The organism is Burkholderia sp. BCC1972 (genome assembly GCF_905339605.1).
GTDB lineage: Bacteria > Pseudomonadota > Gammaproteobacteria > Burkholderiales > Burkholderiaceae > Burkholderia.
Map to the genome: position 1 here is coordinate 458143 of NZ_CAJPGH010000002.1, position 43531 is coordinate 501673.

The 43531-nt window shown below is 67.8% G+C and carries 40 protein-coding genes; 12 read left to right on the forward strand and 28 right to left on the reverse strand.

The window, feature by feature from the left end:
* Positions 1–71: 71 nt before the first annotated feature.
* From U5798_RS05530 to U5798_RS05540, 3 genes are all read right to left on the reverse strand, one after another.
* Complete coding sequence (locus U5798_RS05530) at positions 72–2237, reverse strand: hypothetical protein (protein ID WP_322081461.1); 2166 nt, start codon at positions 2235–2237, stop codon at positions 72–74.
* Between the two features lie 474 nt (positions 2238–2711).
* The gene (locus U5798_RS05535) at positions 2712–3098 is read right to left on the reverse strand and encodes an ester cyclase (RefSeq protein ID WP_124446899.1); all 387 of its coding nucleotides are present in this window, start codon (positions 3096–3098) and stop codon (positions 2712–2714) included.
* Positions 3099–3133: 35 nt separating this feature from the next.
* Complete coding sequence (locus U5798_RS05540) at positions 3134–4030, reverse strand: LysR substrate-binding domain-containing protein (protein WP_124446901.1); 897 nt, start codon at positions 4028–4030, stop codon at positions 3134–3136.
* A gap of 499 nt (positions 4031–4529) precedes the next feature.
* On the opposite strand from U5798_RS05540, the gene U5798_RS05545 reads away from it, so the two are divergent.
* The 3 genes from U5798_RS05545 to U5798_RS05555 all read left to right on the forward strand — a co-directional run bounded on the left by U5798_RS05545 (position 4530) and on the right by U5798_RS05555 (position 7471).
* A complete protein-coding gene (locus U5798_RS05545; RefSeq protein ID WP_124446903.1) occupies positions 4530–5381 on the forward strand; it encodes a peptidoglycan DD-metalloendopeptidase family protein in 852 nt (283 codons plus the stop codon).
* Positions 5382–5591: 210 nt separating this feature from the next.
* Complete coding sequence (gene bla, locus U5798_RS05550; protein ID WP_124446905.1) at positions 5592–6491, forward strand: class A beta-lactamase; 900 nt, start codon at positions 5592–5594, stop codon at positions 6489–6491.
* Positions 6492–6598: 107 nt separating this feature from the next.
* The gene (locus U5798_RS05555; RefSeq protein WP_124446907.1) at positions 6599–7471 is read left to right on the forward strand and encodes a LysR substrate-binding domain-containing protein; all 873 of its coding nucleotides are present in this window, start codon (positions 6599–6601) and stop codon (positions 7469–7471) included.
* A gap of 26 nt (positions 7472–7497) precedes the next feature.
* On the opposite strand, the gene U5798_RS05560 is transcribed toward U5798_RS05555, so the two are convergent.
* From U5798_RS05560 to sapR, 9 genes are all read right to left on the reverse strand, one after another.
* Positions 7498–7833, reverse strand: a complete 336-nt coding sequence (locus U5798_RS05560; RefSeq protein ID WP_321856367.1) for a type 1 fimbrial protein — start codon at positions 7831–7833, stop codon at positions 7498–7500.
* 363 nt (positions 7834–8196) lie between these two features.
* Positions 8197–8451, reverse strand: coding sequence for a GlsB/YeaQ/YmgE family stress response membrane protein (locus U5798_RS05565; RefSeq protein ID WP_124446911.1), 255 nt, complete (start codon positions 8449–8451; stop codon positions 8197–8199).
* Between the two features lie 130 nt (positions 8452–8581).
* Positions 8582–9358, reverse strand: coding sequence for an ABC transporter ATP-binding protein (locus tag U5798_RS05570; protein ID WP_322081462.1), 777 nt, complete (start codon positions 9356–9358; stop codon positions 8582–8584).
* Positions 9355–10248, reverse strand: a complete 894-nt coding sequence (locus U5798_RS05575; RefSeq protein ID WP_322081463.1) for an ABC transporter ATP-binding protein — start codon at positions 10246–10248, stop codon at positions 9355–9357. Before U5798_RS05575 ends, U5798_RS05570 begins: the two co-directional genes overlap by 4 nt.
* Position 10249: 1 nt before the next feature.
* Entirely contained in the window at positions 10250–11164 is a 915-nt protein-coding gene (gene nikC / locus U5798_RS05580) for a nickel transporter permease (RefSeq protein ID WP_124446917.1), read from the reverse strand.
* Positions 11165–11230: 66 nt separating this feature from the next.
* Positions 11231–12301, reverse strand: coding sequence for an ABC transporter permease (locus U5798_RS05585; protein WP_124446919.1), 1071 nt, complete (start codon positions 12299–12301; stop codon positions 11231–11233).
* Between the two features lie 10 nt (positions 12302–12311).
* A complete protein-coding gene (locus tag U5798_RS05590; protein ID WP_322081464.1) occupies positions 12312–13913 on the reverse strand; it encodes an ABC transporter substrate-binding protein in 1602 nt (533 codons plus the stop codon).
* 70 nt (positions 13914–13983) lie between these two features.
* Positions 13984–14547 (reverse strand): D-alanyl-D-alanine dipeptidase, encoded by a 564-nt coding sequence (gene ddpX / locus U5798_RS05595; protein ID WP_322081465.1) that lies wholly within the window; start codon positions 14545–14547, stop codon positions 13984–13986.
* Positions 14548–14564: 17 nt separating this feature from the next.
* A complete protein-coding gene (sapR, locus tag U5798_RS05600) occupies positions 14565–15440 on the reverse strand; it encodes a sap1 transcriptional regulator SapR (protein WP_124446923.1) in 876 nt (291 codons plus the stop codon).
* Between the two features lie 482 nt (positions 15441–15922).
* On the opposite strand from sapR, the gene U5798_RS05605 reads away from it, so the two are divergent.
* Positions 15923–17179 carry an oxalate decarboxylase family bicupin gene (locus tag U5798_RS05605; RefSeq protein ID WP_322081466.1) on the forward strand — a complete coding sequence of 419 codons (1257 nt, stop codon included), beginning with the start codon at positions 15923–15925 and terminating at the stop codon, positions 17177–17179.
* Positions 17180–17274: 95 nt separating this feature from the next.
* Complete coding sequence (locus tag U5798_RS05610; protein ID WP_322081467.1) at positions 17275–18582, forward strand: Nramp family divalent metal transporter; 1308 nt, start codon at positions 17275–17277, stop codon at positions 18580–18582.
* 19 nt (positions 18583–18601) lie between these two features.
* Here U5798_RS05610 and U5798_RS05615 read toward each other — a convergent pair whose 3' ends face one another.
* The 5 genes from U5798_RS05615 to U5798_RS05635 all read right to left on the reverse strand — a co-directional run bounded on the left by U5798_RS05615 (position 18602) and on the right by U5798_RS05635 (position 24369).
* Positions 18602–19855 (reverse strand): hypothetical protein, encoded by a 1254-nt coding sequence (locus tag U5798_RS05615; RefSeq protein WP_322081468.1) that lies wholly within the window; start codon positions 19853–19855, stop codon positions 18602–18604.
* A gap of 146 nt (positions 19856–20001) precedes the next feature.
* Positions 20002–21591 carry an ABC transporter substrate-binding protein gene (locus tag U5798_RS05620; RefSeq protein WP_322081469.1) on the reverse strand — a complete coding sequence of 530 codons (1590 nt, stop codon included), beginning with the start codon at positions 21589–21591 and terminating at the stop codon, positions 20002–20004.
* 136 nt (positions 21592–21727) lie between these two features.
* A complete protein-coding gene (locus tag U5798_RS05625; RefSeq protein ID WP_124446932.1) occupies positions 21728–22060 on the reverse strand; it encodes a sugar ABC transporter ATPase in 333 nt (110 codons plus the stop codon).
* A gap of 268 nt (positions 22061–22328) precedes the next feature.
* Entirely contained in the window at positions 22329–22658 is a 330-nt protein-coding gene (locus U5798_RS05630; protein ID WP_124446934.1) for a hypothetical protein, read from the reverse strand.
* Between the two features lie 151 nt (positions 22659–22809).
* Positions 22810–24369, reverse strand: coding sequence for a DHA2 family efflux MFS transporter permease subunit (locus U5798_RS05635; protein ID WP_124446936.1), 1560 nt, complete (start codon positions 24367–24369; stop codon positions 22810–22812).
* On the opposite strand from U5798_RS05635, the gene U5798_RS05640 reads away from it, so the two are divergent.
* Complete coding sequence (locus U5798_RS05640; protein ID WP_124446938.1) at positions 24368–24733, forward strand: hypothetical protein; 366 nt, start codon at positions 24368–24370, stop codon at positions 24731–24733. The genes U5798_RS05635 and U5798_RS05640 overlap by 2 nt on opposite strands.
* Positions 24734–24773: 40 nt before the next feature.
* Here U5798_RS05640 and U5798_RS05645 read toward each other — a convergent pair whose 3' ends face one another.
* On the reverse strand, positions 24774–25676 hold the full coding sequence (locus tag U5798_RS05645; protein ID WP_124446940.1) for a LysR family transcriptional regulator: 903 nt from the start codon (positions 25674–25676) through the stop codon (positions 24774–24776).
* 146 nt (positions 25677–25822) lie between these two features.
* Here U5798_RS05645 and U5798_RS05650 point away from each other — a divergent pair, with 146 nt between their 5' ends.
* Entirely contained in the window at positions 25823–27853 is a 2031-nt protein-coding gene (locus U5798_RS05650; protein WP_322081470.1) for an FUSC family protein, read from the forward strand.
* 13 nt (positions 27854–27866) lie between these two features.
* Here the strand turns inward: U5798_RS05650 and U5798_RS05655 are convergent, their stop codons facing one another.
* Together U5798_RS05655 and U5798_RS05660 are read right to left on the reverse strand one after the other, a co-directional pair.
* Positions 27867–28787, reverse strand: a complete 921-nt coding sequence (locus U5798_RS05655) for a bestrophin family protein (protein ID WP_322081471.1) — start codon at positions 28785–28787, stop codon at positions 27867–27869.
* Positions 28788–28799: 12 nt separating this feature from the next.
* On the reverse strand, positions 28800–31124 hold the full coding sequence (locus U5798_RS05660) for an FdhF/YdeP family oxidoreductase (RefSeq protein WP_124446944.1): 2325 nt from the start codon (positions 31122–31124) through the stop codon (positions 28800–28802).
* Positions 31125–31276: 152 nt separating this feature from the next.
* Between U5798_RS05660 and U5798_RS05665 the strand changes: the two genes are divergently transcribed.
* The gene (locus tag U5798_RS05665; RefSeq protein ID WP_322081472.1) at positions 31277–32698 is read left to right on the forward strand and encodes a PLP-dependent aminotransferase family protein; all 1422 of its coding nucleotides are present in this window, start codon (positions 31277–31279) and stop codon (positions 32696–32698) included.
* 18 nt (positions 32699–32716) lie between these two features.
* On the opposite strand, the gene U5798_RS05670 is transcribed toward U5798_RS05665, so the two are convergent.
* Positions 32717–33958 (reverse strand): mechanosensitive ion channel family protein, encoded by a 1242-nt coding sequence (locus U5798_RS05670; RefSeq protein ID WP_322081473.1) that lies wholly within the window; start codon positions 33956–33958, stop codon positions 32717–32719.
* Positions 33959–34236: 278 nt separating this feature from the next.
* Between U5798_RS05670 and U5798_RS05675 the strand changes: the two genes are divergently transcribed.
* Complete coding sequence (locus U5798_RS05675; RefSeq protein WP_322081474.1) at positions 34237–35955, forward strand: SulP family inorganic anion transporter; 1719 nt, start codon at positions 34237–34239, stop codon at positions 35953–35955.
* A 12-nt stretch (positions 35956–35967) separates the two neighbouring features.
* Here the strand turns inward: U5798_RS05675 and U5798_RS05680 are convergent, their stop codons facing one another.
* Positions 35968–36843, reverse strand: coding sequence for a LysR substrate-binding domain-containing protein (locus U5798_RS05680; RefSeq protein WP_322081475.1), 876 nt, complete (start codon positions 36841–36843; stop codon positions 35968–35970).
* A 95-nt stretch (positions 36844–36938) separates the two neighbouring features.
* On the opposite strand from U5798_RS05680, the gene U5798_RS05685 reads away from it, so the two are divergent.
* Positions 36939–37538, forward strand: coding sequence for a LysE family translocator (locus U5798_RS05685; RefSeq protein ID WP_322081476.1), 600 nt, complete (start codon positions 36939–36941; stop codon positions 37536–37538).
* A 230-nt stretch (positions 37539–37768) separates the two neighbouring features.
* On the opposite strand, the gene U5798_RS05690 is transcribed toward U5798_RS05685, so the two are convergent.
* The 6 genes from U5798_RS05690 to U5798_RS05715 all read right to left on the reverse strand — a co-directional run bounded on the left by U5798_RS05690 (position 37769) and on the right by U5798_RS05715 (position 42227).
* Positions 37769–39223 (reverse strand): DHA2 family efflux MFS transporter permease subunit, encoded by a 1455-nt coding sequence (locus U5798_RS05690; protein ID WP_322081477.1) that lies wholly within the window; start codon positions 39221–39223, stop codon positions 37769–37771.
* Positions 39220–39783, reverse strand: a complete 564-nt coding sequence (locus U5798_RS05695) for an isochorismatase family protein (protein ID WP_322081478.1) — start codon at positions 39781–39783, stop codon at positions 39220–39222. The genes U5798_RS05690 and U5798_RS05695 overlap by 4 nt, the downstream gene beginning before the upstream one ends.
* 68 nt (positions 39784–39851) lie before the next feature.
* Positions 39852–40307: a MarR family transcriptional regulator gene (locus tag U5798_RS05700; protein WP_322081479.1), complete on the reverse strand. Its 456-nt coding sequence runs from the start codon at positions 40305–40307 to the stop codon at positions 39852–39854.
* 73 nt (positions 40308–40380) lie between these two features.
* A complete protein-coding gene (locus tag U5798_RS05705; RefSeq protein ID WP_124446962.1) occupies positions 40381–40614 on the reverse strand; it encodes a hypothetical protein in 234 nt (77 codons plus the stop codon).
* A 44-nt stretch (positions 40615–40658) separates the two neighbouring features.
* The gene (locus U5798_RS05710; RefSeq protein ID WP_322081480.1) at positions 40659–41741 is read right to left on the reverse strand and encodes a serine hydrolase; all 1083 of its coding nucleotides are present in this window, start codon (positions 41739–41741) and stop codon (positions 40659–40661) included.
* Positions 41742–41948: 207 nt separating this feature from the next.
* A complete protein-coding gene (locus tag U5798_RS05715) occupies positions 41949–42227 on the reverse strand; it encodes a hypothetical protein (RefSeq protein WP_415859489.1) in 279 nt (92 codons plus the stop codon).
* Between the two features lie 51 nt (positions 42228–42278).
* Here U5798_RS05715 and U5798_RS05720 point away from each other — a divergent pair, with 51 nt between their 5' ends.
* Both U5798_RS05720 and U5798_RS05725 read left to right on the forward strand, forming a co-directional pair.
* Complete coding sequence (locus U5798_RS05720) at positions 42279–43154, forward strand: LysR family transcriptional regulator (RefSeq protein ID WP_322081482.1); 876 nt, start codon at positions 42279–42281, stop codon at positions 43152–43154.
* A gap of 73 nt (positions 43155–43227) precedes the next feature.
* Positions 43228–43512 carry a transcriptional regulator gene (locus U5798_RS05725; RefSeq protein ID WP_322081483.1) on the forward strand — a complete coding sequence of 95 codons (285 nt, stop codon included), beginning with the start codon at positions 43228–43230 and terminating at the stop codon, positions 43510–43512.
* The last annotated feature ends 19 nt before the right edge of the window (positions 43513–43531 follow it).

The window sequence follows — 43531 nt, forward strand, 5'->3', positions numbered from 1 at the left end:
TCGTTCAGAAGCGCCCGAAGCCGGTTTCAGTGGCCGGCTTCGGGCGTGTCACACGGCGTGGATCACGCGGCTCAGGCCGGATCGGCGTACTTCAGCGACCACCCGAACGTGCGCGTCGTGCCCGCGCCGAGTGCAAACGGCTTCGTCGTGCACGCGAAGTTCGAATGCAGCTGGCCGATCGGCGTCGTCGACAGCGGGTTCGTCGCGCCGTTCGCCGTATCGAAGGCGGACAGTGCGCAGGTATCGAACCCGGAGGCCGCATAGCCGGTCGCGACGCTGTTCGCGTACATCACCGACATGCCGTCGCCATTGGCCTGCGTGGACGCGAAATCCGCGAACGACGTGAAGTCCGTCTCGACCGCGAGGTTGCCCGTGAGCGTGCCCGAACTCAGCGTGTCGCTGCGCGACACGGTGCCGTGCGCGAACGTCAGCACCGTATGCACCTGCAGGTCGAGATCCGTCGTGTAGGCGGCGTTCTTCGACGCGAGACGGAACTTCGTCGTATCGAACGACACGATCACCTGGCCGTTGCCTTGCTGCACGTTCAGGTTCCTGTAGTACGTGACGGGAATGTAGGTTTTTGCGTTGTACGTCACCTGCGGCACCAGCAGCGCGTAGCCGAGATCGGTCGTGCCGTAGATCAGCTTGTCCGAGAACGGCACCGGGTAGTACGGCGTGTACGAGTTGTAGTCGGGCGCCTGGCTCAGGTTCAGGTTGAGCACGCGCCGGCCGTCGCGCACGGTGAGCAGCGCCGCGCTGTACGGGTGCGCGGCATCGGTCGGCTGGTTGTACCAGGTGAGCGTGTAGCGCGGCAGCGCGTCGAGCCATGCGCCGTAGTCGGCATCGGCCATCGGCGCCTTGCCGCCGAAGCCGAGCTTGTTCCACCACGCGTTCACGTACAGGTACTGGTGCAGCAGGCTGAAGTTCTCGCCCATCACGCGCGGCTTGCCGCGATACGTGTCGGTGCCGCGGCCCTTGACCCACATGTTCACCGACGGCGTCGGCAGCGACGGGTCGTACCAGTACGTGTCGAAACGATGCGCGGCCCGGTAGATGAATGCGTACGCAACCTGCTTTTCCTGGTCGGTCAGCACGCCGGCGTTGGCGGCGGCCGTCAGCACTTCCATGAACGCGGAATCGCCGTACGGGCCGATCGAGCGGCCGTAGTTGAAGCCCTGGCCGCTGGCATTCAGCTGCGGCAGGATCAGGTCGACCGACTTGCGCAGATAGCCCTTCAGTTCGGGCGTGAGATTCGCCACGTTGTCCATCTCGAACGTACGCTCGACCACTTCGCCGATCAGCAGCGTGCTGTAGCGGTCGAAGCGCGCCTGGTCGTAGTAAGTCGTATGCGTGTTCGACGCTTCGTCCGAGAAGCCGCCGGAAGAATCGTTGCGGATGTGGTTCGTCAGCGTGTACAGCAGCGCGTCGCGCGCGCCCATCGTCGCGACGGACGGATCGGTCTTCGACGCGAACGACGGGCTACTCCAGCCGAGTTTCTGGCGCAGCCCGGCAATTCCGTAGGACACCGCATAGTAATTCTGCGCGGTATTGAGCGACGCGATGTCGATCGGCGTGCCGGCGGCCGGGCACGTACTGGTCTTGCCGCTCGCATCGGGGCCGAACATGTCGCAGAAGGTGAGGCGCTGCTGCAGCGTCGCGAGCATCGCGTCGCTGAAGACCTCGTTGAGCATCCCGTGCGCCTTCAGGTTGTTCAGCGCGACGAGGTAGTAGTACTCGCCCCACGACGTGTTCGCATACGCGTAGTTGCTGCCCGACTGCGCCATCATCGCGGTCGTGATCGTCTGGTACGTCGCGAGGTAGCTCGCGTATTGCGGGTCGTTCTTCGACTTCATGTCGATCAGGATGTACGACAGGCCGAGCGCGAGCTTGCCGGGCAGGAATTTGTCGCCGGTGTTCGTGTCGAGCACGTGGACCGGCGTACCGTCGCCGAGATCCATCACGACCTGCGTGAAGTCGGGCGACTTCCGGATCAGGTCGAACAGCGCGCGCATCTGGCCCATCATCGTGACCGGAATGTTCGTGCCGGCCGGCACGCTCGTGTCGGGCGCACCGTAGACGAGCGCCTGCAGCGAGTTCGACGCGAGCGTGGGTGTCGTGGACGGGGGCGGCGATGACGGCGGCGTATCGGTCACGTCGTTGCCGCCGCACGCGCTGACGAATACGACGGAAAGGGCGCTGAGCGCGGCGCCGAGCGCGAATCTGCTGCGCGGATGCATTGTGTCTCCAGTTTTGAATAGTGATGAAGGACGGGCAGGTGTGGCCGTTGCCGCGCTCGACGCCCGTACCCGGCCGCCGCCCTGCAACCCTGATCCCTGCGGGCGGACAGCCTGAATCACAACTCGAGCGGGCAAGCGTTTCCCCTGCGCGGGCCGTGGCCGGCGTCACGCCGAAGCATTGGAAAACGTTTTCCAAATTTAGGCATCGGGCGGCGCGATGTCAATGAACTTTCACGCCGGATGCGCCGGTGAAAACCCGGATGGTGGGAATGGCGAGATGGGGCGGGAGATCAGGATGACGCGGGAATTACCCGGTATTTTGTCATCGATCGAGCAGATATCGTGCCGGGAAAGAGCGCTGGAGCGACAGGCAACAAGATTGAACGTCGACGTGCTTTAGATGGATGACGAGAGAAAACGTTATCCATAAGGATCGAGGCGCATCACCGCAGATATCGGGCCGCCACGACGGGGCTAGAGCTGCGCCTCGATCGCGGCCTTGTCGATTACCGACCAGACCTGGCGGATCTTGCCGTCATGAAACTCGTAGAACACGTTTTCGGCGAACGTGACCTTTCGGCCGTCGACGGCGAGCCCCATGAACGTCCCCTTCGGCGAACAGGCGAAGCGCAGCCGACATGCGACGCGCGGCGGCTCGCACGCGAGCAGCCGGATGTCGAAACGGAGATCGGGAATGTCGCGATAGTCCTGTTCGAGCATCGCGCGGTAGCCGGCGAGGCCGAGCGGCCGGTCGTTGTGGATCACGTCGTCGGACACATACTCGCCGAGCGCCGCCCAGTCCTGCCGGTTCAGGCAATCGATATAGGCGCGATAGCGGGTGGCGAGATCGGTTTCGGTCATGGTCATGTCTCCGTGTATCGACGATGTGGCGCGCGTTACGGCGACGTTGCCGCGCCGGACAGGAACGCGACGAACTCGCGCGTGTACTTCGGCAGCGCGTCGAACGACCGCGCGCAGAGCGTCAGCTTCCGGTGGCTCCACGGATCGGACAGCTCGACGAGCCGCACGTCCATCGTCTGCATCGCGCGCTCGGCCGCATGGCGCGACACGATGCCGATGCCCACGCCGCTCGCGATCACGCGGCAGATCGCATCGAAGCTCTTCAACTGCACGCGATAACGGATCCGCTTGCCGAGTGCGCGCGCCTGGTCGGCGAGATGCACCTGCAGCGCGCTGCCGTCGGTGAGGCCGATGAAATCTTCGCCGGCGATCGCGTCGAACGCGACTGCCCCGTGCGACGCGAGCGGATGCGCGGCCGGCACGACGACGATCAGCCAGTCCTCGCGGAACGGCTTCTGTTCGAGCCCGCCGAGCCCGACCGAATCGGCGACGATGCCGACCTCGGCCGTCTTGTTGCGGATCGCGTGCACGATCTCCTGGCTCGAGCGTTCCTCGACGCTGATCGACAGCTTCGGATGGTGCGGCAGGTAATCGGCCAGCGCGTCGGGCAGGTATTCGCTCAGCGACGCCGTGTTGCACAGCAGCCGGATATGGCCGCGCAGCCCCTGGCCGAATTGCTGCAATTCGCCGCGCATGTGGTCGATCTGCTGCAGCACGGTGCGTGCGTGGTGTTCGAGCGCGCGGCCCGCGTCGGTCGCCTGCGCGCCCGACTTGGTCCGGTGCAGCAGCGGCACGCCGAGCTCGTCCTCCATGCCGCGGATGCGCTCGCTCGCGGCCTGCAGCGTGATGTGCGTGCGCTCGGCGCCGCTTGTGATCGTGCCGGCTTCGCAGATGTTCAGGAAGAGCCGCAGGTCGGTCAGGTCGAAACGCATGATGGGCGGGGAGTGAAGGCGTTGAATGGCCGATAAGTTAGCAGGAACCGCCGCGCCGGTCTCAGGCGCAGCCTGAGGCCCGATTCGCCGGTTCCGCATTTTCGGGGCGCGATCGATGGCCGAACATGGCTGCACATCAACCGAGGGAGCCTGTCATGCGGATCGATTCGTCGTGGGGCGTGTCGTTCAAGATCGCGCTGCATTTGCTGTTCCTGTGCATCGGCATCGCGTGGGCCTGTTCCGAATTTGTCCGATGGTTGCATTGAGTGCTGCTGCGCGCCTATTGAAACAAATCTGTCATAGTTTTTGACGACGAAAATTCTTCCGCTTTTCCACAAATAGACCATCAAGTTTTTCTGAATCGGACCGTATTACCGGTAGCGATGCCGGCCGGCATCCGGTTCGTGATCGTTTGTCATCATTGTTTGCATCCGGTTACACGTCGGCCGTTCCGTTTTTGAGATGCTTGAAAGATTGTCAAACCGGAGTCGGATCGTCCATGAAAACGCGCGAGATTCACCGCAACGCGGCGTGGTTGCCAGGCCTGGCAGCCGTGCTCGTCATGGCCGGTTGTGCAAGCACGCAGTCCGTCCCGCCGAGCGATACGCTGGCGGGCTCGTCGTCGAGCCAGCCGGCTTCCGCGCCGTCGGCGGCCCCGTCCGCCACAATGCCGCCCGCGCCGATTCTCGTTGCGCAGAAGTACGTCGTGAAGCGCGGCGACACGCTGACGGGCATCGCGTCCGCGAACGACTGCAGCGTGGCCGACCTGCGCACCTGGAACAAGCTGCCCGGGAACGGCAGGCTGCGGATGGGGCAGGTGCTGCGCATCGTCAAGCAGCAGCCGCTGCCGCCGGCGGGCGCGGCCGGGACGCAAACGGCCGCGGGCAATGGGGCCGCTGGTGGTCAGGCAACTTCACAGGCGAGCACGTCGAATGCGAGCGACCGCCAGGTCGTCAAGGAAACGAAACGGCATGCGGGCGGTGTCGCGCTCAAGTGGCCGGCGAGCGGCAAGATCGTCGACGGGTTCCGGCCGGGGCAGAACCGCGGCATCCAGATCGCCGGCCGGCCGGGCGACCCGGTGCGCGCCGCGGCCGACGGCCGCGTGATGTACGCGGGCACCGGCCTGAACGATTACGGCAGCCTGATCATCGTCCAGCACAACGCCGATTTCCTGACCGCGTATGCGCACAACCGCAAGCTGCTCGTGAAAACGGGCGACATCGTGCGCCAGGGAGACGAGATCGCCGAGATGGGCGACCTCGACAACTCGCGCGTCGCGCTGCTGTTCGAGGTCCGGCGCGACGGCAAGCCGGTGAATCCGATGCCGTACCTGCCTTCGTCGCAAGGGTGACGCAGGGCCGTTTTGCTGGAACGTGGCGGCGGTCGCTGCTACGCTAGGGTCTGTTCATGCACGTCCCGCGCACTGCGGGGCCGACGGGCGTCTTTCGGGGATGCGCGGCGAATGCCGTCGCGGGCCGGCCGTCGGCGTGAACGGGCGCGCTTCGCCGAGGCGTGCCCGCGTTGCTTCGTGCCACCGTTTCCGACAGAACGCACTTCATACATGGAACACTCTCCGACACGCCGCTCGCTGTTGCTTGCCGCCGTTGCCGCGCCGTTCGTCGCCGCGTGCACCTCCGCGCCGGTCGCCGACCAGGGGCGCGCCCACACTGCCCAGGCCGAACTGGCCGCACTCGAAAAAGCATCGAACGGCCGCCTCGGCGTCGCCGCGCTCGACACGTCGAACGGCGTGCGCATCGCCCACCACGCGCGCGAGCGCTTCCCGCTGTGCGGCACGTATGCGGTCATGGCCGCCGCCGCGATGCTCGCGCGCGGTTCGCTCGATGCCTCGCTGCTGCCGCGCCGCATCCTGTATCGCCGCTATGAAGTCGTGTCGGGCTCGCCGATCACCGAAAGCCACGTCGACACGGGCATGACGATCGCGCAGCTGTGCGAGGCGATGCTGCAGGCGGGCGACAAGGGCGCGGGCAACCTGTTGATGGGCGTGCTCGGCGGCCCGCAGGCCGTCACGTCTTTCGCGCGCGAGAGCGGCGACACGACGTTCCGCCTCGACCACTGGGAGCCGGAACTGAACAAGGCCGCGCCCGACGACGAACGCGACACGTCGACGCCCGTCGCGATGGTCGACACGCTGCAGCGGCTGCTGCTCGGCAATGCGCTGCAAGCGCCGCAGCGCACGCAGCTGACGGAATGGATGGCCGGCGGCGCGCGCGGCGCGACCGGCATCGCGGCGAGCGTGCCGCCGGGCTGGCGCGTCGCGGAAAAAGCCGGCACGGGCGGCTACGGCACGACGACCGACGTCGCGGTGCTGTGGCCGCCGTCGCGTGCGCCGATCGTGATGGCCGTGTCGTTCACGCAGCAGCAGGCCGATGCCGCGGCGCGCGCGGACGTCGTCGCGTCGGCGGCGCGCATCGCGGCGGGCGCGCTGACTGCGACGGCCTGACGGGCCGGCGTCTCGCGCAACGCGGGCGTTTGGCTTATCGTGTCGGTCTGCGCGCGCCGGCGTCGGCGCGCGGTTCTTCCGCGCCGTTTTTCCGTTTCCCGTTCGCCATGCACCGACTTCCGCCCCTGCACGCGCTGCAGATCTTCTCGACGGTGGCCCGCCACCGCAGCTTCACGCGCGCGGCCGAGCAGCTGTGCATCACGCAGGGCGCGGTGAGCCGGCAGATCCAGACGCTCGAGGCGCACTATGGCTTTCCGCTGTTCAAGCGGCATGCGAAGGGGCTCACGCTGACGGCGGAGGGCGAGCAGTTGCTGCCGGTCGTCAACGAGAGCTTCGCGCGGATCGAGGACATCTCGATGAAGCTCACGCGGCAGCGCACCGATCTCGCGCTGAAGGTGCCCACCTGCGTGATGCGCTGGATGCTGCCGCGCATCATGCGCTTCCAGGGCGAGCATCCCGATCTCCATGTGCAGATCACGACCGCGTGGCAGCACGTCGTCGATTTCTCGACCGAGCCGTTCGATGCGGCGGTCGTCTACGGCACGTCGCCGGGCCCCGGCGTGTTCGCGCTGCCGCTGTTCGACGAGCGGCTGACGCCCGTATGCGCGCCCGAGCTGCGACAGGCGTCGCCGCTCGATGCGGTCGGCGATCTCGCGCGCCATACGCTGCTGCATCCGACCCGCGACCATCGCGACTGGCGCGCGTGGCTCGACCATGCGGGCGAGCGCAGCGTCGATCCCGCACGCGGGCCGACGTTCGACACGCTCGATCTCGCGACGAACGCGGCGATGCAGGGTTTCGGCGTCGCGATCGGCGATGTGACGCTCGTCGACGACGACGTCAGCGCACACCGGCTCGAACGGCCGTTCGACATCGTGCTCGAAACCGGCGCGCGCTACTTCTTCGTGTATCCCGAGACCATCGGCAGCCAGCAGAAGATCCGCGCGTTCAGCGACTGGATCGCGCGCCATCGCGACTGACGCGCGGCGGCTCCGGCAGCGGGTTTCTACTGGTAGGTCACGACGGCGATCATCGGCGCGTGCGCGTTGCCCGGACGGTCAGGTAAAACGATTGCGCGCGAGGCCTGCGTAAAGGTCGTGGTCTTGATCGTGCGCAGGCTTGCCGCGTCGACGAACGCGACTTGTCCGCTGGCAGGCCGCGGGCAGTCGGGGCGCACGTGCGCGTGGGCGGCATCGGCCGTATCGAGCGCGAACGAGCAGGGCGGCTCGACGATCATGCCGGTGAAGTGGATGATGCCGGACGCGCCGGCGGCGAATGAAGAGGACGAGGCCAGAAGCGAGGCAGCCAGGGCAAACGAGGCGGCAAACGAACGATGCTTCATGACAGGCTCCAGAGAGGAAGCGCGTCGCAGCGAGGCCGCTCGAATGGCAGTCCGTCAACGCTGCGGTGCTGTATGCGTAAACGGCAAGTTCATCGAACCTCTTGAGTGAGAAACCGGAAATAACGACGCTGAGCAAACGACGCCGTGTTCCTTCAATCAATTTATCTCAAAATTGTGCGGCCGCAAGTCGGGGTATTGCCGGTGACGTAAACTCGAGGGAAGCGCGTCAATGGACGCGGGATTCGCAGGTAAATCGTTGAGGGCTCAACGAATCGACCATCCGGTGAATGACGATGCGCCAAAAGAAAACGGCCGCTCGTGTGTAACGAGCGGCCGTTTGCGTCGGAGCGCGGTCTGCGGTGTTCAGCCCGCGCGCTTGCGGATCGCACCCACGACGACGAGCAGCACGATCGCGCCGATGATCGACGCGATCCACCCCGCGCCCTGGCCCGGCGCATACCAGCCGGCCGCGCGGCCGACGTAGCCGGCGACCAGCGAGCCGACGACGCCGAGCACGATGGTCATCAGGATGCCCATCTTGTCGTCGCCGGGCTTCAGTGCGCGGGCGAGGAGGCCGACGATGAGCCCGACCACCAGGGTTTCGATGAATTGCAGCATGAATGCCTCCCTATAGCTGTTGTGCTGTTGACGAAAGGAAGTTGACCCGTGCGACGCACAAGGGTTCCATGCGGCGGCACAGCCGGCGCATGGCGTGCCGAGTATCGCATGCCGGCGCGTCGCGCAGATGTCAGGCGGCCGGCACGCCGGCCACCGGGTCGAGACGGCGATAGCCCTCGGTCGCATTCAGCAGCGTGCGCGTGTAGTCGCGCGCGACCTGCCCGGCGCGTACGTCCTCGACCCGGAGCTGCTCGACGATCTCGCCGTGCTGCATCACGGCGACGCGCTGGCACAGGAAGCCGATCACCGCGAGGTTGTGGCTCACGAGGATCATCGTCAGCTTGTGCTCGCGATGCAGGCGGCGCAGCAGGTTCAGGATCTCGGCCTGCACCGAGACGTCGAGCGCGGACGTCGGCTCGTCGAGCAGCAGCACGCGCGGCTCTACGATCAACGCACGCGCGATCGCGACACGCTGCCGCTGGCCGCCCGACAACTGGTGCGGATAGCGGAAGCGGAACGCGGGGCCGAGGCCGACCTCGGCGAGCGCGCGGGCGATGCGTGCATCGGCGTCGCCGATCGCATGGATCGACAGCGGCTCGCGCAGCGTCTGGTCGACCGTGAAGCGCGGGTGCAGCGATGCGTACGGATCCTGGAACACCATCTGCACGTGGCGGCGGAACGCGCGATCGGGCGTGCCGCCCACCGGCCGGCCGTCGATCGACAGGCTGCCGGACGCGAGCGGCACGAGGCCCGTCAGCGCGCGCAGCAGCGTCGACTTGCCGGAACCCGATTCGCCGACGAGCCCGAACACTTCGCCGTCGCGTACCGCGAAGCTCGCGTCGCGCACGGCGTCGACGTGACCCGTGCGGGTCGGGAATCGGATCGATGCGTGATCGACGTCGATCATCGTGCGGCCTCCTGTCGGTCGGCGGGCTCGAGCCACGCCGGATCGCGGCGCAGCACCGGCAGTTCGTCGGGCGGGTTCGCGAGCGGCGGGTTCGCCGCGAGCAGCCCGCGCGTATAGGGATGAGAAGCGTTGCGCAGGTCGCGCGCGGCGCAGGTTTCGACCACGCGGCCTGCATACATCACCGCGACGCGGTCGCAGAACGACATCACGAGCGGCAGGTCGTGGCTGATGAACATCAGGCCCGTGCCATGCCGCGCGATCATCGCGTCGAGCACCGCGAGCACCTGCATCGACACGGCGACGTCGAGCGCGGACGTCGGTTCGTCGGCGATCAAGAGGCGCGGGCCGGTCGACACCATCATCGCGATCATCACGCGCTGGCCCATGCCGCCCGACAGTTCGTGCGGATACGCATCGGCGACGCGCGCCGGGTCGCGGATCTGCACGGCCGCGAGCGCATCGACGATCCGTTCGCGCAGCGCGCGGCCGCGCAGCCCGGGCTCGTGCAAGCGGAACGCTTCGCCCATCTGTTTCGCGACCGTCATCACCGGGTTCAGCGAATACTTCGGATCCTGCAGGATCATGCCCATCTGGCTGCCGCACAGCCGCCGGCGCTCGCGCGGCGACATCGCCAGCAGGTCGTGGCCCGCGAAGCGCATCGTGCGCGCCGACCAGCGTGCGGCGTCGGGCAGCAGGCCGAGCAGCGCGCGGCCCGTCAGCGACTTGCCGGAGCCCGATTCGCCGACGATGCCGAGCCGTTCGCCCGGCGCGAGCGTCAGCGACAGGTCGCGCACGGCGTCGGTGACGACGCCGTCATGGCCGCGAAAGCCGATCTTCAGCCCGTCGATCTCGCAGAGCGGCGCGGGCGCGGTGGCGGAATGCGTCGGCATGTCACGCTCCATGACGGGGATCGAAGACGTCGCGCAACCCGTCGCCGAGCAGGTTGAACGCGAGGCTCACGAGCAGGATCGCGATGCCGGGCAGCGTCGCGACCCACCATGCGTCGAGCAGCACGTTGCGGCCCGATGCGACCATGAAGCCCCATTCGGGGCTCGGCGGTTGCGCGCCGAGGCCGAGAAAGCCGAGGCCCGCGACGGTCAGGATGATGCCGGCCATGTCGAGCGTCGCGCGCACGATCACCGACGACATGCACAGCGGCATGATGTAGCGCAGCAGGATGCGCGGGCCCGACGCGCCCTGCAGCCGCGCGGCGTGGATGTAGTCGGCCTGCGCGATGCGGATCGTCTCCGCGCGCGCGAGCCGCGCATACGCGGGCCACGCGGTGATCGAGATCGCGACGACCGCGTTGATCACGCCGGGCCCGAGCGCGGCCGCGAACGCGAGCGCGAGCACGATCTTCGGAAACGCAAGCGCGATGTCGGTGATGCGCATCAGCACGCTGTCGACGAAGCCGCCGCAATAGCCGGCCGTCGTGCCGATCAGGAGGCCGATCGGCACGACGATCACGACGACGAGCAGCGCGATGCCGAGCGTCAGGCGCGACCCGTCGATCAGCCGCGAAAGGATGTCGCGGCCGAGCTGGTCGGTGCCGAACCAGTGCGACGGCGAGCCGGGCGGCAGCAGCCGGTCGGACAGCACCTGGCGCAGCGGGTCGTGCGGCATGATCAGCGGGCCGACGATCGCGACGACGATCAGCGCGACGAGGATCGCGAGCCCAAACAGGTTGAGCGGATTCGTGGCGAACCGGCGCCAGCGCCGGTACGCGAGGCCGAATGCGGCCTGCGAGCGAGACGCGGGCGCATCGGACAGCAGCCACGCGCGCAGCGTGAGGCGCTCGGCATTCATGATTGGACGACCTTCGGCATGGACGATGAAAGAAGCGGGGTGGAAGCGGTCATGTCCGGGCGGCCCTCAGCGCGCACGCGGATCGAACACGCGATACAGCGCGTCGGTCAGCAGGTTGACGGTGATGAACATCGCGCCGATCACGAGCGTCGCGCCGAGCACCGCGTTCATGTCGGCGTTCAGCAGCGCGCCGGTCAGGTACGAGCCGAGCCCCGGCCACGCGAACACGATCTCGGTCAGCACCGAGCCTTCGAGCAGGTTGCTGTAGGTGAGCGCGATCACGGTCAGCAGCGGCACCGCGATGTTGCCGAACGCATGCCGCCAGATCACGCGCCGCTCGGACAAGCCCTTCGCGCGTGCGGTGACGATGTATTCCTGGCTCAGCTGGTCGAGCATGAACGAGCGCGTCATGCGGCTCAGGTAGGCCACGGAGTAGTAGCCGAGGATCGCGGCCGGCAGCGCGATGTGCGACACCGCGTTGCGGAACACGTCCCACTCGCCGGCGAGCGCTGCGTCGATCAGCAGGCTGCCCGTGCGCGGGTCGACCATCCCGTCGTACACGGGATCGAGCCGGCCGGGGCCGCCGACCCAGTGCAGCCGCGCGTAGAACAGCAGCAGCCCCATCAGCCCGAGCCAGAACACGGGCACCGAATTGCCGATCAGACCGACGAAGCGCGCGATGTGGTCGATCGGGCGGTTGTGCTTCACCGCGGCCGCGACCCCGAGCGGCACGCCGATCGCGATGCCGATCAGCGTCGCGATCGTCGCGAGTTCGAGCGTCGCCGGGAACACGCGCCTGATGTCGTCGAGTACCGGGTTCGCGGTCAGCAGCGACACGCCGAGATTGCCGTGCAGCACGTCGCGCACATAGATCGCGAATTGCGTGACGAGCGGCTTGTCGAGCCCGAGCGCGAGGCGTTCGGCCGCGTACGCGTCGGCCGACGCGCGATCGCCGAGGATCGCGAGCACGGGATCGATCGGCACCTTGCGGCCGATCACGAACGTCAGCGCGAGCAGCCCCGCGAACGTGACGGCGAGCGTGAGCGCCCAGCGCAGCACGCGCAGTGCCCAGCGCACGGCCGGGCGCCGCGCAGGCAGCGTGCGCAGTGCTTCGAGGGAGGAGGCGGGAGTCGACATGCGGTGAATCTTATTGCTTCTTCAGGTTACGGTACGACACGAGATCGTTGATCGGCCCGACTTCGAGCCCGCTCACGCCGGGCCGCGTCGCGACCTGCGCGACTTTCTCGAACAGGATCACGAACGGCGAGCGCGCGAGCACTTCCTTCTGCATCGCCTGGTACAGCTGCGCGCGTTTCGCGGCGGTCGGCTCGGCGAGCGCGGTGTCGGTTTCCTTCGTCAGTTGCGGGATGTCCCAGCTGTTGCGCCAGGCCAGCATTTTATAGCTCGACTTGTCGGAGTTGTCGGGATTCCACGCGAAACCCTGCGCGTTGCTGTGCGGATCGATGTAGTCGGCCGACCATTCGCCGATGTAGATATCGTGCTGGCGCGCGCGGTATTTCGCGAGCGTCTGCTTGTTGTCGCCTGGGATCAGCTGCACCTTGATGCCGGCCTGCGCGAAGTTCGCCTGCACGGCCTGCGCGATTTCCGTGTACGGATAGTCGTTGCGCACGTCCATCGTCACCGCAAAGCCGTTCGGCACGCCGGCCTTCGCGAGCAGCGCCTTCGCTTTCGCGATGTCGAGCTTGTACGGGTTCGTGTTCAGCGTGCCGAGGAAGCCTTCGGGCAGGAAGGTCTGGTGCACCTTGTAGGTCGTCTTCACGACGTTGCCCTGGATGCCCGCATAGTCGACGAGCCATTTCAGCGCTTCCTGCACGTCGGGTTTCGCGAGCGTCGGGTTCTTCGTGTTCAGGCCGAGATACAGCAGCGTCGCTTGCGGCGAAGCCGATACCTTCGCCTTGCCGGATTTCACGACCGACGCCAGATCGTCGGGGCTCAGGTCTCGTGCCGCGTCGACGTCGCCGTTTTCCAGCAGCAGGCGCTGGCTCGCGGCTTCGGGCACGTGGCGCAGCACGATGCGCTTCATCGCGAGCGGCAGCCGGTAGCCGTCGAAGCGCTGCAGCACGATGCTGTCGCCGGCCGCCCACTTGACCAGCTTGTACGCGCCGGAGCCGGCTTCGTTGGTTTTCAGCCACGCATTGCCGAAGTCGCTGCCTTGCTGATGCGACAGCAGCAGCTTCTTGTCCAGCACCGACGCGGGCCACGAGCCGAGCACGTTCAGCACGAAGGTCGGCGCGTACTTGCGGTCGGTCGTGACCGACACCGTCTGGTCGTCGAGCTTCTTCACGTTCGCCGCGACGTTCGCCTTGGTGAGGCCGATGCCCGTCAGCACGGCGGCAGGCCCCTTGTCGAGCAGCACCGCGCGCTGGATCGACCACGCGACGTCGTCGGCCGTCAGCGGATTACCCGAGTGGAACTTGAGGCCGGCGCGCAGCTTGAACGTATAGGTCAGGCCGTCGGCGCTCACCGTCCACGACTGCGCGACGTCGCCGTTGAATTTCGACGGATCGCGCAGGTCGACGCGCACGAGCCGGTCGTACGTGTTCGCGGTGTATTCCTCCGGCACCAGCTCGTAGATCTCGCCCGGGTCGAGCGTCGTGAATTCGTCGAGCAGCGTCGCCATCACGAACATGTCCTTCGGCGTTTCCGCATGGGCGACGGAAAGCGGGGCGACGGCGAGAACGGACGCCGCGGCCAGTGCCGCGACGAGCCGGGAGGTCGGGGATTTCATGGGCGCTTCTCCATCTGTCGTTTGAGTCGTTGAACGTGAACGTGCATGAAAAAGAGGGCGTGCATCGTCGTCACATCAGCCGCCACGGGCCGCTCGCCGCATTGTCGATCTGCGGCAACGCGTGCGAGCCGGGCAGTTCGTAGTGCCACCATTCGCTGTCGATGTGCGCGAAGCCGGCCGCATGCATCACGCCGAGCAGCAGCAGCCGGTTGCGTTGCACGGGCTCGGGCAGCCCCGCGTGGAAGTGACCCGACGCGGCGACCATCTCGTCGAAGCCGGTGCCCATGTCGAGCGGCTCGCCGTTCGCGCCGACGAGCGTCAGGTCGAGCGCGGTGCCGCGGCTGTGATTCGAGCCGCGGCCGAGATCGGCGATGAAGTTCGGGTCGGGCAGGAAATCCCACAGCACCTGCTGCGCCTGCGGCGGCCGGTATGCGTCGTAGATGCGCAGCGTGAAGCCGGCTTGCGCCGCGATGCCGACCGCGCGGCGCAATGCGGCTTCGGCCGGCGCCAGCAGCAGGCAGTGCGCGCGGCGATAGATCGGCTTGCCGGTCAGGTTGCGGTCGGTCGCATAGACGAGGTCGATCTCGACGCGATGCGTGGCGGGCGTGATTTCGACGAGGCGGTGATCGTTCATCGGCAGGGCGGGCTCGCTCAGGATTCGAATTGGTCGAACGTGCGCTGCAGTTCGCGGTTGCGTGCGACACGCCGGTCGATCGCGGGGCCGAGGCGGTCGACCACGGCCGTGATCAGCAGGTTGAACAGGCAGGTGAGCGGCGCGAGTGAATCCCAGAACTGGCCGACGTCGGTCTTCACCTGCAGCAGGTCGGCCGGCCAGTCGCGCGCCCACGGGCACGACAGATCGGTGACCAGCGCGAACGGCTGGCCGCGCTCGGCGGCCGCCTGGCAATAGCGGCGTGCGCTGCGCGAATACGCACGCGTATCGGTGACGATGCAATACGGCCGCTCGAATTCGGAGTTCAGCGAATCGACGTACGAGCCCGACTGGCCGTCGGAATAGAACACGCGCGGGCGCAGGTATTCGAGGTAGCTGCTGAATGCGTTGCTGATCCCGCGCGTCGACTGGATGCCGAGGATGAACACCGCGTCGGCCTGCGCGATCCGGTCGGCGACCTGCGCGAACACGGGGCCTTCGGCGAGGCGGTACACGTGCCGGATCGCGTCGAGCTCGCGTTCGAGCGACGACGCGAGCGTGCCGTCGCTGCCGCTGCCGTCGGCCGGTGGTGTGCCGGCGACGCGGCGGTATTCGTCGAGCCGGTCGGTGATCATCCACGGACGATCGCCGCCGCCACGCAGCTCCCGTTTCAGGTCGTCGAGATTGCGATAGCCGACGCTGCGCAGGAAGCGCCCGACCGAGATGCCGCTGGTGCCGGCCTGCTGCGCAATCTGGTCGGCCGTCTCGAGCCCGAGCCGGTCGAGGTTCGCGAGCATGTAGCTCGCGATGCGCTTGGCGGTCGGCGTCAGCTCGGCATAGCGGGATTCGACGGTGCGGGCGAATGCGCAGGTCATCGGCTGTTAGATATTTGTCGTCTGGTGATTCGATGTCATCCATCTAACAAAGCCAAAATCAATCGCGCCAGCGGATAAAAACTATGATGAGGGGATAGGTGATAGGGTCGAGAGCGCGCTGGGTGACATGAGCAGGGGTGCGAGCCGGGCGGCGGATTATTCCTGACAGACATATTTTGCGTTTATGCCTGTCAGGAATATCTGACCTGGCAGCAGGTGGATGGCATGACCACCACGCCCGGTTGCATTTCCACCTTCACTTGACTCGCCGATTCACCTGCATCCAGCACCACACAGCGTCTCGATAATTACAAAATTAAAGCCGATCAGTTTAAATCATTAATTCAGGTTAATAATTCATTTAATTTTTATCTGAATTTGTATTTAACTTGCGTCACGGGATGTTCGATTTTCGATAATCGGAAAAGCGGCATATGTTCCGTAATGGAAATTCTCTCAATTGCAGAAATGAAGAGGAAATCGTGACGAATCTTTCTCGACGCAAAATGCTGGCGGGTACGGCCGGCGCCATTGCTGCCGCGGGTATCGCGGTATCGGCCAAGGCCGCCTCGTTCGGAAATCCGGATCGTCCGCCGGAAGGCGCGGTGAATGCGCTCAACCGCCAGAGCCTGACCGACCCGGGCCCGAAAAACCCGGCCATTGCAAACCAGTTTCCATCCTTTCAGGATCCGCCTGCCACCGATATCAACGGGATGCCGTTATTCTGGGCCTCATTCAATAATGCCCATAAGCGCATTCAAAATGGCGGATGGGCGCGCGAAGTCACGCAGGACGATTTTGCGATTTCCGAAACCATTTCCGGCGTCAACATGCGCCTGACGCGCGGCGGCATTCGCGAAATGCACTGGCACCAGCAGGCCGAATGGGCAATCATGCTCGACGGCCGCTGCCGGATCACGGTGCTCGACGAACTCGGGCGGCCGTCGGTGCAGGACGTCAAGACCGGCGATCTCTGGTATTTCCCGCCCGGCCTGCCGCATTCGCTGCAGGGCCTCGGCACCGACGGCGGCGAATTCCTGCTCGCGTTCGATAACGGCCGCGCATCGGAATTCAACACGCTGCTGCTGACCGACTGGATCGCGCATACGCCGCCCGACATGCTTGCGCTGAACTTCGGCGTGCCGGCCGATGCGTTCAGGAATGTTCCGCTCGACAACCTGTGGATCTTCCAGGGCGACGAACCGGGGCCGCTCGCGGACGCGCAGCGGGCGTCGGCTTCGTCGGCCGGGGCGCCGCCGCATCCGTTCATTTTTTCGCTCGGCGACATGAAGCCGGCCAGGAAGACGCGCGGCGGCGAAGTGCGGATCGCGGACAGCACCAACTTCAACGTGTCGACGACCGTCGCGGCCGCGCTCGTCACCGTGCACCCGGGCGGTATGCGCGAGCTGCACTGGCACCCGAACGCGGACGAGTGGCAGTACTACCTGCAGGGCGAAGCGCGGATGACCGTGTTCGACACGGGCCCGAAGGCGCAGACGGCCGACTTCCGCGCGGGCGACGTCGGCTACGTGAAGAAGAGCCTCGGGCACTACGTGCAGAACACCGGCACGACCGACCTCGTGTTCCTCGAGATCTTCAAGACCGACCGCTATGCGGAGGTGTCGCTGTCCGACTGGCTCGCGCATACGCCGCCGAAGCTCGTCGAAGCGCATCTGAACGTCGCGCCCGACGTGATCGCGCAGTTTCCGCGCAATCGTCCCGACGTCGTGCCGCTGTAACGCGGTCTTCGCTCCAGGCCGAAGCCGGCAGGTGGCATGCCGGCCTCGGCGCGCGCTCCCGAATCGGTCTTCCTCATTCGAACGGAAACTCCACCATGCTTCCCGTCCCGAGCAAACCTGCCGGCGGCCTTGTGCTGCCGGGCCTGTCCCCCGAGCGCATCGACGGCGCGACGCGTGCCGCGCTGGAAGGGCGCCGCACCGGCGCCGCCGCGCTGCTGCCATTCGTCGGCCCCGCCGTGATCGCGTCGATCGGCTACATGGATCCCGGCAACTTCGCGACCAACATCCAGGCCGGTGCCGCATACGGCTACCGGCTGCTGTGGGTCGTGCTGGCCGCGAACGCGATCGCGATGCTGTTCCAGGCGATGTCCGCGAAGCTCGGCATCGTCACCGGGCGCAACCTCGCCGAGCTGTGCCGCGAGCGTTTCCCCGCGCCGGTCGTGTGGGCCATGTGGGCGGCATCGGAGATCGCCGCGATGGCGACCGATCTCGCCGAATTCCTCGGCGGCGCGCTCGCGTTCGGCTTGTTGTGCCACCTGTCGCTGTTCGCCGGGATGATCGCGACGGGGCTGGCGACCTGCGCGATCCTCGCGCTGGAGAAGCGCGGCTTCCGGCCGCTGGAGGCCGCGATCGCGGCGCTGGTCGGCGTGATCGGCGCGTGCTATCTCGGCGAACTGCTGATCGCGCCGCAGGACTGGCACGCGGCCGCGTTCCATCTGGTCGTCCCGCAGATTCCGGATCACGCGGCGCTGACGATCGCGGTCGGGATCATCGGCGCGACGATCATGCCGCACACGCTGTACCTGCATTCGGGCCTGACACAGGATCGCACCGCGCCGCGCGACGACGCGGAGCGGCGGCGGCTCGTGCGGTTCTCGAACCGCGAGGTCGTCGTCGCGCTCGGGCTGGCCGGGTTCGTGAATCTCGCGATGGTGATGATGGCGTCGTCGGCGTTCCACGTGAGCGCGCCGGGCATGACCGACATCGGCGACGCGTACCACACGCTGATCCCGGTGCTCGGGCCGGCGGCCGGCGCGCTGTTCCTCGTCGCGCTGCTGACGTCGGGCGTGTCGAGCTCGGTGGTCGGCACGATGGCCGGGCAGGTCGTGATGCAGGGCTTCATCCGTCGCCGCACGTCGGTCTGGATGCGGCGCGCGGTGACGATCGTGCCCGCGTTCGCGGTGGTCGCGCTCGGCTGCGACGTCACGCGCGCGATGGTCGCGAGCCAGGTCGTGCTGAGTTTCGTGCTGCCGATGCCGATGATCGCGCTGCTGATGCTGTCGGCGCGCGCGGACGTGATGGGCGCTTACGCGATGCGGATGCCGCTGCGGATCGTCGCCGGGGCCGCGACGGTCGTGATCGTCGGATTGAATGCGTACCTGGTGTGGGCAGCGCTCGCCTGACCGGCGGCGGGCAGGCCGCCTACTGCTGCATGTCCGGCGCTTCGCGCAGCCGCCAGATCGCGTTGCACTGCTGGCCGCCGAGGCTCGTCGCGCGCAGCGTGATGACGGCGCCGGCCGCGACCTGGTGCCAGAAATGCGCCATCAGCTCGGTGCCCTTGCGCTGCACGTGCCCGTCGACCAGCACTTCGCACAGCAACGGCGACGGCGAACCGGACGGATGCGTGACGTAGACGTTCAGCCGCGCGATGTCGCGCGTCGCGGTGAACACGACTTCGTGGTTGCCGCTGCCGACGAGCATCGTGCCGCCCGGTTCGTCGAGCGCCTGCAGGTACGCGCCTGCGCTGCCCTCGATCGCGGCGGACGAAACGATCAGCCCGGCCGATTGCACGTAGTCCGCCGCGGCGATGCGCGCGGCGACCGCATCGGCCGGCACCGGCGTGCCGTCCGACAGCGCGAACGGCGAGCCGTCGCGCAGCGCGGCGTCGGTGTGGTTCGCGTAGTAGCGCCAGCGGTCGAGGAAGCGGATGTCGCCGGTCATGTGCAGCGCGCGGATCGGCTCGCCCTGATACCGGAGCGTCGTCGTGCCGCTGCTGGCGTCGAACGATTCGTGGATGCCGTACTTGCTGACGAAGTTCTGGACCGGATCGAGCAGCGCCGTTTCGCCCTGTGCGCTCCACAGATGCAGGAACGTCGTATCGATGCCGAAGCATTCCTGGAAATCGGTGCCGACACGCGCGATGCAGTCGCGCAGGTGGTCCGCGTAGCGTGCCCAGGCGTCGGCGGTCCCCGCCACGAGCCCGGCCTGCAGCGCACCGCCGTGGCGTGCGGTGACATCGTCGACGACGAGCCGCCAGTGATGGTCGCGCCGCTCGCCGATCAGCGGCGTGACGACGAACGTGCAGAACAGCGGGTCGGGGCACACGTGGATGCGGTCGTCGCCGATCTGCGAGAACAGGTCGAACTGCGGCGCGCAGAACCAGATGTCGGCGTCGTACAGCGCGAGCTTGCGAATCTGCGGGTGGCGTGCGCAATACGCGGCCGCCTCGATGAAGCGGCCGACCGGCAGCGCATACGCGCCCGACGCGTCGATCACGTCGACCGACTGGCTCGCGAGGATCTGCCGCTTGCGTTCGGACAGCCCGTAGCCGATCACCGCGATCCGGCTGTCGTAGCCGGTCTGCCGCAGCGACAGCAGGAACGGCACGAGCATTTCGTACCATGCGCGGTTGTTGTCGTTGATCGCCACGCAGACCGCGTGCTCGCTCGGATGCATGTTGTTTCCCCGTTACGTGTGCCCGGCGCGGTATCCGCGTGGCGCCGGCCATTGTAGATCGCGGCCGCCGCACGGCACAGCGCCGGCGCGGCGGCACGTGGCGATTACCCGCGCGCCGGCATGGCCGGGCGCGCGGGGCGGCGCGATTACTTCGCGAGCGTGCGGTATGACACGAGGTCGTTGATCGGCCCGATTTCCGGCCCGGTCGCGCCGGGGCGCGTCGCGACCTGCACGACCTTCTCGAACATGATGATGAACGGCGAGTTCGCGAGCACGGCCTTCTGCAGCGCTTCGTAACGCTGCGCGCGCTTGGCGGGCGACGGCTCGACGAGCGCGGCCTCGGTGTCCTTCGTCAGTTGCGGAATGTCCCAGCTGTTGCGCCACGCGAGCATCTTCGTCGGCGACTGATCCGAGTTGTCCGGATTCCATGCGAAGCCGCGCGCGTTGCTGTTCGGGTCCATGTAGTCGGGCGACCATTCGCCGATGAAGATGTCGTGCTGGCGCGCGCGGTACTTGCCGATCGCCTGCTTCGCATCGCCGGGGATCAGCTTCACGCGGATGCCGCCCTGCGCGAAGTTAGCCTGCAGCGCCTGCGCGATCTCGAGGTACGGATAGTCGTTCGGCATGTCCATCGTCACGTCGAAGCCGTTCGGCAAGCCGGCCTTCGCGAGCAGCGCCTTCGCCTTCGCGACGTCCTGCTTGTACGGCCGTGCGTTCGACGTGCCGAGGAAGCCTTCGGGCAGGAAGGTCTGGTGCACCTTGTAGGTCGTGCTGACGATGTTGCGCTGGATGCCGTCGTAGTCGACCAGCCATTTCATCGCCTGCTGCACCTCGGGCTTCGCGAGGTTCGGGTTCTTCGTGTTCAGGCTCAGGTACAGCAGCGCGGACACCGGCCACGACGCGACCTTGATCTTGCCGGCCTTCGTCAGCGCGGCGAGGCTGTCGGGGCTCAGGTTGCGAGCGGCATCGGCGTCGCCGTTCTCCAGCAGCAGCCGCTGCGCGGACGCTTCGGGCACGTGGCGCAGCACGACGCGCTTCATCGGGTACGGTGCGCGGTATTTCTCGAAGCGCTGCAGCACGATGGTCTCGTTCGGCGTCCACTTGACGAGCTGGTACGGGCCCGAGCCTGCGTCGTTGGTCCGCAGCCAGCCGCTGCCGAAATCGTTGCCTTGCTGATGCGACAGCAGCAGCTTCTTGTCGAACACCGACGCCGGGCAGGCGCTCAGCACGTTGAGCACGAAGCTCGGCGCGTACTTGCGGTCGGTTTCGAGCACGACGGTCTGCGGATCGACCACGCGCACCTTCTGCATCACGTTCGCCTTCGTAAGGCCGAGATCGGCGAGCACGCCGGCCGGCCCCTTGTCGAGCAGGATGGTGCGCTGCAGCGACCACGCGACGTCGTCGGCGGTCACCGGGTTGCCGGAATGGAACGTGAGACCGGGGCGCAGCTTGAACGTGTAGGTCGTGCCGTCGGCGCCGACCGTCCACGATTGCGCGATCTGCCCGTCGAAGCGCGTCGGGTCCTTCAGGTCGACGCGCACCAGCCGCTCGTAGGTGTTCGCGACATATTCGGACGGCACCAGCTCGTAGATCCCGCTCGGGTCGAGGGTCGTGAATTCGCCGAGTTGCGTGGCGACGACGAAGATGCCGGGCGGCGTGGCAGCCTGCGCCGGCAGCGCCGGAACAAGCGCGACGAGCGCGGCGCTGACGAACAGCCGGGACAGCAGGTGCTTCATGCGGGCTCCGTTGAAAGGGAATCGTGGGTGCGATTCTCTCATCGACGGCCGCCCGGATGAAAATATTCGGCGTACGCGCCGGCGGGGTGGCGCGTAGCCGCGAGCCGGGCGGGCGCCCGGCATCGGCAGGTTCGGATCAGATCGCGCAGCGCGCGACCGCGAAGCGCATCGCTTCCTCGGCCGGTTCGTTGCCGGAGCCGCGCACGACCTTGATGACCGAGCCGTTGCCCGATGGCGTCAGCGTGACGAAGTACGAATTCGAGCCGACGGAGATGTCGGTCACGCCGTTGCGCTGCGATTGCTCGGTGCCCGACAGGCGGCTGTCGAGGCAGTTCGCGATCGCGTAGGCCGGACGTTGCGACGACACGTAGATCATCGGTGCGGCACCCGACGAGGCCGAGTCGGACGAGGGAGCGGAACCGCAGGCGGCGAGCAGGGCGGCGGGAAGGAGCAGCAGGAATCGTTTCATGGTCGGTCGTCGAGTGTCTCGTATCGAGGCTGGGGCGCGGGGTAGGCGAAACGCGAAGCTTCGCGACGAAACCGCCCGGAATCGGGCCGTTTTTGACGGACGACGATGCGACAGGCGGCTGACGACGGAGTATACCCGCAGCATTTGACGCCGTCGGCGCGTTGAAACGATTCGATACAACAAGCCGACACAACAAGCACCCGCTGCCGCATCGCGGCAGCGGGCGTTTCAGGTAATGGCGAATGGACGCTTGCCGGTGTTGTCGGTGTTATTGGCCGATCTTGTGGCTGACCGCATTTTCCTGCTGGTTCAGCACGTGCTTTTCGCTCTTCGTGATGTGGCCGTGATCCTGCGCGGCCATGTCCCGCTCTTCCTGGCGGATCTTCCGGTCGTCGCGGTGCAGGCGCGCGGCCTGGGCGTGCGACATTTCGCCTTCCTTCACTTCGTGATGGATGCGGCGATTCTGGTTCGCGAGGCGCTGGTTGACCTCTTCGCGGCGCGGATGCGCGTTTTGCCACGGCGTGTCGGCGAACGCGGTGCCGGTCAGCACCGACATCAGGGTGGCGGCAATCGCGATTTGGCGGGTGAGGGCTCGCATGGTGTTTTCTCCTGTCGTTGCGCTCCGGAATCGTGGGCGCATGACGAAAAAACGCGATACGGGCACCGGCTGTTGACGTTTCGGCCTGTATCGATTGCAAGTGTTTATTACGTCTGCCGCGGCGCGGGGCGCGCGCCGCAGCGGGTACGGATCAATGCGCGCCGGCCGCCGCCGCGTCGGCATCGCTGCCCCCCGAGCGAACCGGCTTCGTGATCCAGATGAGCGGGATGATCGCGATGAAGATGATCGCCGACACGTAGAAGATGTCGTTCAACCCCATCACGGCCGCCTGCGAGTCGACCGATGCGTTGAAGAACGCGAGCGCCGAATCGGGGCTCAGGTGCAACAGCGAACGCGTCGCGTCGACCTGCTGCGTGAAGACCGGATTGGTGACGCTCGCCTGTTCGGTGAGCCGCACGTGATGCAGGATCGTGCGGTCGTTCCACGCGTTGCTGATCAGCGACGTGCCCACCGCGCCGCAGAATGTCCGACCGAAATTCGACAGGCCGGCCGCGGCCGGGATCTTCTCGGGCGGCAGGCCGGACAGGATGATCGACGTCAGCGGCACGAAGAACATCGCCATCGGAATGCCCTGCAGCAGCGTCGGCAGCACGAGGTCCCAGCGCGACACGTCGGTATAGAACGTCGTGCGCATCATGAACACGACCGCGAAGCCGACGAACGCGAGCGTCGCGATATAGCGCGGGTCGGTGCGCGGCAGCAGGCGCCCCATGACCGGCGTGAGCAGGATCGCGAACACCCCGAGCGGCGCGGTGGCGAGCCCCGAATCGACCGCGCGGTAGCCGAGATAGCCCTGCATCCATTGCGGCAGCAGCACGAGCGTGCCGAAGAACATCCCGTACGCGACCGAGATCGCGATCGTGCCGCCCGCGAAATTGCGCTGCGTGAAGAGCCGCAAGTCGACGATCGGGTTGGCTTCATGCAGCTCCCACACGAGGAAGAATGCGAAGCCGATCAGCGCGACGATGCCGAGCGCGACGACGACGGGCGAGTTGAACCAGTCGAGATCCTTGCCCTTGTCGAGCATGATCTGCAGCGACGCGACCCACAGCACGAGCAGCAGCAGGCCGACGGTATCGATCGGCATGCGTTTCGTGGCCGATTCGCGGTCGCGGAACACGATCCACGTGACGGCTGCCGCGAAGAAGCCCACCGGGATGTTGATGTAGAAGATCCACGACCAGTTGTAGTCGTAGGTGATCCAGCCGCCGAGCGAGGGCCCCGCGATCGGGCCGACGAGCGCCGTCATCGACCACAGCGCGAGCGCGCTCGACGATTTCTGCCGCGGCCATGCGCCGAGCAGCAGCGCCTGCGACAGCGGCGCGAGCGGCCCCGCGACGGCGCCCTGCAGGATCCGCGCGGCGAGCAGCGTCGGCAGGTTCGGCGCGATCCCGCACAGCCACGACGCGAACACGAACAGCAGGATCGACGTGACGAACAGGCGCACCTGGCCGAAGCGCTGCGTGAGCCAGCCGGTCAGCGGAATCGACACCGCGTTCGCGGCCGCGAAGATCGTGATCACCCACGTGCCTTCGTCGACCGACACGCCGAGGTCGCCCGAGATCGTCGGGATCGCGACGTTTGCGATCGACGAGTCGAGCACGTTCATGAACATGGCGAGCGATACCGCGATCGTGCCGATCGCGAGCTTGCCGCCCGACAGCGGCGCCTGGGGGGACGGAGATGACATGGTGTTCCTGCGTGATGAAAGGGGCCGGGCGGCGCGCGCCGGCAGTCGCGCACGCACGCGCGCGACGCCTGCGCGGACGGGCCGCGAAGCGGACGAACACGCCCTGCGCGCGGGCGGCCCGGAAAACGGGGCCGTCCGCGCGCAGCATGCGGTTCAGGCGTTCGATCGGATCGGCGAAGCCGTGGCGGGCTTCGGGACGCGGGCAGGCCGGTCAGGAGGGCGCGACGCGCGTGACGCGTCGGCGGGCAGCGGGCACGTGGCTGCCGTAGCGTGTGTGGTGATTTGGCATGGGCACAGGCTAACGATGCGGCGCACGGCGATCAACGCTCGCGCGCTCATTAATTCCTTTCGTGCGCCGCAATAATGCCGCCGATGGGCATCGATGGCCGGTCACACGGTGCCGGTTACGGTGCGGTCCGCCACGCGGTGAAGACTTCCGTCAGGAACTCGACGAACGCGCGCACCTTGCTGTCGAGCGTCGCGCGCTTCGGGTAGAGCGCGTGCAGCTCGACGTCGTCGGTGCGGTGCCAGTCGGGCAGCACGATTTCGAGTTCGTTGCTGGCGAGCCGCTGCGTCGTGAAGTGCGTGGAGATCAGCGCGATGCCGCCGCCGCTCGCGGCCTGGCGCAGCACCGTGACCGATTCGTTCGAGATCAGCACGGGCCGCACCGGCACGTCGGCCACGTCGCCGGCCGCGTTGGTGAGCCGCAGCGTCAGGCCGGGCGTGTCGCGGCCGACGAACAGGATGTCGTGACCGGCGAGATCCTGCGGCGTCTGCGGCCGGCCGGCGCGGTCGAGATAGTGCGGGCTGGCCGCGAACTTTGCGTGCGACCAGCCGAGCGAGCGCGCGACATAGCCGGAATCGGTCAGCACGCCCGTGCGCAGCGCGACGTCGAAGCCGTGCTCGACGAGGTCGAGCGGGCTGTTGTCGTAGATCAGCACGAGCTGCACCAGCGGGTATCGCCGGCGAAACTCGGCGAGCGCCGGCTCCAGTTCGATCAGGCCGATCGCGTAGGGCACCAGCACGCGCAGCGTGCCTTCGGGTTCGGTGCGCAGCGCACGGGCCTGGCGGTCGGCGTCGAGCAGGATTTCCTCGGCGCGCAGGCAGCGTTCGTAATAGTCGCGCCCGGCTTCGGTGACGGACACGCGGCGCGTCGTGCGGTACAGCAGCTGGACGCCGAGGTCGTCTTCGAGCTGCCTGACCTTGCGGCTCACGCGGCTGAGCGGCATGTCGAGTTGCGTGGCGGCGGCGGTGAAGCTGCCGCGTTCCACCACGCGCAAGAATATCCGGATGCTTTCGAGGTCCATACGGGGCGTTTCGAGGTTCGTTCTGCGCGCATCTTACCGTCGTGCGCCGGATCGCAGCGGGTCGCGCCGATTATCCTGCCCGGTGCAATAACGCATCCCGCCGCCGCCCCGTAGTGGCGGCCGGCGCGCGATCGTATGCTCGCCGGATGAAATTCGCTCTCCCCAGCGTGCCGCCGCTCGCGGCCGTCCGGGCCGCGCTGCGCGATGCGCGCCCGACGTTGCCGCCCGGCGCGCTCGCGTTCGCGCTGCGCAATACGGCCGCGTCGCTGCTCGCGCTCTATATCGCGTTCCGGATGAATCTCGACGATCCGAAATGGGCCGCGTCGACCGTGTGGATCGTCGCGCAGGGCAGCCGCGGAATGGGGTTGTCGAAGAGCCAGTACCGGATTCTCGGCACCGCGATCGGCGCGGCCGTCGCGCTCGTGCTGACCGGTGCATTCGCGCAGACGCGCGAGCTGTTCCTGCTGGCGCTCGCCGCGTGGATCGGGCTGTGCGCGGGCGTCGCGACGTTCCAGCGGAATTTCCGCGCGTATGCGGCGGTGCTCGCCGGCTATACGGCCGCGATCATCGCGATGGATGCGGTATCGGCGCCGCTGCATGCATTCGACATCGCGGTCGCGCGGTTCCTGTATGTGGTGGTCGGCATCCTGTGCGGCGCGCTGTTCGAAACGGTCTTTGCGCCGGGTGCGCCGCTGAAGGACGTCCGGACCCGGCTCGCGCGCTATCTCGACCGCGCGGTGGCGGTCGGCGCGGGCGCGCTGCGCCGCGAGCCGAATGACGCGGCCGTGCACCGCCTGTTTGCGGATGCGTTCGAACTCGACACGGCGGCCGAGTATGCGGCGGCAGGCGCGCCGCCGGTGCGCAACGCGATCGGCCATCTGCGCGCGGCGGCGCTCGGTGTGCTCACCGCGCAGGCCGCAGGGCAGGCGATTCGCGAGCATGCGGCGCGTGCCGGCGATGCGACGGATCCGCTGGTCGACGAGGCTGCGCGCGTGCTCGACGGTGTCGCCGCTTCGGGCGATGCGGGGCACGAGATCGCGGCACTGCGTGCGCGTGTGGACGACGCCCTGCACGCGGAGGCCGCCGCGCAGATCGGCCCGGACACGTCGCGCCTGCTCACGCTCGACCGGCTGGCGGCGCTGCTCGCCGGGTTCGACCGTGCGTTCGCGAGCAAGGCGCTGCTCGATCGGCCCGAGCCGCCGCCTGCGCGCGTGCGCTACGCGTTCCACCACGATCCGGTGCTCGCGTGGCACAACGGCATCCGCGCGTTCATCGCGGTGCTGGCCGCGTCGGCGATCTGGATCGTCACCGCATGGCCGTCGGGCGCGGGCTTCGTCGCGATCACGGGCGTGGTCTGCGCGCTGTTCTCGACGCGCCCGAACTCGGTCGGCGCCACGGTCGGCTTCCTGAAAGGGGCGGCCTGCGCGGCGGTCGCGGGCGCCCTCTGCAATTTCGTGCTGCTGCCGGCGGTGTCGGGCTTCGAGATGCTCGCGTATATCCTCGGCGTGTTCATGATCGGCACGGGCATCGCGATGCGCAATCCGCGCACGGCCGGCATCGGCAGCGGCTTCTCGATCTTCTTCTGGAATTTCACGTCGCCGGACAACACGGTGCGCATCGGCGATGCCGCATTCCTGAACAGCGCACTCGCGACGATGCTCGGCATCGCGTTCGGCGCGCTGATCTTCGCGCTGGTGTTTCCCGGCGATCCCGGCACGAGCAGGCGGCGGCTGCATCGTGCGGTGCGCCGCGACCTGGCCGGCATCGCGCGCGACCCGCGCGCGTGGCCGGAGAGCGTGTGGCTGAGCCGGACGGCCGATCGTCTCGCGCGCGAACTCGGCTTCGCGGGCAGCCTGCCGCAGACGCTGATCGAGCGCGACATGCGCGACCTGCTCGCGATCTGGGGAATCGGCGACAGCCTGCTGTCGCTCGGCGAACTGGCATCGCGCGAGCCCGCCGCGCGCCGTGCGGTGGCCGTGGTGCGCGGGCGCGTCGCGCGGGCGGATTTCGCGCAACTCGACCGGGCCTGCGACGCGGCGGCGCGCGTGCTGCGGCGCCGCGCGGCCGTGCGCGACGGCGACGACGCGCACGCGTTGCTGCGAGGCGTCGTGCTGTTGCGGCGGATCGCCGACGCAGCCGCCGAGCACGGCCGCTTCCTGCGCGGGCGCGGCGACTGAACGGGGCGGCCGATCAGGTGAGGCGGTACGCGCGGCCGGGCGTCACTTCCGCCGGCAGCGGTTCGCGGTTCAGTTCGAGCAGCGTGCGCTCGATCTGTCGCGTCATCGCATCGAGCGCGAGATGGTTCGGCCCGTCGCCGAACGGCTCGGCGATCGCATGCGCGATCGCGTCGAGCGCGATCAGCGTATAGGCGACGAATACGGTGACGAACGGTGTCGCCGCGCCGATCGAGTCGACGAGGCCGAACGGCAGCAGCACGCAGTACGCGTAGATGGTCCGGTGCAGCAGCACGTCGTATGAAAACGGGATCGGCGTCGACGCGATCCGCTCGCAGCCGCTCACCATCGACACGAGATCGTCGAGGCGCGCATCCAGCATCCACAGTCGCGTATCGGCGAGTCGGCCCGCGTCGGCGCGTGCGGCGAACGTTTCGCGCAGCGCGTGCACGATGACGACCGGGCGGAATCGCGAACCGGCGATGCGCGCATAGGTGGTCTCGTCGAGCAGGCCGCGCAGGTCCGTGGCCGGATCGGTGCCGCGAAGCTGATGCTTGAGCGCATAGACGAACGCGACGACCGTCCGCACGAACGCGCGCCGCGACGCATCGTCACGATCGACTGCGCCGTAGCAGAGCGCCTGCGAGACCAGCGTGCGCGTGGCGGTCAGGACGCCGCCCCACAGTTGCCGGCCCTCGCGGTAGCGTTCGTAGCTCGCGTTGTTGCGAAACCCCGCGAAGATCGCCAGCGTGAGGCCGATCAACGTGAACGGCGTCGGATTCAGCGGCACCTTCTCGCCGAGCACGCGGCCGCCGCCCCACACCGCGACGAGGCTGATCGCGAGCGTCAGCACGAGCTGCGGCAGGATGGTCGGCAGCACCGAGCCGTTCCAGACGAGCAGCATCCGCAGCCAGTGCTCGCGCGGACGAACGATCATCGTCGTGCTCCGTCAGGCGGCGATCGACGCCGGCGCGGCCGCGCGATGCAGCAGCACGGGCACCGACTTCGACGTCGGCGTGTTGCACACGTCGCCGACGCTGTCGAGCGGCACGAGCGGGTTGGTTTCCGGGTAGTACGCGCCGATGCAGCCGCGCGGAATGTCGTACTCGACGAGCAGGAAGCCGTCCGCGCGCCGCTCGATGCCGTCGTGCCACACGGTTTCCATGTCGACCCATTCGCCGGCCGCAAGGCCGAGCATCGCCAGATCGTCGCGGTTGACGAACACCACGCGGCGCTGGCCGAACACGCCGCGATAGCGGTCGTCGAGCCCGTAGACGGTCGTGTTGTACTGGTCGTGCGAGCGCGTCGTCATCAGCGTCATCAGCCGTTCGCCGTGCAGCGCGCGGGCGCGCTGGATCGGCGTGTCGGTCGGCAATGCGTGCGCGATGAAGTTCGCCTTGCCCGTCGGCGTGAGCCATTCGCGGTCGCGCGACGCGACGCGCAGGTGGAAGCCGCCCGGCCGTGCGATGCGCGTGTTGTAGTCGTAGAAGCCGTCGAGCGTCGCTTCGATCGCGTCGCGGATCTTCGCGTAGTCGTCCTTGTAAGCGAGCCAGTCGATCTTGCCGCTGCCGAACAGCGCATGACCCATGTGCGCGACGATCGCGGGCTCCGACATCAGGTTCGGCGACGCCGGCTTGTTCATCCCGTACGACACGTGGACCATGCTCATCGAATCCTCGACCGTCACGCCTTGCGCGACGTTGTCCTGCAGGTCGATCTCGGTGCGGCCGAGCGTCGGCAGGATCAGCGCTTCGCGGCCATGGATCAGGTGGCTGCGGTTCAGCTTGGTCGTGATGTGCACCGACAGGTCGCAGCGGCGCATGCCTTCCCACGTGCGCGGCGTGTCGGGCGTCGCCATCGCGAAGTTGCCGCCGAGGCCGATCAGCACCTTCACGTGGCCTTCGAGCATGCCTTCGATCGTCTCGACGACGTCGTAGCCGTGGTGGCGCGGCGGTTCGAAGTCGAACACGTGGCCGAGCCGGTCGAGGAACGCCTGCGACGGCTTTTCCTCGATGCCGACCGTGCGGTTGCCCTGCACGTTCGAATGGCCGCGCACCGGGCACAGGCCGGCGCCGGGGCGGCCGATATTGCCGCGCATCAGCATCAGGTTGGTCAGCATCTGCACGGTCGCGACCGAATGCTTGTGCTGCGTGATGCCCATGCCCCACGTCGCGATCACGCGTTCGCTGCGCGCATAGAGTTGCGCAAGGCCGTCGATCTGCTCGTACGGCACGCCGCTTTCGGCCGTCAGCGCGGACCAGTTTTCATTGCGCAGGTCGTCGGCGAACGCGTCGAAACCTGCCGTGTGCTCATCGATGAACGCGGTGTCGAGCACACGCGGCGCACCGGCGGCGCGCGCGGCATCGTCGAGTTCGAGCACGCGCTTCGCCATCCCCTTGATCAGCGCGAAATCGCCGCCGATCGTCGGCTGGATGAACGTCGATGCGATCTTCGTGCCCGACATCGTCAGCATCTCGATCGGGCTTTGCGGATCGGCGAAGCGTTCGAGGCCGCGCTCCTTCAGCGGGTTGATCGACACGATCGTCGCGCCGCGCTTCGCGCATTCGCGCAGCTCGCCCATCATCCGCGGGTGGTTGGTCGCCGGGTTCTGGCCGAAGATCAGCAGCGTGTCCGCATGCTCGAAATCGTCGAGCGTGACGGTGCCCTTGCCGACGCCGACCGACGCTGGCAGCCCGCGGCTCGTCGCCTCGTGGCACATGTTCGAGCAGTCGGGGAAGTTGTTCGTGCCGTACAGGCGCACCAGCAACTGGTACAGGAACGCCGCTTCGTTGCTCGCGCGGCCGGACGTGTAGAACGCGGCCTGGTTCGGGTCGGGCAGTGCGCGCAGGTGACGCGCGATCAGCTCGAACGCGTCGTCCCACGCGATCGGCACGTAGCGGTCGGTCCGCGCGTCGTACACCATCGGGTCGGTGAGGCGGCCGTGCTGTTCGAGTTCGAAATCCGACTGGTCGAGCAGCTCGGTGACCGTGTGCGCGGCGAAGAACTCGGGCGTCACGCGCTTGCTCGTCGCTTCGGCGGCCACCGCCTTCACGCCGTTCTCGCAGAATTCGAACGTCGACGCGTGCTGCCGGTCGGGCCACGCGCAGCCCGGGCAGTCGAAGCCGTCCGGCTGGTTCTGGCGCAGCAGCGTCCGGTAGTTGCCGCCGGCGACCTTTTCCTTGATCAGGTTGATCGTGACGGCTTTCAGCGCACCCCAGCCGGCGGCCGGGTGGGTGTACGGTTCGATGCGCGCGGTGGCGGATTTCTTTTTCATGATGCGGGTGTCGGGGTCGATGGCTGCAGAGTACGCGCGGCACCCGTCCGGCTGTGTGTACACCTGTTCACTTCAAAAAAGAGTACAGTTGCGGCCATTCATACAGTGCGGATCGCAACTGTGTTATTGAAGGGAAGCTGAAAGGGAGGCGCGTGAAGCGTTACGAACAACTGGCCGACGATCTCCAGGCGCAGATCGAGCGTGGCGTGTACCGGCCGGGCGAGCGGATTCCGTCGGTGCGGCAGGCGAGCCGGCAGCAGCAGCTGAGCGTCACGACCGTGCTGCGCGCGTACCTCGTGCTGGAAAGCCGCGGGCTGATCGAGAGCCGGCCGCAATCGGGCTATTTCGTCCGGGCGCGCGCGTCGGCGCCGGCCGGGGCCGAGCTGCACACGTCGGCGCCGACGGCCGAGCCTTCGGCGGTGGACGTGAGCCGGCTCGTGCTGTCGACGCTGCGCTCGATCGCGCGCGACGACGCGGTGCCGCTCGGCTCGCCGTACCCCGACGCGTCGCAGTTCCCGGTGCAGCGCCTCGCGCGCTATGCGCAGGCGATCGGGCGGCGCCGCACGCGCTGGGGCGTGATCGACGACCTGCCGCCCGGCAACCAGGAACTGATCCGCCAGATCGCGCAGCGCTATGCGGAGCGCGGGATCTCGGTCGAGCCGGGCGAGATCGTGATGACGATCGGCGCGACCGAGGCGATCAACCTGTGCCTGCAGGCCGTCGCGAAGCCGGGCGACACGATCGCCGTCGAGTCGCCGACGTTCTACGCGATGCTGCACGCGATCGAGCGGATGGGCATGCGCGCGCTCGAAGTTGCGACGCACCCGGGCGAAGGCATCGATCTCGGCGCGCTTGAGCGGGTCCTCGAACGCGAGCGCGTCGCGGCGTGCATGGTGATGCCGAACTTCCAGAATCCGCTCGGTTTCCAGATGTCCGATGCGCGCAAGCGCGCGCTCGTCGAGCTGCTGGCGAAGCACGGCGTGCCGGCGATCGAGAGCGACGTCTATCACGAGCTGCACTTCGGCGACACGACCCCGGGCGCGCTGAAGTCGTTCGACCGCGACGGGCTCGTGCTGCATTGCGCGTCGTTCACGAAGAGCCTGTCGCCGCGCTACCGGATCGGCTGGGCGATGCCGGGCCGCTACCGCGACCAGGTCGAGAAGCTGAAATTCCTGAACACGCTCGCGACGCCCGCGATCGAGCAGCTGGCGATCGCCGAGTACCTGAAACACGACGGCTACGATTTCCACCTGCGGCGCATGCGCAAGCAGTACGCGCAGCAGGCGAGCCTGATGAGCGCGATGGTGCGGCGCTTCTTCCCGGAAGGCACGCGGCTGTCGCAGCCGCAGGGCGGGTATGTGCTGTGGGTCGAGCTGCCGCCGCAGGTCGATGCGATGAAGCTGTACACGCTCGCACTCGCGCAGCGGATCACGGTCGGGCCCGGCCACATGTTCTCGGCGGGCACCGACTACCGGCATTTCATCCGGCTCAACTACAGCTATCCGTGGTCGCGGCAGATCGAGGACGCACTGAAGGTGCTCGGGCGGCTCGCGTCGGAGTGCGCGGCGCGGTGAGCGTGGCCGTGCAGTGCCTCAACCCGCGTGCGGCGCCTGCAACCCGGCCTGCGCGGCGACGGCCATCTGCCGCATGTCGAAGCCCGACGGGTGCTGGTACACGCGCAGCCCGAACTCCGGCAGCACCGCGATCAGGTGGTCGAACAGGTCGGCCTGGATGGCTTCGTAGTCGACCCACGTCGTCGTGTCGGTGAAGCAGTACAGTTCGAGCGGAATGCCTTCGGCCGTGAGCGGCAGTTGCCGAGCCATGCAGGTCATGTCGCGACGGATGCGCGGATGGCCCTTCAGGTAGTTCGCGACATACGCGCGGAACGTGCCGAGATTCGTCAGCTGGCGGCGATTCGCCGGGCAGTCGCCGGCCGCGCCGAGCGTGCCGTTCCATTGCTCGATCGCGTCGATCTTGTCCTCCAGATAGTCCTTCAGCAGCGTCAGGCGCTCGAGCCGTTCGATCTCGTCGTTCGACAGAAAGCGCACGCTCGTCGCGTCGACGAACAGCGCGCGCTTGATGCGGCGGCCGCCCGCTTCGGTCATCCCGCGCCAGTTCTGGTAGCTCTCGGTGATCAGCTTCCACGTCGGCACCGTGATGATCGTGTGATCGAAGTTCGCGACCTTGACCGTGTTCAGCGTGATGTCGATGACGGTACCGTCCGCGCCGGCCGACGGCATCGTGATCCAGTCGCCGATCCGCAGCATGTCGTTCGACGACAGCTGCACGCCGGCGACGAGGCCGAGCAGCGTGTCCTTGAAGATCAGCATCAGCACCGCCGACATCGCGCCGATGCCGGACAGCAGCAGGCCGATCTGCTTGCCGGTCGCATCGCCGATCACGACCAGTGCCGCCGTGATGAACATCACGAGCTTGACGAGCTGCATCGCGCCTTTCAGCGACAGGCGCGGCTGGTCGCGCTGGTGCGTGCGGTGCGTGTGCTCGAGCGCGGACAGCGTCGCGCTGATCGTCATCGTGACGAGGAACACGATCAGCGCGAACAGCACCTTGTCGGTGACCTGTGCGACGCGCTCCGGAATGCCGGGCACCGCGCCGAGCCCGAGCTTGATCACGACGAACGGGACGATGCGGTTCAGCCATTTGAATGCGCCGAACTCGAACAGCGCGTCGTCGACGCGCGTGGCGGACAGCCGCGCGAGGCGCGCGACCACGCGAAACAGCAGGAAATGGACGGCGGCGGTGATGGCGCCGGCGGCGGCGAGCAGAATGAGGATGCCGACGAGCGGCGTCAACCAGGATTCGTTCAGGGTCATAGCGGCAAACAGGGGCCTTCTCGTGCGTTGAATCGGCACCGCGACGCGGCGCGCGCCCGGTGAAGGGCACATGAAAGGGACCGTGATTGTGCCATCGGGTTCCGGGCGCGTGTCGTGGATGCCGCGTCAACCGGCTCCCGAATACGCTCACCATTGTGCAGGTATCCTCTGCATCGAGGTGAGGGTGAAAGGCCGCACTTGCCATGCGAGCCTCGCCCGGGGCACGATGCGCGAAAGCCTTCGCGATCCTCGTCACTTCGACCTCACGCACTTCACGCATGCAAGATTCCAACGAAAGCCGCCCGTCGGGCGCGCGGCTGCTGAAAGGCATTCTCCCGATCCGCCGGGCAGGCGCCATCCGCGACGTGTTCGCGGGCATCTCGCTCGCATCGATGGATATCCCGCAGGTGCTCGGCTATGCGCGCATCGCCGGGATGCCGGCCGTCACGGGCCTCTACACGGTGTTCCTGCCGCTCATCGCGTTCGCGTGTTTCGGCGCATCGCGCCATCTCGTGGTCGCCGCCGATTCCGCGACCGCGACGATCTTCGCGAGTCGGTTGTCGTCGATGGCACCGGCCGGCAGCGCGGAATATGCGGCGTTGGCCGGCATGGTCGCGCTGCTGACCGGTGCGATGCTGCTGCTCGCGCGCGTCTTCAAGCTCGGTTTTCTCGCCGATTTCCTGTCGCGCACGGTGCTGGTCGGCTTTCTCGCGGGCGTCGGCGTGCAGGTGTCGATCGCGATGCTCGGCGACATGCTCGGGCTGGCGGTGCCGTACCCGGCGTCGCGCAGCCTCGCGCAACTCGACTACGTCGTCACGCATCTCGTCCACACGAACCGGCCGGCGCTCGCGCTCGCGGCGCTCGTGGTCGTCGCGATTCTCGCGTGCAAGCGGTTCCTGCCGCGCATGCCGATGCCGATGATCGTCGTCGTGGGCAGCATCGCGGCGAGCGACGGGTTCGGCTTCTCCGCGCATGGCATCGCGGTGCTCGGGCCGGTTGCGGGCGGCTTGCCGCCGCTGCGATGGCCGTCCGTCACGTGGCAGCAGTTCCTCGATCTCGTACCGGTCGCCGCCTCGTGTTTCGTGATGATCATCGCGCAGAGCGCGGCGGCCGCACGCGTGTTCGCGCAGCAATACGGCGAAGACGTCGACACCAACGCCGACATCCTCGGCCTCGCGGCCGCGAACGCGGCGGCGGCGGTCGGCGGTGCGTTCGTCGTCAACGGCAGCCCGACGCAGACGGCGATGGCCGACGGCGCGGGCGTGCGCAGCCAGATCGGGCATCTCGCGTTCGCCGCCGTCGTGGCCGTCGTGCTGCTGTGCTTCAGCACCTACCTGCAGTATCTGCCGCATGCGGTGCTGGCCGGCATCGTGTTCACGATCGCGCTCGGGCTGATCAACGTGCGCAGCCTCGCGGCGATCCGCAAGGAAAGCCCCGGCGAATTCACGCTTGCGCTCGTGACGGCCACGGCCGTCGTGACCGTCGGCGTCGAACACGGCATCCTGCTGGCCGTGGCGCTGTCGCTGATGCGGCACGTGCGCCACAGTTACCAGCCGCACACGATGGTGCTCGAACCCGTCGCGGGCGATGGGCGGTGGCAGCCGGTGCCCACGCGGCGCGGTGCGATGACGGCGCCGGGGCTGATCGTCTACCGGTTCGGCTCCGACCTGTTCTTCGCGAACGACCATCTGTTCGCCGGCGAAATCACCGAGCTCGTCGACGCCGCGCCGGTGCCGCCGCGCTGGTTCGTCGTCGATGCGGGTGCGATCACCGACGTCGATTATTCGGCCGCGCGGACGCTGACCGATCTCGTCAGGACGTTGCATGCACGCGGGATCGGCGTGCTGTTCGGGCGCGTGAATCGTTATCTGCGTGCGGACATGGATCGTCACGGGATCACCGAGGTCGTCGGCGCGTCGTGCATCTTCGCGACGCTGCATCAGGCACTGGAGGCGGCCGGCACGACGCCCGCGCCGCAGGAGCCGGGCACCGTGTAGCGCGAACGGGCGCTACGCGGCCGTGCGCAGGCGCGCGAAACCGTTGCGCAGGTAGCGGGCCAGTTCCGTCGCGGCCGGCGTGCGCTGGCCGCGCGGCACGTGCAGGTTGATCGAGAAATTCGGCAGCGCGGGCAGGCCGCTGCCGGCCGGCAGGATGTCGAGGTCGGCCGGCACGGTGGACGCGAGCCAGACGGTCACCGCGAGATCGGAGCGCACGGTCGCGGCCGTTGCGTCGAAGCTGCCGTTCTCGAACACGGTGCGCCACGTGCGATCGCAGCCGCGCAGCGCGTCGAGCACGGAAGGGCGGAACGCGCAGGTCTGCGCGACCATCGACACCGGCAGCGGCGTGGTGCGGTGCGCGGTGCCGCCTTTCGCGCCGACCCAGACCAGCCGGTCGACGGCGATGCACTCGCCGCGCGACGACCCGACCGGCGCCTCGATCAGCGCGACGTCGAGGTCGCCCTGCGTGAGCCCGCGCCGCAGTTCCGGCGACGCCGCGCACACGAGCGTGAGCGCAACGTGCGGATGCGCCTGCGCATAGCTTTTCAGGATCGGCGCGAGACAGGTGCCGACCAGATCCTGCGGCGCACCGAGGCGTACCGCGCCTTCCACCGCACCGGCCGTCAGGTCGGTGAGCAGCGCATCGTGTACGGCGAGCAGCCGGCGCGCCTGTTCGAGCAGCCGCTCGCCGGCCGCCGTGAGCAGCAGGTTGCGATGCTCGCGGATGAACAGCGGGCCGGACAGCGTCTCGAGCCGCGCGACCTGCTGGCTGATCGCGCCTTGCGTCAGGTGCAGCGCGTGGCCGGCCGCCGTCATGCTGCGATGATCGGCGACCGAGACGAATGCGCGCAGCAGCGCGATGTCGAGATTGCGAGCCATGCGTCGCATTATGAGCGCTAATGGCAGGCATAAGAAGCTTTCGCTGTCGTGATGGATGAATCGCAGGTAAAACGGGGCTTCGACGACGACAACCGGGAGCCGCCGTGCCGCTTCACGACTACCTGCCGCTGATGCTGTTCGTGATCGTATCCACCGTGACGCCGGGCGGTGCGACGACGCTCGCGACCGCGTCGGGTGCGCATTTCGGCTACCGGCGTTCGCTGCCGCTGATGGCGGGCATCGCGGCCGGCCTGGCGTCGATGGCGGCGGCCGCGGCGGCCGGGCTCGGCAGTGTGTTGCTCGCCCTGCCGGCGTTGCAGCTCGCGATGAAGGCGGTCGGTTCGCTGTACCTCGTGTGGCTGGCCGTGCGTATCGGGCGCGGCGGCAAGCCGCGGCTCGATGCCGCCGTGCAGCGGCCGCAAGGATTCGTCAGCGGCGTGTGGATGCTCTGGCACAACCCGAAGGGGTGGGCGATGACGCTCGGCGCGGCCGCGTCGTTCGCGGCGCTCGCGTCCGGGCCGGCGCGGCTCGGCGTGCTGCTCGGGCTCGCGTTCGGTGTGGCCGCGATGGCGTCGCTGTCGTTGTGGTGTTTCGCGGGGCTGCTGTTCGCACGCGTGTTGCGCACGGAGCGGCAGTGGCGCTGCCTGAATGTCGGGCTCGGCTTGCTGCTCGTGGTGTCGATCGTGCCGATGTGGCTGCCCTAGGGCCTGTTCACGCTAATAACGGGCTTGCGCTGGCCCCACGAATGAATTTTCCCAAACAGGGGAACGTGCCTTGCCGGCCGCATTGCGGCGTCGCGCGTCGCTTGTTTGGCTCGGCCAAACGGCGCTCCTTGCTTCTTGCACTGCAGCCGGCAAGGCACGTTCGCAAGCCCGTTATTAGCGTGAACAGGCCCTGGCAGGAGGCCGCGCATACTGCGCGGCGCTCTCCCTGTTCAGTGCGAGCCGGCTTGCACGGCGCCGGCAGGCCGGCCACCGGCGCCGCTTGACCACAACGGCAGCCACAGCGTCGTGACGAAGCTCGCCGCATGCAGCGCGCACAGCAGGCCGAATGCCCACGCGAACGCTGCGGCCTGCGAGCCGCCGGACGACGCCGATTCGACGTGCAGCCGCCACGCGAGGAACAGCGTGCACATCGTCGTGAACGTCGGGCCGCCGAGGCGCTGCACGATATTGAGCGACGTCGTCGCCATCGGCAGGTTGCGGCGTTCGACCGACGCATACGCGGCGGAGATGGACGGCGCGCCGATCGCGCTCTGGCCCATGCCGCGCACAAACAGCGCCGGTACGAGCACGACCGGGTCGTAGCCGGTCAGCGCGAGGACCACGAACGGCAGCGTCGCGACGAGCGCGAGCAAGGCGCCGGCCGCGGCCAGACGGCGCACGCCGAACCGGCTCGTCAGCGCGCCCATCGACGGATAGGTGACGAGCATGCCGAGCCCGAGCGGCGCGAGCAGCCAGCCCATCTCGCCCGGCGAACGCCCGCACGCCTGGATCAGGAACACGGGGATCAGCATCTGGCCCGCGTACATCGCGCCGTTCGACAGGAACTGCGTGCCGGCCGCCGCGCCGAACACGCGCGAGCGGAACAGCGCGAGATCGATCAGCGCCTGTTCACCCTTGCGCCGCTCGAAGCGCAGGAACGCCGCGAGCAGCAGCGCCGAGCAGCCGACCGCGGCGACGCCGAGCGCCGAGCCGATCCGTTCGGCGCCGTACAGGAACAGCACGAGGGCGGGCGACAGCAGCGCGAGGCCGACCCAGTCGAGTTCGCGCCGTTGCGCGTCGTCGTGGTCACGGGGCAGGAAACGCGCGGCCAGCGCGAGCGCGAGCGCGCCGACGGGCAGGTTCACGAGAAACAGCCAGCGCCACGACGCATGCTGCAGGATCGCGCCGGCGACCACGGGCCCGAGGATCGGCGCAAGCAGCACGGGTACCGCCGCGTAGCCGATCACGCGCGCCATCTGCTGGCCGGCGACGCGCGCGATCATCATCTGCGCCATCGGCGCGAGCAACCCGCCGCTGACGCCTTGCAGCACGCGGAACGCGATCAGCGAAGGTGCGGACCACGCGAGCCCGCACAGCGCCGACGTGAGCGTGAACGCCGAGAAACACCACAGATACAGCGCCTTCGCGCCGATGCGGTCGACCAGCCAGCCGTTCAGCGGCAGCACCAGCGTCAGCGCGAGCAGGTAGCCGCTCGTCACCCACTGGATCGTCGACAGGCTCGCGTGCAGGTCGGTCGCGAGGCTCGACAGCGACACGTTGACGAGCGTCGCGTCGAGCTGCGACAGCAGCGAGCCGAGCGTCGCGACCGCGCTGACCTTCCAGATCGACGGATCGAGCCGGCCGGCCGCATGGCCCGGCGCCGGCTTCGCGTGCTGGCCGCTCACGCGCCGCGCCGGTCGAGCAGCGCGACGATGTCCTGCGTCGTGCCGGTCTCGCCGAGGCGCGGGAACAGGCGCTCGATGCTGTTCACGTGTGCGTCCGCGTTGAGGTCGGTCATCGCGTCGACGGCGAGCGTCACGTTGTAGCCGAGTTCATGGGCCTGCCGGGCGGTCGATTCGACGCCGATGCTCGTCGCGACGCCGGTCAGCACGATCTGCGTGACGCCGGCCGCCTTCAGGTGAGCGTCGAGATCCGTGCCGGTAAATGCGCCCCAGGTCTTTTTGGTCACGACGTGATCGTTCGGCCGGCGGTCCAGTTCGGGGATGAGCTCGGCCCAGTCGGCGGGGAGTTGCGCCGTGCGCGGCGCTTGCTCGGTGCGGCCCGGCGCACCGCCGGCGACGTTGACGAGCACGACCGGCAGGCCGCGGCTGCGGAATGCGTCGAGCAGCGTGCGGGCGTGCGCGATCACCGGTGCGACCGGGTGGGCGGTGGGGAGGGCGACGATGCCTTTCTGCAGGTCGATGACGACCAGTGCCGTGTTCGTGTCGAGACGGGTTGCGCTCATGACGGGGCTCCGTGAAAAAGGGCGGGGAAAGCCGGGCGCGCGGATGCCGCGCGGCGCGCCGGCCGGATTCATTGGTCGCCGATGCGGCGGATCAGCGGGATCGCCGCGGCGAGCGTGGCGATGTCTTCCGGGTCGAGCTTCTCGATCGCCGCGCCGAGCCACTTGTGCTTCGCGGCGTTGCGCTTGCGCCGTGCGTCGAGGCCGGCCTGGGTCAGCTTGAACAGGATCTGGCGGCCGTCGGTCGGGTGCGGTTCGCGCTCGACGAGCGCATCTTCCTCGAGGCTCGCGAGAATCGCCTTCATCGATTGCGGCTTCATCGCTTCGGCGCGCGCGAGGTCTGCGGTCGTCATCGGCCCGTGCCGTTCGAGCCGCGCGAGCGCGCTGGTCTGGGACATGCCGAGCCCTTCGGATTCGATCTCGGAGCGCAGCCGGCGGATCAGCTGGCCGACCGCGAGGGTCAGGTCGGCGGCGACGGTGTCGGCGGAAACGCCGGGTTTGCGTGGCGGGTTCATGCGGCGGATCATAGAATAAGACAGTTAAACTTGCAAGTTTAACTGTTGAAGTTCCCGCCGGGCGACGGCTCGGTCCGGCGCGCGATCACGCGCGGCGCGGGTCGACCGGGACGACTTCGTTGTATTTCGGGGTCGCGCTTTCGTGCAGCAGGTCGCCGAGGTATTGCGCGAGTTCGTCCGCTGCGAGCGCCGACGGAATCTGCAGGTTGGCCGGGCGCCGCTTGCCTTCGGTGCCGAGGTCGAACACGGCCCACCGGCCGTTCGCTCGCACGACGGCGAGCAGCCGTCCGAATGCGTTGAAGCGGTATTCATCCTGCATGGCATCGCTCCCGTCGGGTGGACGCACCGGCTGCCTGCACGTGCTTACTGGATCGAGCAGGACAACCAGCGGTGGATCTTGAGCGCGTCGCTCGATACGCCGGTACGCGTCGGCGCGCCGAGCAGCACGACCGTTTCGCGGCGGCCCTTCACGCGCATCCGCATCACGACGCCGTGCCCCGACTCGTTGATGAAGCCGGTTTTCTGCAGCCGGATCGGCAGGCGGCGGTAGCGGACGAGCGGGTCGGAATTCACGTACACGAGTTCGCCGTCGCCGGGGCGCACGGTGGTCGACGTGTCCGTCGAGAAATAGCGGATCAGCGGATCCTGCGCGGCCGCGCCGACGAGTCGCGCGAGATCTTCCGCCGTCGACACGTTGTGCGGCGACAAGCCGGTTGGCTCGCGGAAGTGCGTATGACGCATGCCGAGCCGGCGCGCTTCGCGGTTCATCGCCTTGACGAACGCGGCGCGCCCGCCCGGATAGTCGCGGCTCAGCGCGGCGGCCGCGCGATTCTCCGACGACATCAGCGCGATATGGAACATGTCGCGGCGCGACAACTCCGAGCCGACCTGCAGGCGCGAACCGGTGAACTTGATGGTGTCGCGATCGTGCGCGGTGACACGCAGCACGCCGTTCAGCGGACGATCGGCATCGCGCGCGACGACGGCCGTCATCAGTTTCGAGATCGACGCGATCGGCCGCACGGTGCGCGCGTTGCGGGCCAGCAGCGGTGTGCCGGAGTCGACGTCGAGCACGTAGGCCGCGCGTGAATGCAGCGACCCGACCGCGCGCGGCGTGTAGCCGCAACTGGCGAGCAGCTTCGGTTTCGCGGGCGGGCGCGGCCGTACGGCCGTCGTGCGTTTCGCGCGTCGCGGTTGCGGTGCGGGTGCGGTGTGACGTTTGGCGGCCTGATGCGTGACGCGCGGGCGGCGATGCTTGACGGCCTTTTTCTTGCGGTGGGGTTTCTTCTTGACGGCCTTCGTGTGGGCATGCGCGTGGGCGTGTGCGGTGCGATGCGGCTGCACGCGTTGCGCGGACGCGTTCGTGGCAAACGCGAGCAGCAGGAACGAAAGGGCGAGGATCAGGGTGGTCCGGGCGCGAGGCAGGCGCGCGATGAGGCCGGTCAAGCGAAAGTCTCCTTTTCACGCGCGCTGCGGCTGCGCGGAATGCATGGGCGGTCAGCGGGTGCGGGAAATTATACGGTCGATCGCGTGGCGATGACGATGGGATGAGTCGCAATGACGCGTGATGCAGACGGATTCGGCGTATTTTCGATCTGCCTGTTGAGATGGTGCGGGTGGTGCGCGTGTGGTGACAGCCGTGCAGGCGGCCGTTCAGCGCGGCCAGTTCCGTCGCGACACGACCGCAAAGCTGATCGCGATCGACCCCGTCACGGCGCGCGGCGTCGGGTCTTCGATCGCATCGCCGAAGCGGAAACGGCGGCTGCGTCCGTCGACGCGCCCGGCGCGACGTTGCGGTGCGTGCGCATCGGCTGCGGCAGCCGGTTCGTTTGCGTCCGCGCCATCGCATGACGGCTGGGCCACGCATTCAACGGCTTGATCGAAAGACATGACGGTGAATTCCGGGAAGGGCATGTCCGTATTGGACGCTATCGCATTCGATCAGTAAAATGAATATTTCGATCGATACGATTCCTTTGAAGAATGGAACTGAAACTGCTCCGCACGTTCCTGACGGTCACCGAGCTGTGCCATTTCAGCCGCGCCGCGGATGCGCTGCACATGAGCCAGCCGGCGCTGAGCAAGCAGATCGGCGCGCTCGAGGCGAGCCTCGGCGGCAAGCTGTTCGAGCGCGGCCGGCACGGCGCGGAGCTGACGTCGTTCGGCGAACGCTTCCTGCCCGATGCGCAGGCGCTCGTGCGCGACGCCGACGAGATCCTCGCGCGTGCGCGTGAGACGACCGGCGGGCAGCGCGGCCATTTGCGGCTCGGCATCTGCCTGTCCGTGCTGACGCTCGTGCCGAAGCTGATCGCCGAGTTTCGGCGTCGCAATCCGGGCATTGCGGTCACGCTGAGCGACCTGTCGTCGTCCGAGCAGACGCGCCGGCTGCGCGCGGGCAAGCTCGACGCCGGGTTCCTGCGGCTGCCGTCCGACGACGGGGTGTCGTCGTTCAAGGTGATCGACGAATCGCTCGCGCTCGCGGTGCCGCCGCACCTCGGCTTCAAGCGCGTGCCGGCCGACCTCGACGAGCTCAACGAGATCGGCTTCATCGCGCTGCAGCGTGCGCGCGGCCCGGGGCTGGCCGCGCAGATCGACCGGTGGTGCGTCGAGCGCCGCTTCGTGCCGCACGTGACGCAGCAAGCGGAGGACGTGCAGTCGGTGCTGACGTCCGTCGCGGCCGGCGTGGGCGTCGCGTTCATCCCGTCGAGCGCGCAGTATCTGCTGCGCGATGCGACGGTGATACCGCTCGACGGTCGCGACGCGAAGTGGCGCGTGGGGCTCGCGTGGCTGTCGGATCGTGACGATCCCGTCACTACGCGTTTCGTGTCGTTCATGCGCACCGCACTCAAGGGCGTGTGACGCGGCGTATAGTGTCCGCGACGACCTTTCCTGACCGAACGCCGGCCCGCTGCCGGCGGATGAACCCGAACCGATGACTTCAGAATCCGACGAATCCCCGCTCGATCCCGCACTCGTCGCGACGCTCGCGACGCTGAACGAGGCCGCGAACGATCCGGCCGGCAAGACGTGGTCGCTGCCGAAGATCGCGAAGCGCACGCAACTGCCGATGAGTACGCTGCGCCGCGTGTTGACGCAGCTCGACGCCGCGGACCTGAGTGCGACGACGCTGAACGAAGACGGCACCGGCAGCGCTGCGCTGACCGACGAAGGGCGCGCGGTGTGTGCGCAGCTGTTCGGCGCGAACGACGCTCGATGAATGAAAAACGGGCCGCTGA

What these genes read in the sequence shown, in the direction of transcription:
- U5798_RS05530 (WP_322081461.1), bottom strand. Translation starts at nt 2,237, where the DNA reads ATGCATCCGCGCAGCAGATTCGCGCTCGGCGCCGCGCTCAGCGCCCTT.
- U5798_RS05535 (WP_124446899.1), bottom strand. Translation starts at nt 3,098, where the DNA reads ATGACCGAAACCGATCTCGCCACCCGCTATCGCGCCTATATCGATTGC.
- U5798_RS05540 (WP_124446901.1), bottom strand. Translation starts at nt 4,030, where the DNA reads ATGCGTTTCGACCTGACCGACCTGCGGCTCTTCCTGAACATCTGCGAA.
- U5798_RS05545 (WP_124446903.1), top strand. Translation starts at nt 4,530, where the DNA reads ATGAAAACGCGCGAGATTCACCGCAACGCGGCGTGGTTGCCAGGCCTG.
- bla (WP_124446905.1), top strand. Translation starts at nt 5,592, where the DNA reads ATGGAACACTCTCCGACACGCCGCTCGCTGTTGCTTGCCGCCGTTGCC.
- U5798_RS05555 (WP_124446907.1), top strand. Translation starts at nt 6,599, where the DNA reads ATGCACCGACTTCCGCCCCTGCACGCGCTGCAGATCTTCTCGACGGTG.
- U5798_RS05560 (WP_321856367.1), bottom strand. Translation starts at nt 7,833, where the DNA reads ATGAAGCATCGTTCGTTTGCCGCCTCGTTTGCCCTGGCTGCCTCGCTT.
- U5798_RS05565 (WP_124446911.1), bottom strand. Translation starts at nt 8,451, where the DNA reads ATGCTGCAATTCATCGAAACCCTGGTGGTCGGGCTCATCGTCGGCCTC.
- U5798_RS05570 (WP_322081462.1), bottom strand. Translation starts at nt 9,358, where the DNA reads ATGATCGACGTCGATCACGCATCGATCCGATTCCCGACCCGCACGGGT.
- U5798_RS05575 (WP_322081463.1), bottom strand. Translation starts at nt 10,248, where the DNA reads ATGCCGACGCATTCCGCCACCGCGCCCGCGCCGCTCTGCGAGATCGAC.
- nikC (WP_124446917.1), bottom strand. Translation starts at nt 11,164, where the DNA reads ATGAATGCCGAGCGCCTCACGCTGCGCGCGTGGCTGCTGTCCGATGCG.
- U5798_RS05585 (WP_124446919.1), bottom strand. Translation starts at nt 12,301, where the DNA reads ATGTCGACTCCCGCCTCCTCCCTCGAAGCACTGCGCACGCTGCCTGCG.
- U5798_RS05590 (WP_322081464.1), bottom strand. Translation starts at nt 13,913, where the DNA reads ATGAAATCCCCGACCTCCCGGCTCGTCGCGGCACTGGCCGCGGCGTCC.
- ddpX (WP_322081465.1), bottom strand. Translation starts at nt 14,547, where the DNA reads ATGAACGATCACCGCCTCGTCGAAATCACGCCCGCCACGCATCGCGTC.
- sapR (WP_124446923.1), bottom strand. Translation starts at nt 15,440, where the DNA reads ATGACCTGCGCATTCGCCCGCACCGTCGAATCCCGCTATGCCGAGCTG.
- U5798_RS05610 (WP_322081467.1), top strand. Translation starts at nt 17,275, where the DNA reads ATGCTTCCCGTCCCGAGCAAACCTGCCGGCGGCCTTGTGCTGCCGGGC.
- U5798_RS05615 (WP_322081468.1), bottom strand. Translation starts at nt 19,855, where the DNA reads ATGCATCCGAGCGAGCACGCGGTCTGCGTGGCGATCAACGACAACAAC.
- U5798_RS05620 (WP_322081469.1), bottom strand. Translation starts at nt 21,591, where the DNA reads ATGAAGCACCTGCTGTCCCGGCTGTTCGTCAGCGCCGCGCTCGTCGCG.
- U5798_RS05625 (WP_124446932.1), bottom strand. Translation starts at nt 22,060, where the DNA reads ATGAAACGATTCCTGCTGCTCCTTCCCGCCGCCCTGCTCGCCGCCTGC.
- U5798_RS05630 (WP_124446934.1), bottom strand. Translation starts at nt 22,658, where the DNA reads ATGCGAGCCCTCACCCGCCAAATCGCGATTGCCGCCACCCTGATGTCG.
- U5798_RS05640 (WP_124446938.1), top strand. Translation starts at nt 24,368, where the DNA reads ATGGTGTTCCTGCGTGATGAAAGGGGCCGGGCGGCGCGCGCCGGCAGT.
- U5798_RS05635 (WP_124446936.1), bottom strand. Translation starts at nt 24,369, where the DNA reads ATGTCATCTCCGTCCCCCCAGGCGCCGCTGTCGGGCGGCAAGCTCGCG.
- U5798_RS05645 (WP_124446940.1), bottom strand. Translation starts at nt 25,676, where the DNA reads ATGGACCTCGAAAGCATCCGGATATTCTTGCGCGTGGTGGAACGCGGC.
- U5798_RS05650 (WP_322081470.1), top strand. Translation starts at nt 25,823, where the DNA reads ATGAAATTCGCTCTCCCCAGCGTGCCGCCGCTCGCGGCCGTCCGGGCC.
- U5798_RS05655 (WP_322081471.1), bottom strand. Translation starts at nt 28,787, where the DNA reads ATGATCGTTCGTCCGCGCGAGCACTGGCTGCGGATGCTGCTCGTCTGG.
- U5798_RS05660 (WP_124446944.1), bottom strand. Translation starts at nt 31,124, where the DNA reads ATGAAAAAGAAATCCGCCACCGCGCGCATCGAACCGTACACCCACCCG.
- U5798_RS05670 (WP_322081473.1), bottom strand. Translation starts at nt 33,958, where the DNA reads ATGACCCTGAACGAATCCTGGTTGACGCCGCTCGTCGGCATCCTCATT.
- U5798_RS05675 (WP_322081474.1), top strand. Translation starts at nt 34,237, where the DNA reads ATGCAAGATTCCAACGAAAGCCGCCCGTCGGGCGCGCGGCTGCTGAAA.
- U5798_RS05680 (WP_322081475.1), bottom strand. Translation starts at nt 36,843, where the DNA reads ATGCGACGCATGGCTCGCAATCTCGACATCGCGCTGCTGCGCGCATTC.
- U5798_RS05695 (WP_322081478.1), bottom strand. Translation starts at nt 39,783, where the DNA reads ATGAGCGCAACCCGTCTCGACACGAACACGGCACTGGTCGTCATCGAC.
- U5798_RS05700 (WP_322081479.1), bottom strand. Translation starts at nt 40,307, where the DNA reads ATGATCCGCCGCATGAACCCGCCACGCAAACCCGGCGTTTCCGCCGAC.
- U5798_RS05705 (WP_124446962.1), bottom strand. Translation starts at nt 40,614, where the DNA reads ATGCAGGATGAATACCGCTTCAACGCATTCGGACGGCTGCTCGCCGTC.
- U5798_RS05720 (WP_322081482.1), top strand. Translation starts at nt 42,279, where the DNA reads ATGGAACTGAAACTGCTCCGCACGTTCCTGACGGTCACCGAGCTGTGC.
- U5798_RS05725 (WP_322081483.1), top strand. Translation starts at nt 43,228, where the DNA reads ATGACTTCAGAATCCGACGAATCCCCGCTCGATCCCGCACTCGTCGCG.